Annotated in this window: 62 protein-coding genes and 1 pseudogene (2 of these 63 running past the window's edge); 28 read left to right on the top strand and 35 right to left on the bottom strand. The window is 39.6% G+C overall.

The annotated features are described in order from the left end of the window. Positions 1-145: the beginning of a hypothetical protein gene (locus EG365_RS16035; RefSeq protein ID WP_000471028.1), read on the bottom strand. The gene continues 674 nt to the left of window position 1, outside the view; the window shows 145 of its 819 coding nt (coding positions 1-145); it begins with the start codon at positions 143-145; the stop codon falls past the left edge of the window. A gap of 653 nt (positions 146-798) precedes the next feature. Between EG365_RS16035 and EG365_RS16025 the strand changes: the two genes are divergently transcribed. The 5 genes from EG365_RS16025 (at position 799) to EG365_RS16005 (ending at position 5,922) form a co-directional block, all read left to right on the top strand. Continuing rightward, on the top strand, positions 799-2,244 hold the full coding sequence (locus tag EG365_RS16025; RefSeq protein WP_000052002.1) for a cytochrome ubiquinol oxidase subunit I: 1,446 nt from the start codon (positions 799-801) through the stop codon (positions 2,242-2,244). Beyond that, positions 2,237-3,241, top strand: a complete 1,005-nt coding sequence (gene cydB, locus EG365_RS16020) for a cytochrome d ubiquinol oxidase subunit II (protein ID WP_000566431.1) — start codon at positions 2,237-2,239, stop codon at positions 3,239-3,241. The genes EG365_RS16025 and cydB overlap by 8 nt, the downstream gene beginning before the upstream one ends. Positions 3,242-3,255: 14 nt before the next feature. Next, positions 3,256-3,390 (top strand): hypothetical protein, encoded by a 135-nt coding sequence (locus tag EG365_RS16015; RefSeq protein WP_000749814.1) that lies wholly within the window; start codon positions 3,256-3,258, stop codon positions 3,388-3,390. A gap of 98 nt (positions 3,391-3,488) precedes the next feature. Further along, positions 3,489-4,907 (top strand): PLP-dependent aminotransferase family protein, encoded by a 1,419-nt coding sequence (locus tag EG365_RS16010; RefSeq protein ID WP_000278269.1) that lies wholly within the window; start codon positions 3,489-3,491, stop codon positions 4,905-4,907. 97 nt (positions 4,908-5,004) lie between these two features. Further along, positions 5,005-5,922 carry a LysR family transcriptional regulator gene (locus EG365_RS16005; protein WP_000401807.1) on the top strand — a complete coding sequence of 306 codons (918 nt, stop codon included), beginning with the start codon at positions 5,005-5,007 and terminating at the stop codon, positions 5,920-5,922. A gap of 49 nt (positions 5,923-5,971) precedes the next feature. Here EG365_RS16005 and madM read toward each other — a convergent pair whose 3' ends face one another. Genes madM through mdcA form a run of 9 tightly spaced genes read right to left on the bottom strand, consistent with a single transcriptional unit; the run spans position 5,972 to position 13,280 of the window. Further along, a complete protein-coding gene (madM, locus tag EG365_RS16000; RefSeq protein WP_000229914.1) occupies positions 5,972-6,736 on the bottom strand; it encodes a malonate transporter subunit MadM in 765 nt (254 codons plus the stop codon). Next, on the bottom strand, positions 6,729-7,148 hold the full coding sequence (gene madL, locus EG365_RS15995) for a malonate transporter subunit MadL (protein WP_000587906.1): 420 nt from the start codon (positions 7,146-7,148) through the stop codon (positions 6,729-6,731). The genes madM and madL overlap by 8 nt, the downstream gene beginning before the upstream one ends. Before the next feature lie 48 nt (positions 7,149-7,196). Further along, on the bottom strand, positions 7,197-8,135 hold the full coding sequence (mdcH, locus tag EG365_RS15990; protein ID WP_000146913.1) for a malonate decarboxylase subunit epsilon: 939 nt from the start codon (positions 8,133-8,135) through the stop codon (positions 7,197-7,199). Positions 8,136-8,147: 12 nt separating this feature from the next. Beyond that, the gene (locus EG365_RS15985) at positions 8,148-8,756 is read right to left on the bottom strand and encodes a malonate decarboxylase holo-ACP synthase (RefSeq protein WP_000245150.1); all 609 of its coding nucleotides are present in this window, start codon (positions 8,754-8,756) and stop codon (positions 8,148-8,150) included. Next, positions 8,747-9,574 carry a biotin-independent malonate decarboxylase subunit gamma gene (mdcE, locus tag EG365_RS15980; RefSeq protein WP_001017580.1) on the bottom strand — a complete coding sequence of 276 codons (828 nt, stop codon included), beginning with the start codon at positions 9,572-9,574 and terminating at the stop codon, positions 8,747-8,749. Before mdcE ends, EG365_RS15985 begins: the two co-directional genes overlap by 10 nt. Beyond that, complete coding sequence (locus tag EG365_RS15975; RefSeq protein WP_000129859.1) at positions 9,571-10,422, bottom strand: biotin-independent malonate decarboxylase subunit beta; 852 nt, start codon at positions 10,420-10,422, stop codon at positions 9,571-9,573. The genes mdcE and EG365_RS15975 overlap by 4 nt, the downstream gene beginning before the upstream one ends. After that, on the bottom strand, positions 10,415-10,714 hold the full coding sequence (locus tag EG365_RS15970) for a malonate decarboxylase subunit delta (protein ID WP_000448953.1): 300 nt from the start codon (positions 10,712-10,714) through the stop codon (positions 10,415-10,417). The genes EG365_RS15975 and EG365_RS15970 overlap by 8 nt, the downstream gene beginning before the upstream one ends. A gap of 2 nt (positions 10,715-10,716) precedes the next feature. Continuing rightward, the gene (locus EG365_RS15965; protein WP_000968300.1) at positions 10,717-11,601 is read right to left on the bottom strand and encodes a triphosphoribosyl-dephospho-CoA synthase; all 885 of its coding nucleotides are present in this window, start codon (positions 11,599-11,601) and stop codon (positions 10,717-10,719) included. Then, the gene (gene mdcA, locus EG365_RS15960) at positions 11,601-13,280 is read right to left on the bottom strand and encodes a malonate decarboxylase subunit alpha (protein ID WP_000399243.1); all 1,680 of its coding nucleotides are present in this window, start codon (positions 13,278-13,280) and stop codon (positions 11,601-11,603) included. The genes EG365_RS15965 and mdcA overlap by 1 nt, the downstream gene beginning before the upstream one ends. Before the next feature lie 404 nt (positions 13,281-13,684). Here mdcA and EG365_RS15955 point away from each other — a divergent pair, with 404 nt between their 5' ends. After that, on the top strand, positions 13,685-14,872 hold the full coding sequence (locus tag EG365_RS15955; protein ID WP_000941182.1) for an MFS transporter: 1,188 nt from the start codon (positions 13,685-13,687) through the stop codon (positions 14,870-14,872). 7 nt (positions 14,873-14,879) lie between these two features. Here the strand turns inward: EG365_RS15955 and EG365_RS15950 are convergent, their stop codons facing one another. Beyond that, positions 14,880-15,473 (bottom strand): GNAT family N-acetyltransferase, encoded by a 594-nt coding sequence (locus EG365_RS15950; protein ID WP_000060340.1) that lies wholly within the window; start codon positions 15,471-15,473, stop codon positions 14,880-14,882. Positions 15,474-15,515: 42 nt separating this feature from the next. Beyond that, entirely contained in the window at positions 15,516-16,151 is a 636-nt protein-coding gene (locus EG365_RS15945) for an FMN-binding negative transcriptional regulator (protein ID WP_000275765.1), read from the bottom strand. Between the two features lie 115 nt (positions 16,152-16,266). Here EG365_RS15945 and EG365_RS15940 point away from each other — a divergent pair, with 115 nt between their 5' ends. After that, entirely contained in the window at positions 16,267-17,757 is a 1,491-nt protein-coding gene (locus tag EG365_RS15940; protein WP_000113406.1) for a PLP-dependent aminotransferase family protein, read from the top strand. Positions 17,758-17,764: 7 nt separating this feature from the next. Here the strand turns inward: EG365_RS15940 and EG365_RS15935 are convergent, their stop codons facing one another. Continuing rightward, positions 17,765-18,454 carry an LrgB family protein gene (locus EG365_RS15935; protein ID WP_001028710.1) on the bottom strand — a complete coding sequence of 230 codons (690 nt, stop codon included), beginning with the start codon at positions 18,452-18,454 and terminating at the stop codon, positions 17,765-17,767. 13 nt (positions 18,455-18,467) lie between these two features. Continuing rightward, positions 18,468-18,899: a CidA/LrgA family protein gene (locus tag EG365_RS15930; RefSeq protein ID WP_000102767.1), complete on the bottom strand. Its 432-nt coding sequence runs from the start codon at positions 18,897-18,899 to the stop codon at positions 18,468-18,470. A 110-nt stretch (positions 18,900-19,009) separates the two neighbouring features. Between EG365_RS15930 and EG365_RS15925 the strand changes: the two genes are divergently transcribed. From EG365_RS15925 to yghU, 3 genes are all read left to right on the top strand, one after another. After that, positions 19,010-19,915: a LysR family transcriptional regulator gene (locus EG365_RS15925; RefSeq protein ID WP_000949917.1), complete on the top strand. Its 906-nt coding sequence runs from the start codon at positions 19,010-19,012 to the stop codon at positions 19,913-19,915. Between the two features lie 119 nt (positions 19,916-20,034). Further along, positions 20,035-20,661: a glutathione transferase gene (yfcF, locus tag EG365_RS15920; RefSeq protein WP_001058575.1), complete on the top strand. Its 627-nt coding sequence runs from the start codon at positions 20,035-20,037 to the stop codon at positions 20,659-20,661. Positions 20,662-20,694: 33 nt separating this feature from the next. Beyond that, positions 20,695-21,555 (top strand): glutathione-dependent disulfide-bond oxidoreductase, encoded by an 861-nt coding sequence (yghU, locus tag EG365_RS15915; protein ID WP_001285211.1) that lies wholly within the window; start codon positions 20,695-20,697, stop codon positions 21,553-21,555. A 37-nt stretch (positions 21,556-21,592) separates the two neighbouring features. On the opposite strand, the gene EG365_RS15910 is transcribed toward yghU, so the two are convergent. After that, the gene (locus EG365_RS15910; protein ID WP_000357072.1) at positions 21,593-22,513 is read right to left on the bottom strand and encodes a LysR family transcriptional regulator; all 921 of its coding nucleotides are present in this window, start codon (positions 22,511-22,513) and stop codon (positions 21,593-21,595) included. Between the two features lie 125 nt (positions 22,514-22,638). Here EG365_RS15910 and EG365_RS15905 point away from each other — a divergent pair, with 125 nt between their 5' ends. The 5 genes from EG365_RS15905 to EG365_RS15885 all read left to right on the top strand — a co-directional run bounded on the left by EG365_RS15905 (position 22,639) and on the right by EG365_RS15885 (position 28,193). Further along, positions 22,639-23,376, top strand: a complete 738-nt coding sequence (locus EG365_RS15905; protein ID WP_001027014.1) for an SDR family oxidoreductase — start codon at positions 22,639-22,641, stop codon at positions 23,374-23,376. Between the two features lie 238 nt (positions 23,377-23,614). Beyond that, positions 23,615-24,124: a rhodanese-like domain-containing protein gene (locus tag EG365_RS15900; RefSeq protein WP_000992243.1), complete on the top strand. Its 510-nt coding sequence runs from the start codon at positions 23,615-23,617 to the stop codon at positions 24,122-24,124. Between the two features lie 18 nt (positions 24,125-24,142). Beyond that, entirely contained in the window at positions 24,143-25,084 is a 942-nt protein-coding gene (gene epsC, locus EG365_RS15895) for a serine O-acetyltransferase EpsC (protein ID WP_001990056.1), read from the top strand. Between the two features lie 240 nt (positions 25,085-25,324). Continuing rightward, positions 25,325-26,257 (top strand): family 2A encapsulin nanocompartment shell protein, encoded by a 933-nt coding sequence (locus EG365_RS15890; protein ID WP_001107594.1) that lies wholly within the window; start codon positions 25,325-25,327, stop codon positions 26,255-26,257. Continuing rightward, the gene (locus EG365_RS15885) at positions 26,232-28,193 is read left to right on the top strand and encodes a family 2A encapsulin nanocompartment cargo protein cysteine desulfurase (protein ID WP_000211581.1); all 1,962 of its coding nucleotides are present in this window, start codon (positions 26,232-26,234) and stop codon (positions 28,191-28,193) included. The genes EG365_RS15890 and EG365_RS15885 overlap by 26 nt, the downstream gene beginning before the upstream one ends. Before the next feature lie 257 nt (positions 28,194-28,450). Here EG365_RS15885 and EG365_RS15880 read toward each other — a convergent pair. Beyond that, a pseudogene (locus EG365_RS15880) lies at positions 28,451-28,571 on the bottom strand (hypothetical protein). A gap of 88 nt (positions 28,572-28,659) precedes the next feature. Further along, a complete protein-coding gene (locus EG365_RS15875; protein ID WP_000267781.1) occupies positions 28,660-29,298 on the bottom strand; it encodes a LysE family translocator in 639 nt (212 codons plus the stop codon). 91 nt (positions 29,299-29,389) lie between these two features. Here EG365_RS15875 and EG365_RS15870 point away from each other — a divergent pair, with 91 nt between their 5' ends. After that, positions 29,390-30,325 (top strand): LysR family transcriptional regulator, encoded by a 936-nt coding sequence (locus EG365_RS15870; RefSeq protein WP_001990053.1) that lies wholly within the window; start codon positions 29,390-29,392, stop codon positions 30,323-30,325. Between the two features lie 77 nt (positions 30,326-30,402). Then, positions 30,403-30,522: a hypothetical protein gene (locus EG365_RS15865; protein ID WP_001990052.1), complete on the top strand. Its 120-nt coding sequence runs from the start codon at positions 30,403-30,405 to the stop codon at positions 30,520-30,522. A gap of 50 nt (positions 30,523-30,572) precedes the next feature. Here the strand turns inward: EG365_RS15865 and EG365_RS15860 are convergent, their stop codons facing one another. From EG365_RS15860 to EG365_RS15840, 5 genes are all read right to left on the bottom strand, one after another. Next, entirely contained in the window at positions 30,573-31,439 is an 867-nt protein-coding gene (locus EG365_RS15860; protein WP_000209985.1) for a cysteine ABC transporter substrate-binding protein, read from the bottom strand. Between the two features lie 82 nt (positions 31,440-31,521). Continuing rightward, positions 31,522-32,382 (bottom strand): transporter substrate-binding domain-containing protein, encoded by an 861-nt coding sequence (locus EG365_RS15855; protein ID WP_000476783.1) that lies wholly within the window; start codon positions 32,380-32,382, stop codon positions 31,522-31,524. A gap of 30 nt (positions 32,383-32,412) precedes the next feature. Beyond that, a complete protein-coding gene (locus EG365_RS15850; RefSeq protein ID WP_001130362.1) occupies positions 32,413-33,144 on the bottom strand; it encodes an amino acid ABC transporter ATP-binding protein in 732 nt (243 codons plus the stop codon). 2 nt (positions 33,145-33,146) lie between these two features. Beyond that, positions 33,147-33,812 carry an amino acid ABC transporter permease gene (locus EG365_RS15845; protein ID WP_000418064.1) on the bottom strand — a complete coding sequence of 222 codons (666 nt, stop codon included), beginning with the start codon at positions 33,810-33,812 and terminating at the stop codon, positions 33,147-33,149. Then, entirely contained in the window at positions 33,802-34,461 is a 660-nt protein-coding gene (locus EG365_RS15840) for an amino acid ABC transporter permease (RefSeq protein ID WP_001104463.1), read from the bottom strand. Before EG365_RS15840 ends, EG365_RS15845 begins: the two co-directional genes overlap by 11 nt. 64 nt (positions 34,462-34,525) lie before the next feature. Between EG365_RS15840 and EG365_RS15835 the strand changes: the two genes are divergently transcribed. Continuing rightward, positions 34,526-34,639: a hypothetical protein gene (locus EG365_RS15835; protein ID WP_002017921.1), complete on the top strand. Its 114-nt coding sequence runs from the start codon at positions 34,526-34,528 to the stop codon at positions 34,637-34,639. A 109-nt stretch (positions 34,640-34,748) separates the two neighbouring features. Here EG365_RS15835 and EG365_RS15830 read toward each other — a convergent pair whose 3' ends face one another. The 3 genes from EG365_RS15830 to EG365_RS15820 all read right to left on the bottom strand — a co-directional run bounded on the left by EG365_RS15830 (position 34,749) and on the right by EG365_RS15820 (position 39,597). Further along, complete coding sequence (locus EG365_RS15830; protein WP_001025680.1) at positions 34,749-35,033, bottom strand: GNAT family N-acetyltransferase; 285 nt, start codon at positions 35,031-35,033, stop codon at positions 34,749-34,751. A 143-nt stretch (positions 35,034-35,176) separates the two neighbouring features. Further along, a complete protein-coding gene (locus tag EG365_RS15825) occupies positions 35,177-36,136 on the bottom strand; it encodes a response regulator transcription factor (RefSeq protein WP_000107128.1) in 960 nt (319 codons plus the stop codon). Continuing rightward, on the bottom strand, positions 36,133-39,597 hold the full coding sequence (locus EG365_RS15820) for an ATP-binding protein (RefSeq protein ID WP_000115408.1): 3,465 nt from the start codon (positions 39,595-39,597) through the stop codon (positions 36,133-36,135). The genes EG365_RS15825 and EG365_RS15820 overlap by 4 nt, the downstream gene beginning before the upstream one ends. A 195-nt stretch (positions 39,598-39,792) precedes the next feature. Here EG365_RS15820 and EG365_RS15815 point away from each other — a divergent pair, with 195 nt between their 5' ends. Beyond that, entirely contained in the window at positions 39,793-41,409 is a 1,617-nt protein-coding gene (locus EG365_RS15815) for a purine-cytosine permease family protein (protein ID WP_000116422.1), read from the top strand. A gap of 58 nt (positions 41,410-41,467) precedes the next feature. Here EG365_RS15815 and EG365_RS15810 read toward each other — a convergent pair whose 3' ends face one another. Beyond that, complete coding sequence (locus tag EG365_RS15810) at positions 41,468-41,923, bottom strand: Lrp/AsnC family transcriptional regulator (RefSeq protein WP_000376215.1); 456 nt, start codon at positions 41,921-41,923, stop codon at positions 41,468-41,470. A 156-nt stretch (positions 41,924-42,079) separates the two neighbouring features. On the opposite strand from EG365_RS15810, the gene EG365_RS15805 reads away from it, so the two are divergent. Then, the gene (locus EG365_RS15805) at positions 42,080-42,691 is read left to right on the top strand and encodes a LysE family translocator (RefSeq protein ID WP_000885229.1); all 612 of its coding nucleotides are present in this window, start codon (positions 42,080-42,082) and stop codon (positions 42,689-42,691) included. Positions 42,692-42,761: 70 nt separating this feature from the next. On the opposite strand, the gene EG365_RS15800 is transcribed toward EG365_RS15805, so the two are convergent. Further along, complete coding sequence (locus EG365_RS15800) at positions 42,762-43,373, bottom strand: LexA family protein (protein ID WP_001124846.1); 612 nt, start codon at positions 43,371-43,373, stop codon at positions 42,762-42,764. Between the two features lie 282 nt (positions 43,374-43,655). Here EG365_RS15800 and EG365_RS15795 point away from each other — a divergent pair, with 282 nt between their 5' ends. Next, positions 43,656-43,892 carry a hypothetical protein gene (locus EG365_RS15795; RefSeq protein WP_000795915.1) on the top strand — a complete coding sequence of 79 codons (237 nt, stop codon included), beginning with the start codon at positions 43,656-43,658 and terminating at the stop codon, positions 43,890-43,892. Positions 43,893-43,952: 60 nt separating this feature from the next. Here EG365_RS15795 and EG365_RS15790 read toward each other — a convergent pair whose 3' ends face one another. Then, positions 43,953-45,125 carry a KGG domain-containing protein gene (locus tag EG365_RS15790; protein WP_000024240.1) on the bottom strand — a complete coding sequence of 391 codons (1,173 nt, stop codon included), beginning with the start codon at positions 45,123-45,125 and terminating at the stop codon, positions 43,953-43,955. 484 nt (positions 45,126-45,609) lie between these two features. Between EG365_RS15790 and EG365_RS15785 the strand changes: the two genes are divergently transcribed. Continuing rightward, the gene (locus tag EG365_RS15785; RefSeq protein ID WP_000983628.1) at positions 45,610-46,023 is read left to right on the top strand and encodes a DUF6367 family protein; all 414 of its coding nucleotides are present in this window, start codon (positions 45,610-45,612) and stop codon (positions 46,021-46,023) included. A 141-nt stretch (positions 46,024-46,164) separates the two neighbouring features. Next, positions 46,165-47,043 carry an SDR family oxidoreductase gene (locus EG365_RS15780; protein ID WP_000432330.1) on the top strand — a complete coding sequence of 293 codons (879 nt, stop codon included), beginning with the start codon at positions 46,165-46,167 and terminating at the stop codon, positions 47,041-47,043. Between the two features lie 56 nt (positions 47,044-47,099). On the opposite strand, the gene katE is transcribed toward EG365_RS15780, so the two are convergent. After that, positions 47,100-49,244 (bottom strand): catalase HPII, encoded by a 2,145-nt coding sequence (gene katE / locus EG365_RS15775; RefSeq protein WP_001990041.1) that lies wholly within the window; start codon positions 49,242-49,244, stop codon positions 47,100-47,102. A gap of 54 nt (positions 49,245-49,298) precedes the next feature. Beyond that, entirely contained in the window at positions 49,299-50,708 is a 1,410-nt protein-coding gene (locus tag EG365_RS15770) for an iron-containing redox enzyme family protein (RefSeq protein WP_001145693.1), read from the bottom strand. A gap of 315 nt (positions 50,709-51,023) precedes the next feature. On the opposite strand from EG365_RS15770, the gene EG365_RS15765 reads away from it, so the two are divergent. The 3 genes from EG365_RS15765 to surA1 all read left to right on the top strand — a co-directional run bounded on the left by EG365_RS15765 (position 51,024) and on the right by surA1 (position 52,351). Next, complete coding sequence (locus EG365_RS15765; protein ID WP_000482091.1) at positions 51,024-51,503, top strand: CinA family protein; 480 nt, start codon at positions 51,024-51,026, stop codon at positions 51,501-51,503. A 284-nt stretch (positions 51,504-51,787) separates the two neighbouring features. Continuing rightward, a complete protein-coding gene (locus tag EG365_RS19345) occupies positions 51,788-51,928 on the top strand; it encodes a hypothetical protein (RefSeq protein ID WP_033839439.1) in 141 nt (46 codons plus the stop codon). 105 nt (positions 51,929-52,033) lie between these two features. Beyond that, on the top strand, positions 52,034-52,351 hold the full coding sequence (gene surA1 / locus EG365_RS15760; RefSeq protein WP_000132044.1) for a surface antigen protein 1: 318 nt from the start codon (positions 52,034-52,036) through the stop codon (positions 52,349-52,351). 84 nt (positions 52,352-52,435) lie between these two features. Here surA1 and EG365_RS15755 read toward each other — a convergent pair whose 3' ends face one another. From EG365_RS15755 to EG365_RS19340, 3 genes are all read right to left on the bottom strand, one after another. Next, the gene (locus tag EG365_RS15755; RefSeq protein ID WP_000498477.1) at positions 52,436-52,657 is read right to left on the bottom strand and encodes a hypothetical protein; all 222 of its coding nucleotides are present in this window, start codon (positions 52,655-52,657) and stop codon (positions 52,436-52,438) included. A gap of 87 nt (positions 52,658-52,744) precedes the next feature. Beyond that, entirely contained in the window at positions 52,745-53,173 is a 429-nt protein-coding gene (locus EG365_RS15750; RefSeq protein ID WP_001136759.1) for a hypothetical protein, read from the bottom strand. 269 nt (positions 53,174-53,442) lie between these two features. Next, on the bottom strand, positions 53,443-53,586 hold the full coding sequence (locus EG365_RS19340) for a hypothetical protein (protein ID WP_000251637.1): 144 nt from the start codon (positions 53,584-53,586) through the stop codon (positions 53,443-53,445). A 969-nt stretch (positions 53,587-54,555) separates the two neighbouring features. Between EG365_RS19340 and EG365_RS15745 the strand changes: the two genes are divergently transcribed. After that, positions 54,556-54,846, top strand: coding sequence for a hypothetical protein (locus tag EG365_RS15745; RefSeq protein WP_001984002.1), 291 nt, complete (start codon positions 54,556-54,558; stop codon positions 54,844-54,846). Position 54,847: 1 nt separating this feature from the next. Here EG365_RS15745 and EG365_RS15740 read toward each other — a convergent pair whose 3' ends face one another. Continuing rightward, complete coding sequence (locus EG365_RS15740) at positions 54,848-55,753, bottom strand: LysR family transcriptional regulator (RefSeq protein ID WP_000119782.1); 906 nt, start codon at positions 55,751-55,753, stop codon at positions 54,848-54,850. Positions 55,754-55,864: 111 nt separating this feature from the next. Here EG365_RS15740 and EG365_RS15735 point away from each other — a divergent pair, with 111 nt between their 5' ends. Then, positions 55,865-57,103, top strand: coding sequence for an SGNH/GDSL hydrolase family protein (locus EG365_RS15735; protein WP_000781116.1), 1,239 nt, complete (start codon positions 55,865-55,867; stop codon positions 57,101-57,103). Positions 57,104-57,148: 45 nt separating this feature from the next. Here the strand turns inward: EG365_RS15735 and EG365_RS15730 are convergent, their stop codons facing one another. Then, positions 57,149-57,671, bottom strand: the end of a protein-coding gene (locus EG365_RS15730) for a DcaP family trimeric outer membrane transporter (RefSeq protein ID WP_002022633.1). Its footprint extends 761 nt past the window's final position; the window shows 523 of its 1,284 coding nt (coding positions 762-1,284); the start codon falls outside the window, past its right edge; its stop codon occupies positions 57,149-57,151.

Here is a 57,671-nt window from a genome sequence, read left to right as displayed (position 1 = left end):
TAGAAAAATCCCTGAGTACTTTCGCTCTAAGTAAGGTTGCTTCAAGGTTCACATAAGTCTGTTCCAACTGATCTATTACCAAGGTGGAAATAGACTGATTTTTAATAATTTTATGAATAATGTTCAGTTGAGAAGTGATAAACATTTTTTAACATCCAAGCTATTTTAGAAGCGTTACACTTACACTTAGGTCTTTAAGAAACACGCAACAACCAGACCCTACACAAAACAACAATGGAATAGAAAAGAAGAACACTATCATGTACTTATATAAAATCTAAAACAGCGTTCACATTATGTCTTGAAAGTTGATTTAGGTTGGCGGTAAATCCTGTTCATTTTTATTTTGAACTTTAGAGGACTGGATATATAGCTACAGATGATTGAAAAAAAACTATAGCACGCTATCAAAACACGGTTTAACTGTTATAGTTTTATAAAAAATTTCTGTATCTACATATACAAATACAGTGAGTGCATGATTAAGAAAACTTCTTAAGGTAGGTAGTTTTCATGAGACGATCTATTGCATATCGCCAGATATTTCATCAATGTTTCAATGCAACATGTATTTTTACAAATGCAACATCAAGCCTAAACTTTGTTAACAGATTGAGAACAATCAATCGTTCTATTCTCTTGAAATATCAAGCAATTATGTTGCTTTACCCTGTTGGCACTTTACTTGCTAAGAACATTTATCACAGAAGTAAGCCTAATTGCCAAAGTACTTTTTTGCCTGAAATTAAGTATTTAAATCATTTAATCATCATCAGCTAGTTCACAGGGGGAAAGTTTATGAGCCTCGGTCTAACCGCTTTAGAATTAGCACGAATACAATTTGCTTTTACAGTATCCTTCCATATTATTTTTCCGGCCACTTCTATTGGACTTGCCTGTTTTTTGGCAGTTTTGGAATGGAAATGGTTAAGAACGCAAAACCCTATCTATAAAGATCTATTTAAATACTGGATTAAGATCTTTGCCGTTGCGTTTGGTATGGGAGTTGTTTCCGGTGTCGTGATGAGTTACCAGTTTGGTACCAACTGGAGTGAGTTTTCACGAGTAGCAGGAAGCATTACTGGTCCTTTACTTACCTATGAAGTCTTGAGTGCCTTCTTCTTAGAAGCGGGTTTCTTAGGAATCATGCTGTTTGGTTGGGGCCGTGTTGGTCCTAGAGCCCATTTCTTTGCAACGCTTATGGTTGCCATCGGAACATGTATTTCCATGTTCTGGATTCTATCTTCCAATAGCTGGATGCAAACGCCGCAAGGTTTTGCCATCGAAAATGGCATTATTGTGCCAAAAGACTGGCTAGCTATTGTCTTCAACCCGTCCTTCCCTTACCGCTTTGCACATATGGGTGCTGCTGCCTTCTTGGTTTCATCTTTATTGGTAGTGGGAACATCTGCATGGCACTTGGTAAAGGGCCGTCGTGATGAATTGGTGAAAAAATCATTCTCGATGGGTCTTTGGATGGTGCTTGTGACTTCTTGTTTACAAGTGGTGATTGGCGATAACCACGGTTTAAATACTCGTGAGCATCAACCTGCCAAACTTGCTGCTATGGAAGGCCACTGGGAAACCAATCATAACGAGCCTATGCCACTACTGTTATTTGCCATTCCGGATATGAAAGAAGAACGAAATCACTTTGAAGTGGGCGTTCCATATTTGGGTAGCTTAATTTTGACTCACAGTTTAGATGGGCAAGTGACTGGCTTAAAAGAATTCGCACCTGAAGACCGTCCAAACTCGACCATTATTTTCTGGAGTTTCCGTGTCATGGTGGGTCTTGGCGTCCTTATGGTCACCTTATCACTCATTGCTCTTTGGTTACGTAAAAGAGGAAAACTCTATGAAACATCATGGTTTCATAAATTTGCTGTAGTGATGGGGCCTGCAGGTTATGTGGCAATGCTGGCTGGGTGGATTACTACCGAAGTAGGCCGTCAACCTTGGGTGGTATATGGCATTATGCGAACCAAAGATGGTTTATCGCATACTGTTTCGGCAGATCAGGTGGGTCTAAGTCTCTTTATTTTTGTGGTGGTGTATACCATCGTTTTTGGTAGTGGAATTTACTACACCTTAAAACTCATTAATAAAGGCCCTGTATTTATCGACACGCCAAATATGGAAGCAGGCGGCGTAGGACACTTTAAAACACCGATGCGTCCACTTAGTGCAGTTGATGAAAATATTGACAGCAAACAAAACTCTGGGGAGAACCGTCATGATTGATCTTTCTTTAATATGGGTCGGTATTATCGGTTTAGGTGTTTTAATTTACGTGGTCATGGATGGCTTTGACTTAGGAATCGGGATTATGTTCCCATTCATTAAGAATAGCCAAGAACGTGACGTGATGATGAATACCGTCGCTCCTGTCTGGGATGGTAATGAAACCTGGATGGTACTTGGGGGTGCTGGTCTGTATGCAGCCTTCCCGCTGGTCTATTCAACGGTTTTATCTGCGCTCTACTTGCCTATTATTTTCATGGTGATTGCCTTGATTTTCCGTGGGGTTGCTTTTGAATTCCGTTTTAAAGCTCATCGGACCAAACATCTTTGGGACTTAGCTTTTATTTGGGGTTCGGTTTTAACGAGCTTCCTCCAAGGGATTATTTTAGGGGCCTATATTCAAGGGATTAAAACCGAAAACGGTATTTTTGCCGGTGGTCCTTTTGACTGGCTTACTGCATTCTCCATTTTCACAGGTATTGGTGTAGTTGCCATGTATGCCACTTTAGGCTGTGGTTGGCTCATTTTAAAAACTGAAAAAGGCTTGCAGCAACGTATGTATGAGCTTATGCCAAAGCTGATTATCGCACTGCTCATTATCTTTGGTGCCGTCAGCTTATATACGCCGTTAACACACCCCGAAATTGCAGATCGTTGGTTCTCTTTACCAAATCTGTTCTATTTTAGTCCAGTGCCTATTTTGGTCTTATTGTTTGTTGGCCTGATTTTATCGGCATGTAAAAAACAGCAAGACCACAAACCATTTATATATACCTTGGCGTTAGTCTTCCTTGCCTTTACTGGTTTTGTGATTAGTTTGTGGCCAAATATCATTCCACCATCAGTTACGATTTGGCAAGCGGCAGCGCCTCATTCTAGTCAAATGTTTGCTTTAGTGGGTGCGCTTATTTTGATTCCAATCATTATTACTTACACCATTGTGTCTTACTGGGTATTCCGTGACAAAGTTCGTGTAGGTGATGAAGGTTATCATTAAGGTACGGGGGTGTTATGAAAAAGTCGTCAGTTAAACTCAGTCAAACCCAATGGTTTATTCTGTTATGGCTTGGTGGTTTTTTAGCCTTAGCTGTGATTGCGGGTTTGTTTAAAGTGATATTGATTTATGCTGCCCCTTACTTAAAGTAAAACCATCCTTATAAACAAATGCCGTTTGTAGATTCTGCAAGCGGCATTTATTATTGGTTCAGTGCATCTTTTATTTTGTTATTTCGTGCAGCCCATACATGTATAAATCAGAACAACTCGCCCATAGCATTCGCCAACTTATTGAAAGCGGCACTCTAAATGCACATGAGAAATTACCTTCATTAAGAGATCAGGTCCAACGTTCTGGTTTTAGTTTAATGACTGTGATGAATGCTTATCAGGAGCTTGAATCACAAGGTCTGATCTATTCAAAGGAAAAGTCTGGCTATTTTGTTGCCGAGCAAATTGCACTAAAGCCACTGGAACAATATTCGATCGTTTCACTTAATTCTAAAATTGAAATTAATTCTTTAGTTTTTAAATATCTTAAATCGATTCAACATGAGTCTGTTGTGCCTTTTGGTTCAGCTTTTCCTGATAGTCAACTTTTAGCTGCTTCCAAACTTATTCAAATTATGGGGCAACTTGCACGGCAAAGGCAAAGCTATGACCAGACAGCAAGCCTACCTCCCGGTAATTTAGCGTTAAGAAAACTAATTGCTCAGCGCTACTGTATGCAAGGCATACAGACCGATCCAGATGACATTGTCATTACATCTGGAGGATTAGATGCACTCAATCTTTCTTTACAAGCAGTAGCCAAACCGGGTGACTATATTCTATTGCAACAAACCGTGTTTTACGGTGCTTGGCAGGCTGCTGAACGTTTAGGGCTTAAGGTCATTACCATTCCCGAACATCCACAACATGGTTTTGACCTAGAGGCTTTTGAGCAGGTTATTCATACATATCCAATTAAAGTATGTTGGCTCATGTTAAATAGCCATAATCCGATTGGGTTTACGGTCAGTGATGAGATTAAATATAAAATTGCCAAACTGCTTCATGAACACCAAATTTACTTAATTGAAGATGATGTCTATGAAGAGCTTTATTATGGCGGGCAAAAACCACTTTCGATGAAGTACTTTGACCAACAAAATCTGGTACTGCACTGCTCTTCATTTTCTAAAACTTTAGGGGCAGGTTTTCGGGTAGGTTGGGTCTATGCGGGTAAATTTTCGGACCATATCCAACACTTGCAGCTCATGAGTACTATTTCAGTGAATGCACTCATCCAAAATGCCTTGGTTGAGTTCTTGTCTCATCATCATTATGAAAAGCATTTGCGCACACTTAGACTTTCACTTGAACGTTATAAAAAGCAGTTTTACCACTATTTGAAGCAACATCTGCCCGCGATCTGCGAGATTTATTATTACCCAAGCGGTTATTTTCTATGGGTTAAATTGCCTCATAAACTCGATAGCATGCAAATTTATGAAGAACTCATCCAACAAGATATTGGTGTTGCGCCAAGCCCACTCTTTAGTGTCTTACCCGCACAGCAACATTATTTAAGAATCAATTGTTCTTTTGAGTGGAACGAAAAAATTCAAGCTGCTTTAGATCAAGTCATCAAAACTATTCAACAAAGGGTCGAAGCAAGCCTGTAAAGTGATGCTTCGACCTAAGCACAATTTTAAAGTATTTAATTTATGATAGTTTCATCTTAAAGCGCGATTTTAAGGGTAAGAATATCTGGATGTTAATATGGAAATAGATGAAGAACTGACTCTTAAAAAAATACAGATTTTTTTGGCCTTTATGCGCTGTGGCAACTTGTCTAAAACCGCGGCAGAAATGCAACTGAGTAATGTCAGTGTTCATAAAGCACTACACTCTTTAGAAAGCGCTTTACGTTGTCCTCTTTTTAAAAATGAAGGCCGTAACCTCATTCCTTTAAAAAGTGCTTATGTATTTGAAGAACGGGCGCAAAAAATCGTACAAGACATTTTTATCACCGTAAATAAAACCAGAGAAGCCGCTGGCTTTGCAGCCAAGGTTTTACATTTAGGGTCTCTTTATTCTTTGACGGTAAATACAATTCCAAATGTGATTAGCGGTCTCAAACTCAGACGTAGTGAGCTTGATATTCAACTGTTGCTGAGTTCAAATCAGGATTTAGTGAAAAAGCTCAAAGCAACTGAGCTGGATGCAATCATTGTAGCTTTAAATGAAACCACTCAAGATGATGACTTTGAAATTTTGCCGATGTTTTCAGACGATATCTTTCTGGCAGTCAATAAAGATTCAAAATATGCTGAGTTTAAAGATATTGATTTAAGCCTTTTAAAAGAAGAAACTTTTTTAACTTTAACCAAGGGTTTTGCAACTCATAACGACAGCGACATCATTTTTAAAAAAGCCGGTTTTTCACCTAAAGTTGCTTTGCAGGTCAATGATATTTTTACCTTAATTAGTATGGTTAGCTCAGGTGTAGGTTTCGCACTATTACCTGGCCGTATTTCTGCGGTTTATGAAAGTTCGGTAAAACTTATTCCTCTAAAACAGCAATACCACATGCAACAAGAAATTGGTCTGGTCTTTTTAAAAAGTAAAGAACGCGACCCAAACTTACTTGCTCTGATTGCTGAATGTCGTATGTTTGCATCTAACTTTAAAAGATAGAAGCTGCTGCGAATAACAACAGCTCTTTTGCCTGATTATAAAATACGTATTAACCCACCAAAGCTTTAACCGCAAAGAACAGAATAGTTGGACCCATTAAACAGCCAAGGCCCGTGTGAAAAGTTGCTGTAAGTGCACCGTAAGGCACTAAACGGCGGTCTGTAGCAGCTAAACCAGCTGACACACCACTTACCGTTCCTGCCAAACCACCAAAAATCATCGCAGAACGTGGATTGTCTAATCCCATAAATTTCGCAGTGAGTGGTGTTGAGACCATTACACAGATTGCTTTCACCAAGCCCGTTGCAATTGATAACGCCATGACCTCAGAGCTCGCACCAATGGCCGCACCCGTAACAGGCCCAACAATGTAAGTCACTGCACCTGCGCCAATTGTGGTAATACTTACAGCATCGCGATAGCCAAAAATCCACGCAAACATACAACCGACAATAAATGGCAAAATGGTCCCAAGAAATAAAGAGAAGGCACCAATAAATCCAGCTTTTTTGGCCTCAGTCGCTTGTACTTCAAATGCTGTGGCTACAATAGTAAAGTCACGAAGCATTGCACCGCCCATGAGTCCTACACCTGTAAAAAGTGCAAGGTCGGTCAAGCCTTTTTCACCACCTGTCATTTTTCCGCCAAACCATGCCAAAATCAAACCAATTACAATCGCAATTGCTGAAGCATGCACACGTCCATTGGTTAAATATTTAGAGAGCTTGGTCGACAACCACATAATTAAGGCAATTAAAGCAAAAGCTGTAATTAAACCTAAATGTGTTAAGTCTTTTAATAATAATTCAACCATGAACTTTACCTCCGATTCGGTTTAAGGCTGTGTCCTCTTCTTCTTTAGGTAAAGGGCTGGCTTTGTTATATCGACTTAGACCAGCAATAGTGAGCGTACAAACTGCAACTGAGACTACAGCCGCAAAGAGTGCCATATGGCCACTCGATAATGCTGCCACTACATTTTGTTGGGCTGCCATAGCAACAACAACCGGGATATACATGGTGCCCCAGAATGAAACTCCTTTTTCAGTTTCAACTGTCATCATTCCACGTTTTTCCATCCATAACCGTATACAAATGAGTAAAATCATGGCGATACCCACGCCACCAACATTGGACTTTACACCCAATAAAACGCCTAATAGATCACCAGCAATTACACCAACCAAGGTGCAAAGTGCGAGTAAACCAACTCCATATATAATCATGACAATCCCTCATATCCTTGGATCATTTATGCTTTTGTAAAATCTGACTCAAAAAGAAAAACTATTTGCCTGTTCTTTTTGCATTGCCAATTGAATGCTGTCTAAACGTGTTCCCTGAAATGACAATACTGTTCCTTCTTTAAATGTTCGACGTGCAAGTGTAGTAAGCACCGTTCCCGGCAAAGCTTCGATCTGTAACCTCACACCTCGCTCCCATGCAGCTTGGATGGTACTTTCCCAATCTACAGTTCGACTCATATTAAAAGCCAAGTCATCACCAATCTGTTCTGGCCTGCTAAGCGTACGAGCCGTTGTACCACTTAAATAACGTATTTTAGGCTGCTTTAAAGTCATTCCCTCCATAGACGCTGCAAGTTGCTTTGCTTGCTGACTTAATAATTCACAGTGCGATGGCACCGATACATCTAATTTTTTTGCCACCACGCCTTGTTGCTTTGCTAAAACAGCAACTTGGTTCATGGCTTCAAAACTTCCTGAAATAACGATCTGGTTATGTGCATTAATATTTGCGACAAACACCTCTGGCTTTATTTCATAAATCTGTTTGACCCATGTTTCAACAGTTGCACGGTCTGTACCAATCAGAGCTGTCATGCCATATCCAGTGGGGTAAGCGTTTTGCATGAGTTCACCTCTGTAGGCAACCAAACGAACGGCATCCTCAAAGGCTAAAACTCCCGCTACAACCGCAGCCGACCATGCACCAATTGATAAACCTGCTACATAATCTGGTGTTAAGTTTTCCGCTGTTAATAAGGCTGAACTCACCACACCTGAAATCAGTAAGCAAAGCTGTACTGAACGTGTCGATTGCAATGCAGCCGGACTATCTAACATCAGGACATCTTCTTTGAGTGCATCCGATGCACGCTCAAGGTATTCTTTAGCTAGAGCTGTTTGAGCTAAGTCGTGCAGCATATTGCTTCGTTGCACACCTTGTCCCGGATATACCCAAATTGAAGCCATGATATCTATTCCCTAATTCCATGGGTTTTCTAATAAAACAGCACCATCAGGACGTTTTAATAGAACTTTTCTGCTATTCCTTGCCCATTCTTTTAATGCCAAACCGCCTTGTGGAAGTTGAAGCTGTATATCCACATTCAGCCCTGCTTGCTGAAAATTTTCGAGTAGCTCAACCGCCTGCTTTTTGGCAAAAGGCTGTTCAGCTCGAATCAACAAATCTATGTCACTTTGCTCGGTTACTGTTTCAATTCCCGTTGCTAGTTCAAAGCCGAAACTTCCTGTATATCCCCAACATTCTGAAAAGTTTTTCATAATGCTGGAAATGCTCTGTAAACGTTCTGCCAAGTGCTCAAACTGTTGCGTATCTACGCGAGTCAGCGCTTCTGGCTTAAGCTGTCTGCTAATTAAAGATCTTGGCATTTGAGCTGCATATCGTTGATAGCGAAGTTGTCCTCTTACACCCACAGCCACCTGATCTACAGGAGTAATTGCCCGTCGAACCACAACAGGATCACCACGTTGCAATACCTCTCTCACCCAATGCGGAGCATCATCAGCCAAGCAATCGACCGTCATACCCCACAACAAATCATGGGCTTCGAGCTTAAGTTTCATAACCATTGCTCACGCAATAATTCACGGACCTTTTTAGACATTTGACGGTTTTGGCCATGCAGTCTTTGTTCCAGTCCTCTCGATTGCTCAGCATTAATTTCTTTAAACGCTTGAGCAATTGCCTGTTTCGCTAACAAAAGATCATCGTTTGTCGGTTGTTCAGGGTTTTCAACAGATAACAGTTCAGATAACAAACCAAGCGTGGCATAACTTTCAATGTCATAAGCCATTGGTGGAATGCTTGAGGCCAATTGCTCTAACTCATCAACCGACCGTAAGGTAACGCGTGCAGCAGATTCCTTACCCATTGCATGCACCATAACACCTGAATCTTTTAAGGCAATAATACGATTGGCTTGGTATCCATGCGCCAAGAAAGCACCAGACATCGACTTACCAACCAATAAACTCACAATTGGATGACCTGCCAATCTGGCTCTAGCATAGCTATCTACTGCACCCGCTAAAGCTTGATGAATGCCCAGTAATTCTTCACGACGCCCATAGGCCTGACTTGGCACATCAACCAGACATAAAATAGCGCGTTTAGTTTCAGCCTGTGCATCGGCTTGGATCACATCATCGACTACTTTTGCCAAACTCCAGCCTTCTAATAATCCAACTTCTCCTTGTTTTGCCCGTGGGAACAGATTATTGCTGTCTTGAACAACGGCAATCACGCGCACCACTTGCTGATCAATCTGACCATCAGCCACCCAAATCGAAGCTGGAAAACCTTCAACTGTCTTAAAACCCTGCGTAAGTGCTTTAAACCAATGTGCACCACGAGTAGATGCTTTTAATGTATCAACGGCGATATTCATGTTTGCTCTCCTTGATACAAAGCTTGAACTTGTGCTGGGGTAATCTGCTCAGCAGTATCAACTTGTTGTAGCTTTTCTAAATAGAATGAGTAATTTGAACTACGATGCTGCTGAGGCACACCTTGAGTTAAATAATCAATGACTTGCTGACGAATTTTCTGGCGATCATCGTCTACATAAGCATCTACCAAACCACTAGTGAAGCGCTGATTACCACCCGTAATACTCCATATAAATGGACGATCTTTGGCGTTATATTCTTGTACACCAGCTTCTTGTTCTATCACTTGTGGGCCATTTAAACCTAAACGTCCTTCTTGTGTCATTACAATATAGCTACATAGTCCAGCTGCAATTGACATACCGCCGAAGCACCCTACACTGCCTGCGACCACAGCAATTACGGGTTGATACTGCCGTAAGTTCACAATTGCAGCCTGAATTTCAGCAATTGCAGCCAAACCCAGATTTGCTTCTTGTAAGCGAACGCCACCCGTTTCCAACAATAAAATTGCAGCTGTTGGAATGCCTTTCAGATTGTCTTCAACCGCAAGTTCTAAGGCTCCTGCAATTTTGGCACCACCTACCTCACCTAAACTTCCACCTTGAAATAAGCCTTCAATAGAAATTAAAACTACTGGCTGTTCTTGAATAGTTCCCTTTGCAATCACTACACCATCATCGGCTTGCGGCACAATATTTTGCTGAACCAACCAAGGCGACATAACACGGGCAAACGGGTCCAATAACTCTCGAAAAGTCCCTTCATCTAATAATGCTTTAGCACGCTCTCTCGCACTCAGCTCAATAAAATCTTGTTTATTTAACAAGCTTTGAATATCAGTCATGAGCAATCTCCTCCAATGCTTGTTCCAGACGTAAGCGAACGACACCGGGAGTTGCACCAAAGTCATGAATATCAATATTGACCGCTGGCGGTATTTGAGCAGTAAAAATCCGTTCAAAAAGATTGTGCCAACGTGCTGCACTGCCATCTACCGAAGTCACTACCTGAATAGAGGTCTTTCCCTTTTCACCGGGTTCCATCAAAATTTCTAAATCGCCAGAGCCTACACATCCTACCAGTGCTTTTTTTACAGGTGGCTCTGTGGCCACAAATTCAAAATGAAGTGTTTCCATAATCAAAATCCCTTTTTATTTTTCACAGATGACTGCTCAACACGATCTATAAACAAGGTTGCTGCCAACAAATCTGCGGCACCACCAGCAGACGCCTTCATCCGAAGCAGATCAATCTCTAAAAGATGCAAAGCACGTCGACCTTCTAAGCTTGAACTGCCACCCAAATCCAATACTTGCTGAGCACCTTGTTGCATATGCTTTAAACCAGATGTTCCAGATCGATAAAGCACACAGGTATCGGTCAAATCTGTCATCATGGCAAGTAAGGCATCTAAGCGGGCGAACTCTTCTTTCATGGGTTTACTACGACTTTGATAAAGTTGCTTTAACCCAAAATTCACAATAGTTGGAAAGCCTTGTTGTGCCTGTTCTTTGGCACCTAAGATGCCTAATTTCTTTTGTACTTGCTGACCATGACTCAAAGCCTGCTTTGGAATAAAGCGATCTTCAAGCTGAGCAATCTGGCCTGCTAACTGGCATAGCTCAACAGCCGATAAATATTGCTGATTACTGCGCGCTAATGCTGCTGCGGTAACCATTAAACCCAAGGCCCAAATTGCACCGCGATGTGTATTGACACCATTTGTCGCCAACATCATGGTCTTTTCACCTTGGCGACCGATTTCTCCAATGTCTTCACGCAAAGCTAAACAGACTTTTCCATGATGCTTTGCAGCTTGCGCCATCGCATCAAACATAGGCCCTAAACTTTTCGCAGAGCGCTCCATTAACTCCAAAGTCAGGTCATTGTGTGCACCACTGCCACGGCGATCGACCAAAGCTGGTTTCGGTGTCAGATTAACTTCATCAATTAACGCTTCGACTGCCATATCTGCCAAAAGCTGACTATCGCTGAGCGTTTGATATTGAACTTGTGCCATCATTACCAACTCCTGAATTTTGCAGGTGGTTGATATAAGCCATCTGACCATGTCACCAAGTCGGCAATATTTTTCGCTGCTAAAAGTTCACGTGTGGCATCGGTACGGCGAATACCTAAATCTTCAGGGAATACCACCAGACCTTCACTTCTTAAACGTGCTGTTGTTTTTGGGTCTTGAGTTAAACCAATACTGGTCACACCTGCCACCGCAGCAATCATGGCTTGGCGCTCTTCTTGGCTGCTTGCTTTATATAGATAAGCAATGCCTTCTTCGGTCAGTAAATGAGTCACATCATCGCCATAAATCATGATCGGGGCTAAAGGCAAACCTGCCGTTTTAGCAACATCAATCGCATCGAGACGATCTACAAAAGTTGGCTTGCCCCCCTCTTGAAAGGTTTCCACCATTTGTACAACGAGTTTTTTACCACGTGCCAAATAGGTATCTGTTTCATTAGCACCTTGCAAACGCATATCTAACCATGCTGGCGTATCATGACGACGTCCACGCGGATCATGTCCCATGTTTGGCGCTCCACCAAAACCAGCTAAACGCCCTTTGGTAACGGTCGAAGAATGCCCCATGCCATCAACTTGCAAAGTTGCACCAATAAATAGATCAACGGCGTACTGACCTGCGAGCTGACACATCATGCGGTTGGAACGTAAAGCGCCATCACGACCTGTAAAGAAAACATCGGGACGAGCAGCAACATATTTTTCCATACCGAGTTCGGTACCAAAACAATGCACGCTTTCAACCCAACCTGTTTCAATCGCTGGAATTAAGGTTGGATGCGGATTTAGTGTCCAGTTTCGGCAGATTTTTCCTTTTAAACCTAAAGACTCACCATAGGTCGGTAAAATCAGTTCAATTGCCGCAGTGTTAAAACCAATACCATGGTTTAACGATTGCACATTATGCTTTTCATAAATTCCGCGAATTGCCATCATGGCCATAAGCACATGCACTGGCTTAATGTGTTTCGGGTCACGAGTAAATAACGGTTCGATATAAAATGGCTGATCCGCCACCACCACATAATCAACCCAAGAAGCAGGAATATCGACACGGGGTAACTCTGAGACGTCATCGACCAGTTCATTGACCTGAACAATCACGATACCGTCACTAAAAGCAGCAGGTTCAATAAGTGCTGGAGAATCTTCGGTACTTGGGCCTGTATAGATATTGCCTTGACGGTCTGCCATAAAGCCCGCTGAGAGCACCACATTTGGAATGAGGTCGACTACCAAACGCGAATATAGTTCGATATAGGTATGAATCGCACCAATCTCTAGTAAACCATCTTCAATTAACTGACTAATACGCAAACTTTGTGGGCCAGCAAAAGAAAAATCGAGCTTACGCGCAATGCCTTTTTCAAACAGATCAAGATGTTCTGAACGCCCTACGCTTGGCATGATCATATGCAAATCATGCAAAATATCCGGATTGGTTTGAGCCAAAGAGCGCGATAAAAAATCAGCCTGCTTTTGGTTATTCCCTTCGAGTACAACTTTGTCACCCGGTGTAATTAAGGTTTCTAAAACTTTAATAATGTCCTGAGTTGGGATTACCACACCATCGGTATATTGGTTTGCCATCTCTAGTTTTAGTTGTTTGGCATGACGCCGCTTTGTCCATAACCGTTCTTTATTCTGAACTGATCCTTCCATGTACTTACCTATAGATCGCAGTTTTGTTCTGAATCTATAAAAACGCTTTATGGGCTTCCGATCAATCAACCTACTTCTTTAGTTATTAACTTCAGGTTAATGATCTATTTTAAGGTGGCTGAAAAAGAATTTGAGGGAATAGGCACATTAAATGTCTTAGATAAATAGACTTTTTAGAAAACTGGAACAGCAACTGTTTTGTATCAAATTATCAGATGATAGAATATTAACCCTGATTATTCAGCTACAATTACTTGATAAGAAATAGTTTATGAAAAAGAAATATTGTTATGCCTGCCACCAAAAACACCTCAACATTTTCAAGCTGAGCTGTTGATACTTGCTTACTATATAAAAACTCAGCACCCAAACTCATCAATTAACACATATAATTAAAGGCTCTCATGCTTCAAAACACCATGCACCGCCAAGTATTAATTTTGGCGAGTTCCCAATCACTTTTCCAAACCGTTTCTGTCATGGTCATGACCATCGGTGGCTTGGCTGGGGCAAATATTGCAAATACCCCAACACTTGCAACGCTGCCTATCGCCTCTATGTTTTTGGGTACGGCTTTAATGATGTTCCCTGCATCAATGCTCATGGCACGTGTAGGACGACGTAACGGTTTTCTATTTGGCGCTTTTTTAGGTGTGCTCGGTGGCATTATTGCATCAATCGGCATTTTTTATAGTTCACTCATGCTTCTGGCTTTGGGTACGCTATGTGTCGGGGCCTATCAATCCTTTGCTCAGTTTTACCGTTTTGCTGCCAGTGAAGTGGCAAATGATGCGTTCCGCTCACGCGCTATTTCTTGGGTAATGGCAGGTGGAATTGTTGCAGCACTGATTGGCCCAACTTTAGCACGCTTCGGCGGACCTTTATTCCAGCATTTAGAATATATCGGTTCATTTTTAATTATTAGTATCATCTCACTTGTGGCAATGGGCATTTTATCTAACCTACATATTGCCGATATAGTTGAGCAGAAATCCAACTTTACTGCTGGTCGTCCGTGGCAACAGATTGTCTTTCAACCTACCTATTTAGTTGCTTTATTTGGCGCAATAACAGGTTATGGCATCATGATTTTAGGTATGACTGCCACACCAATTGCTATGCGACATTCACACCATGAACTTGGGTCAATTACGACAGTCATTCAGCTACATGTGCTTGGTATGTTTCTGCCTTCATTCTTTACTGGACATTTAATCGCTCGATTTGGTGTGCTTAAAATCATGTTTGCAGGTCTTTTATTATTTGCCTGCTATATCGGATTTGCTCTCTCAGGTATTCAGTTCACATCTTTTGCTATTTCTTTAATTTTATTAGGTGTGGGATGGAACTTTTTATTTATTGGCAGTACTTCTTTACTCACAGGAACTTATTCTGTGGCTGAAAAAGCCAAAGCCCAAGCTATTAACGATATGACCGTTTTTGTTGTCAGTTTGATTTGTTCGTTTAGTGCAGGTGCTTTACTGGATTTATTTGGCTGGAAAGCAATGAATATGGCTTTAATACCATGGCTGGTGATTGCCGCAGCTTCTCTCTTCTGGCTAAGCCAAAAAAGAGAAAAGCAGTTTGTTTAAATTCTTTTTAACGCGGTTTGCTCAATAGCCATTCTAGATTTTGACGGACCGCAGGCCACTCATGTTTTAAAATACTGTAAACATGAGTGTCCCGCAAAATATCATCTTTCACAATTTGATGGCTTCTTAGCACACCGTCTAGCTTTGCACCCAAGCGTACAATCGCGGCTTGACTTTGAACATTTAAAGAAGATGTGCGTAACTCAACCGCAATACAGTTTAAAGTCTCAAATGCATGAGCCAACAATAGCTTTTTACATTCAGTATTTACAGGCGTACGTTGTGCAGACTTTCGATACCACGTCGAACCAATTTCTACACGGCGATGTGCTTCTTCAATATGCATGAGAGTTGTCATGCCCAGCGCTCGCCCCGTTTTTCGGTCTTCAATATAAAAAGGCAACATAGAGCCGGATTTTTGCAAATCAAGACGTCTTTCAATTTCAGCAGTCATCTGTTCAGGTCTTGGCACACGGGTATACCAAAGATTGTAAAGCTCCCCATCACAAACGGCCTCTTTGAGCACTTCAGCTTGAGTTACATCTAGCGGCTTTAAAATAACGTGTTCACCCAATAACTCAACAGGTGTAGTCAAAGACATCTTTATCTCCTCAATTGATATTAAGCTTTTATATTTTCAAAATTATTTATTTAAATCAGCCACACTGTACATGGCATTCGCTATAGTTTGATGACCAGATTTCGATAGGCCATCTGCCACGCCTAAAATGTCTCGGCGTTCTTTGTTTTGCCCAAGTTTTGATTTTCCTTGCAGCTTGGTAATTTCAATCTCAATACCTACAATGGCTTTTAACATCGGTTCAAGATAGTCTTTTGGTGCATCTGACATTTTCCATGGTTCAGGTTGAGAAGCTTCATGGGTGCGGGTTAAGCGAGCCACCACACCACGAACATAACGCTCATCATCTCGAATCGTCACTTTGCCATAAGCATGCACAACCCTATAGTTCCATGTGGGTACTTGTCTGCGCTGTTCATGTTTAGATGGATACCAGTTTGGTGAAATATAAGCATCGCCTGCTTGAAAAACGACCAATACCTCATCTCCATTTTTAATATCCTGCCAAACAGAATTATTTCGTGACACATGGGCATGTAGCATGCCAAATTTCCCTTCATTTGTTTGCAACTCGAATGGAAGATGATTTGCATCTAAGCCATTACTTCCATGCGTAAAAAGCACCCCAAATGGATGTTCTGTAATAAGAGAATGCAATACATCCAAACGGTTTTCTGCAAAATCATCAGGGATATACATGGCTAAAAACCTCGCTGTAAATATCAGGGCTATTTATATTTTGTGTTGTAAATTTTCTGGTTTATGTGGTTTATTAAAAAGAACCACTTTGTATTTTTTTAAGTAGACCAGAATTATGGCAAGAATGGCAAAAGTTGTGGAACTTCCGTCTATTGCAAAGATTGATAAAAGCAAAGGAAAGATAAGTGCTCAACTGACTCAAGCTTTACGTGAAGCTGTACAAAGTGGTGATTTACAACCCGGCGATCCATTGCCTTCTTCTCGTGAACTGGCTTTAACCCTAGGTGTCGCTCGCGGAACCATTATTGAAGCTTATGATCAGCTTTTAGCTGAAGGTGTGTTTGACTCTCAACCACGAACTGGCACTTATGTGTCTCATGCTTTGGTTAAAACACCTGTAATACAACATTCATCAAAAGAAAATAAACCTAACTCGATATCTTTGACCAAATCGGCACGTTCATATGCCAAAGTGCTTGATGAATTTAAACCACTTCCCCATGTTCCTTTTGCGGTATCTGTCCCCGTTGGACGTACTCAACCAAGTGATATTTGGCGTAAATTTGGTAATAAATTTAGATCACGGGGAGCAGGTGCTCCATCAGGTTATGGCGAACCTCAAGGGGTATTATCACTAAGAATTGCTATAGCAGACTATGTACGACGGTCACGTTCTGTCCACTGTGAACCTGAACAAATTGTGATTACACCCGGCATTCAACAATCACTTTATATTTGCAGCCAAATTTTATTTGAGGCGAAAGATGAAGTTTGGGTTGAAGATCCTGCTTATCGCGGTACAACAGCCATTTTTGAGCATACTGTACAAAACATTCGAATGGTGCGTGTTCCTGTTGATGAAGAAGGCATTCAGGTTGAAACCGGAATTAAACTTTCTAAACATGCGCGTGCTGCTTTTGTAACACCCTCTCACCAATATCCACTTGGCATGCCGATGAGTCTAGCAAGACGTACAGCTTTATTAGCTTGGGCAAAACAACAAAATGCATGGATCATTGAAGATGATTATGACAGTGAACTTCGTTACAACGGTCAGCCCTTCCCATCTTTGCAAGGCATGGCACCTGACCAAGTCATTTATCTTGGGACTTTCAGCAAAGTCTTATTTCCATCGCTTAGGCTTGGCTATGCAGTGTTGCCTAAAGAACTGGTAGCTCCTTTTTGTGGGCTTAGAGTCTTAATTGATAGACACCCGCCTGCTGCCGACCAGCACGTTTTGGCTGCTTTTATTCAAGAGGGTTATTTAGAGCGGCATATACGACGTACTCGAAATGTCTATGCAGAAGTTCGAGAATACATTATTGGCTTGATTGAAAAATACATACCTCAAGAACTGGCTTGGTTACAGCCAGGCGATCAAGGCATGCATATGGTGTTATGGCTTGCTCAACATATTAATGATATTGACGTTGCAAGCTCGGCAGTCGATGCAGGTATTGCCATCAAAGCAATTTCACCGACATTTTCAAAAGAGCGGCGACGTTCGGGTTTAATTGTCGGCTTAGGCGATTTTGAACCCGAACTAATGCAACAAGCTATCAAAAAATTATCAAAGATTATTCAACAGCACGCCAAGTCAATGTAGGTAAACCTTACAACAGCAACCATAGATGAATCGCAAATGGTCCAATGAGTACCATTAAAATACCAGCAATAACCATGGTTAAACTGGCAATCACCCCTTCTTCACTATTGCGCTGCTGTGCTCTAACTGTACCAAAACCATGCGCTGCGTTACCCAAGGCGGCACCATTTGCCACATTAGAACGGATTTTAGTAATTGCCAAAATTGCATCGCCACAAATCATACCGACCAAACCGGTAATAACAGTAAATAGGGAAACCAATGCCGCCGAACCATGAATATCTTCAGCTAAAATCATGGCAAAAGGTGTTGAAATAGAACGTGCCATCAAACTGTTGGTGACTTCAGGGCTAAAGTGGAACCACTGCGCCATTTTATAGGCAGTCATCACGCCTACACTCATGCCCACAATAATCGCAATCGTAAGAACTCCGAGGTTTTTACGAATCGTTTCCCGATAACGATAAATCGGTATAGCGAAAGCTACCGTTGCAGGACCTAATAAATTAACAATCCACTGCGTATCTTCAGCATAAGTTTGATATGAAATTCCAAAAATCGTCATCAAAATGATGGTAAGTACAGGCACACTAATTGCGGGTGATAACCAAAGTTTTGGATGTTTCTGATAGATTCGCTTTGCCACAACATAAGCGACCAAAGTCCAGATGAGACAAAGAATTGACCAGATATTCATGTCATTATGCTCTTTAGATATGCTTATGTTGAAGACGTTTTCTAGCCTGTAAGTAAGCCTTCAAACGATTGTAATAATGAATAGTCAGTGAAGTGCTTAACATGACTAAAATGGTTCCAACCGCAATGCTTAAGACGATTTGCCATCCTTCGGTCATAAACAGGGTTTTATACTGGACAACGGCAACGACTACAGGCACAAAAAACAGTAATAGCTCACCTAAAACCACAGTTGCTCCCATTGCCACCTGATCCATTTTGATAATTTTAAAGAACAGGCATAAAAGCAATAAAAACATACCTAAAATACCTGCCGAGACAGGCACACCGAGTTTTTGGTGTAAGAGATATCCGATCCACCAAAATCCAGCCAAAATGAGAATTTGTTTAACTAACACGAACAGTGATGGTTGTGAGGGTGTTCCAGAAGCAGATTCAGTACTCATTTTTCGAAATTAAATGGTTAACTACACTATTATGCTAGCTTGGTTAAACCTGCTAAATATGAATTATTCATGTTAATATTATTCCAAAATGGAATAATCTATTCTTTATTATGCTTTCTCTAAAATCATTACAGTGCTTTGTTACTCTGGTTAAAACTAAAAGTTTTACCCGTACTGCTGAAGAGTTATATCTGACTCAGCCCACCATTAGTAAAATATTACAACAACTCGAAGAGCAGCTTCAGGTACAGCTTTTGGTTAAACCCGATCATGGACGAAAAAGACAAATTGAATTAACCGAAATTGGAGAACGTATCTATCAACATGCGGTCGAGCTTCTTCAGGCAGAGCAAAACATCTTTCTTGAAATAGAAAACTATCAACAATTAAAAACAGGTACTTTAAAACTTGGCGTTCCACCTTTAGGTTCGCAGCTCCTAACGACTGCCCTATTTGACTTTCATCGCCAATGGCCAGATATTGAATTAGCTTTTATGGAAGTGGGTTCACGCGGTATTGAACAGGCTTTACTCAATAATGAGCTAGACGTTGGTGTTTTATTGCAACCTTTTGATGAACAAACTTTTAATAGCATCGAGTTATGTAACTACCCTTTAATGGTACTTTTACGTCGTGATGCAACTTGGGCAACCCGCAAAAAAATAAATCTAGAAGAGCTACAACACCAATCATTTTTAATGTTTCCTGAAAATTTCTCTTTAAACAGTATTATTCTCGATGCTTGTAAGCAGCATGGTTTTTACCCAACCATTGCTTGCCGTACCAGCCAATGGCATCTCTTGGCAGACATGGTGTTACAACGTATGGGAATTGCGCTTCTTCCTCAATATTATACAGACATGCTTGACCCAACTTTATTTGCAGCAGTGCCACTCGAAAAACCAAATATTCAGTGGCACTTAGTGATGGCTTGGAAAAAGAATCTTCCTGTCTCACCAGCAGTACAAGCTTGGCTTAGCATTGTCCGTCAACATTTTCAGCACATTAAACCCTAACGTTGACCACTGAAATAGCTTAGTTCAAAAACCGATAAAGCTTTTCCACAAAAAAGCTACCCAATCTTGGCTTAGCTCACTTAGACTAGACCCATCTGTTTATCACACGGACAATAACAATGAATAACGAGTATTTTAAGCTGTATACAGATTCACAATTTCTAAGTCCCTATGCATTTACAGTTTTTGTAGGACTACATGAAAAACAAATTCCATTTGAAATAGCAGCCATCGACTTAGGTCAGCAAGGCCAGTTTGAAACATCTTTCGTAGAAAAGTCATTAACAGCTAAAGTGCCTGTACTTGAGCATAACGATTTTGCCTTATCAGAATCTTCTGCCATTTTGGAATATTTAGAAGAACTTTATCCAGACACAGCTATTTATCCAAAAGATATTCAAGCTCGCGCAAGAGCAAGACAAATTCAAGCATGGCTCAGATCGGACTTAGTGGCACTAAGAACTGAGCGTCCAACCGATGTTATTTTTATTCAGCCCAAGTCCACTCCACTTTCAGAAGAAGGCAAAAAAGCAGCCGAGAAACTTTTCTTTGTTGCAGAAAAACTTCTTGCGTCTGATGCCGAATTTCTTTTTGGTTCATGGAGCATTGTAGATGCTGAACTTGCCCTGATGTTGCAACGCCTTATTCAAAATGGTGATGCTGTATCAGAGCGCCTAAAAAATTATGCATTACAGCAATGGCAACGTCCGTCTGTACAAAAATGGCTTGCCTTGCGACATAAATAAATCCTTATATTTACACCAAACATGAGATAAAAAATGAGTGATTCAAACTATATTCCTCCACAAGTTTGGCAATGGACTGGAGAGAAAACCGATTTAAACCAACCTACCTCAGGTGCTCGTTACGAACATGCACTTCCAGTAGGGAAACATCCGCTCCAGCTCTATTCTTTAGCAACGCCTAATGGTCAAAAAGTCACTATTTTATTAGAAGAGCTTTTAGCTCTAGGACACCAAGATGCTGAATATGATGCTTGGCTGATTAAAATTGGTGAAGGACAGCAATTTGGTAGTGGCTTTGTAGAAATTAATCCCAACTCTAAAATTCCAGCATTGGTTGACCATAGCCAAAACCCGCCATTAAGAGTATTTGAATCTGGCTCAATTTTGCTTTACTTGGCTGAAAAGTTTAAAGCATTCATTCCGACTGATATTGCTGCACGTACTGAATGCCTCAATTGGTTATTCTGGCAAATGGGCAGTGCACCTTACTTAGGTGGTGGTTTTGGACATTTTTATGCTTATGCCCCTGTTAAAATTGAATATGCGATTAACCGCTTTGCAATGGAAACAAAACGCTTACTTGATGTATTAGATCAGCATCTGGCAAAAAACGAATATTTGGCTGGTTCTGAATATAGCATCGCTGATATTGCAGCGTTCCCTTGGTATGGCGGTCTTGTTAAAAACTGGGTATATAACGGCGCGGAGTTTTTAGGTGTCGATCAATATAAAAATGTTCAACGTTGGGCAGATGCGATTTTAGAGCGCCCTGCGGTACAACGTGGCCGTATGGTCAATCGTACTTTTGGTGATTTAGCCACACAGTTGCATGAACGTCATGATGCGAGCGATTTTGAGACCAAGACTCAAGATAAATTGCAGAATCAGTCTTAAAAATATCATTTAGTTTTTGACTTACCCGCAAGATATTTCATTTTTGCGGGTATTCAAAGTTGGCAAAATAGCCCGTGTATAACTCACTCAGCCAAGCGACAAAAACTCGTACGCGTGGCGAGAGCTGCCGATGCTGCGGATATAATGCAGAAACTGACATCTTCGGGATTTCCCACTCAGATAAAACCTGAACCAGACGCCCATTTTTTAATTCATTTGCCACATGGTAGCGCGGTACTTGAATTAAGCCAGCCCCTTGTAAGGCAGATAATACATAGTTTTCAGCATCATTTACCGCGATCCAACTTTTCAAAAAATAATCTTGTTTTTTGCTATTCACCATCAATTCAAATGGGTAATTCCGTCCGCCTGATGTCGAAAAGAAATTGACACAATAATGTGATAATAAATCTTCTGGTTGCTGTGGCGTTCCATGTTTATTTAAATAGTCAGGACTTGCACAAATCACTTGTGGCATATCGGCCAAATGTCTAGCAATTAAAGTGGAATCATCTAAACGGCCCGCTCTCACCACACAGTCTATCCCTTCCCTAATCAGATCAACTAAGCGGTCACCCGTACTGATTACCAGTTCAATGTCGGGGTATAACTCGTGAAATTGATCTATATTGGGTAAAACAATTTTAGTTGCATGTGCGCCTGATAAATCGACACGTAATAAACCACGGGGCTGAGCAATTACATTGCGTAAAGATGATTCGGCATCATCGAGTTCCGATAATATTTGTGTACAACGCTCATAAAATGCCTGTCCATCTAGTGATGGTCTTACATGTCGAGTCGTCCGCTCTAATAAACGGCACTGTAAATTACTCTCTAACTCCTTAATGGCATTACTTGCAGTAGCACGTGGGATATTTAGCTGATCGGCTGCCTGACTAAAACTACCCAGCTCTACGATGCGGGTAAAAAGTTGCAAGGTATCAAATTTATCCATGGTGCTCGCTTTTAACCCTTCCTATTATTAATTTATATGGAATTATCTTATCCAATTCTGATGATTTATCCCATATTTCTATATTATTAAAATAAGCCATACTTACTCAAACAGGCAATCTAAAAATGAATATTTCAATAAAAACAGCTCTGGTTACTGGCGCATCACGTGGTATTGGCCGTGCTATTGCAGAACGCTTAGCTCAAGATGGGTTTTATGTGATTATTAACTATGTTGGCAATAAAGCGCATGCCCAAGCCACTGTAGAACATATTATTGAGCAAGGTGGTCAAGCCTCAGCTATTCAAGCGGACGTTGCAAATGAACATGAGGTGAGCCGTTTATTTCAAGAAGCTAAAGCGATTAACGGGCAATTAGACGTTGTGGTTCATAGTGCTGGTATTATGCCTATGGCAAAAATTACACCTGAAAGCCTGCCAGATTTCGATAAAGTGATTCATACCAATTTACGTGGCGCGTTTTTAATATTGGCGCATGCGGCCGAAACAGTGCCAGATGGTGGTCGGATTATTGCGCTTTCAACCAGTGTAATTGCCAAATCTTTTCCGGCATATGGTCCTTATATTGCTTCAAAAGCAGGTGTTGAAGGTTTGGTACATGTGTTAGCAAATGAGTTACGTGGACACAATATCACTGTAAATGCCGTTGCGCCCGGCCCGACAGGCACTGACCTTTTTTACAATGGAAAAACTGAAGAGCAAGTGGCAGCTATTGCAAAACTTGCTCCATTGGAACGAATCGGGACACCTGACGAAATTGCTGGCGTAGTTGCCATGCTGGCTGGTCCAGATGGGTGCTGGGTAAACTCTCAAGTCATCCGGGTAAATGGTGGATTTGCTTAATTTTAAAAACCGTGCGGATTATTTTAATCTGTACGGTTTTTTACTAAATAATAAAATTTCTTAAATCTATTTTATTTTAATAACTTTATAAGATTAACTAATACTTTTTTATATAAAATATTCACCGCTCTTATTTATCAAAATAATATATATAAATAGATATTCCTTATTTTTGCTTATATTTAAAACCGCGTAAATTGAACCTTAACAATCTGAATCAAAGATAAGGATATATTCAATGAACGCTAAATTAAATACTGAAACTCCGCAAAGTTTTATCTCAAATGGTTCAAATACGTCCTTTTCAGCCGAAGATATCCTTGCTAAAGCACAGCAATATGCACAAGAACACGAACTAAATTTTAGTGGCAGTTTATCACCTGTTGACGCATGGCAACTCGTACAACAAGGAGAAGCTGTTTTAGTTGATGTGCGTACCAATGAAGAACGCAAATTTGTGGGTTATGTCCCTGAAAGTATCCATGTCGCTTGGGCAACAGGCACGTCATTTAATCGTAATCCACGCTTTTTAAAAGAACTTGAATCAAAAGTTGGTAAAGACAAAACCATTCTTTTGTTATGCCGTAGTGGCAACCGTTCAGCACAAGCTGCCGAAGCCGCATTTAATGCAGGTTTTGAACACATTTATAACGTTCTTGAAGGCTTTGAAGGTGATCTAAATGAACAGCAACAGCGTAATCAGAAAAATGGCTGGCGCATCCACCAACTTCCTTGGCAACAAGACTAATACTTCAATCAATTTTCAGTGAATCAAGGAAAGCTTGTGACTCAATGGAACATTAATGCGGTTGTACAAGGTTTACAACAAGCAAGGCATGACTGGCGTCAGCAGCAACACAGGACCAAAGAATTTGGGGGCCGTGAACTTCCATCTAAAGAAGCTTTAAAGGCCATTTTAGATGACCTGTGCGGGATTTTATTTCCAATGCGTTTAGGCCCTGCCGACTTACGTCAGGAAACTGAAGATTCTTATATTGCCTATACTTTAAATCGGGTACTAACAGCTTTATATGCTCAAGTACAATTGGCTTTAAATTATGAAGCGAAACGACATTTGAGTCATTCAAGCCCAGTGCAGCAGCCACAAGAACTTGCTCAAACTATTGTGCAGGATTTTGCCAACACTTTGCCCTCTATACGGCGCCTTTTAGACGGCGATGTGCGGGCGGCTTATGAAGGTGATCCAGCAGCACATAGTGTAGATGAAGTATTACTCTGCTATCCGGGCATATTTGCGATTATCTATCACCGAATTGCCCATCAGCTCTATGCTCAAGTGCCTTTATTGTCACGCATTATTTCGGAGTTGGCTCACTCTGCAACAGGTATTGATATTCATCCGGGTGCGCAAATCGGTAAAGGATTTTTCATTGATCATGGTACGGGTGTGGTGATTGGTGAGACTTGCGTGATTGGAGAACGCGTTCGTATTTATCAAGCAGTGACTCTTGGAGCGAAACGCTTTGAAACCAATGATGATGGCGCTTTGAAAAAAGACTATACACGCCATCCAATTGTTGAAGATGACGTTGTGATCTATGCAGGTGCGACTATTTTAGGTCGTATTACCATTGGCCGAGGATCAATCATTGGGGGAAATGTCTGGCTAACCCATAGTGTTGCTGCAGGTAGCCAGATTTTACAGTCACCGAATGAGTCTTATCAAAAAAATCATATTGCCGGTTAAAAACTATAGATGTGAAATAAATAGATAAGGAGATAAATAAACAAAGAACGTGCAGATTAATAAAATGCTTATTTCTAGTTTAAATATATTTTTATTTAGAAAATAGATAACTCATTAATAAGCTCAGTATTTAAAAAATTTATAACGCGATTTTAATTTTAAAACCAGAACTAATTCTAGTTTATATGCATCCTAGAATTTTTATTTTCGAAAAGCCAATGTAATAAGGAAAAATGATTCATGGCGAAAAATACAGACAAAGCCCAACTTGCACTTGGGGACCATGCGGCCCGTCAACTGGCCAATGCAACCAAGACAGCTCCCCAGCTTTCTACAATTACTCCCCGCTGGCTGACTCACTTACTTCAATGGATTCCTGTTGAAGCAGGTATTTATCGCCTAAACCGTGTCAATAATACCGATGATATTCAAGTAGCTTGCACACAACGTGATGAAGCAACTTTACCTCAAACTTTTGTTGATTATGACCCAGAGCCACGTGAATACTTTTTAAATGGTGTATCTACTGTTTTAGATGTACATACACGCGTTGCCGACCTTTACAGCAGCCCACATGACCAAATTAAAGAACAGCTTCGCTTAACCATTGAAACCATTAAAGAACGTCAAGAAAGTGAGCTTATCAATAACCCTGAATACGGTTTACTAGCAAGTGTGACAGATGACCAACGTATTTCGACTTTAAATGGCCCACCCACTCCTGATGATCTTGATGATTTGCTACGTAAAGTCTGGAAAGAACCGGGATTTTTCCTAGCACACCCTGATGCGATTGCAGCATTTGGCCGTGAATGTACACGCCGTGGTGTACCGCCTCCAACAGTTAGTCTGTTTGGTTCGCAGTTCATTACATGGCGCGGAATTCCACTTATTCCATCAAATAAAATTCCTGTAGAAGATGGCAAAACTAAAATCTTGCTGCTTCGTGTTGGTGAAAAGCGTCAAGGGATTGTTGGTTTGTTCCAACCGGGTCTTGCGGGTGAACAGTCACCGGGGCTTTCAGTACGTTTTATGGGAATCAACCGTAACGCGATTGCGTCGTATCTAATCTCATTATATTGCTCACTTGCAGTATTAACAGACGATGCTTTGGCAGTGTTAGATGATGTGGAGGTGGACAAATATCATGACTACCCAGTTAACTACAAGTAATCTGCAAGGTAGTCCAACGGGGCCTGAAGTGACTGGTGTTAACCCACCAGCCAACTTCCCTGATGAGTCCACCATTGCTCGACTTGCTAATGAGTTTTTTTCAGCAGTGCCAAGCTCAAGCAGTTCGACTTCTTCATCGGGCCTTAACTTGGACTTACCTGTCGGAGCGCCACCTCACCCACCGCAACCGGGTGAACCATTTTCTGCACTCAGTGGTCGTGCGCCCAATATCGCCTTTCAGAAAAGTCTCAATCCGGAATATCCTGAGCATATTCCAAATTTGCCAGACTACCCTGAACGCCGAATTGTAGCGTCTGCGCCTGTAGTGGGTGGAGCTAATTTGCCACGCCCACCATTTGAACCACACTTACCACAAGCTGCTCATAGTGAACCCAATGTGCCACGCATTGAACCCAGCTTACCAACGGGTGCAGGTGAATCACCTTATTATTTTTTAAATGATTTTTCTGCCCCCAATGCAACAGAACCATCTGTTAAAGGTGTTGAAGATAATTATTCGGTTGCACAGTCATTTCAATTACCACATGGTGACCAGCTCAAGTCATTACTGACGGAAGATCGTTTTGCAACGAACACGCCTACCCAAAGTTCAGCAAGCTCTGCATTTTATTTTTTAGACTTGCCTCAAAGTGGACAAAGTTATAGTCACTATCAACCATCACAACCTACTTTTGTGGTAAGCAGTGCGCAACCACTCGATGTGCATGCCATCCGTCGCGATTTTCCAATTTTGCAAGAACGCGTCAATGGCCGTCCATTAGTCTGGTTTGATAACGCCGCAACTACACAAAAACCGCAACGTGTGATTGATCGGATTGCTTATTTTTATCAGCATGAAAACTCAAATATTCACCGTGCTGCACATGAGTTAGCAGCTCGTGCAACCGATGCCTATGAACATGCGCGAAATGTGGTTGCTCGATTTATTGGTGCACCCTCTTCCAAAGAGATTATCTTTGTACGAGGCACCACCGAAGGGATTAACCTGATTGCAAAAACATGGGGTGAGCAAAATATTGGTGAAGGCGATGAAATCATCGTTTCTCACTTAGAACACCATGCCAATATTGTGCCTTGGTATCAACTCACTAAAAAAACTGGAGCAAAATTACGAGTCATTCCTGTTGATGACACGGGCCAGATTATTTTAGAAGAGTTACCGAAACTGATTAATGAGCGCACTAAACTGCTGTCGATTACTCAAGTTTCGAATGCTTTAGGCACAGTCACACCTGTTGCTGAAGTCATTAAAATTGCCCATGCCAAAGGTGTTCGTGTTTTAGTTGATGGTGCTCAATCTGTTTCGCACATCCCTACTGATGTACAAGCTCTCGATGCAGACTTTTTTGTGTTTTCTGGACATAAAGTGTTTGGGCCAACAGGTATTGGCGCGGTCTATGCAAAACCAGAGCTGCTAGAAAGCATGCCTGTTTGGGAAGGCGGCGGTAACATGATTCAGGATGTGACCTTCGAACAAGTAGTTTACCAACCTGCACCAAACAAGTTTGAAGCTGGAACTGGAAACATTGCCGATGCTGTTGGTTTAGGCGCTGCGCTTGAATATGTCGAAAGTCTAGGCATTCATAACATTGCTCGCTATGAACATGATCTACTCGAATATGGTCAAAATGCGCTGAGCAGTGTGTCAGGTTTACGCTTGATCGGAACCGCACATCACAAAGCCAGTGTAATGTCCTTTACCTTACAAGGCTATTCAACCGAACAAGTCGGTAAAGCTTTAAATCAACATGGTATTGCCGTACGTTCTGGCCATCACTGTGCTCAGCCGATTTTACGTCGCTTTGGCGTCGAACAGACTGTTCGTCCATCTTTGGCTTTTTATAATACGACAGAAGAAATTGATTTATTGGTGTCGGTGTTACATCAACTGACGCGTAATAGGCGTACCAGTTAAATTTATTAAAAAAGACTGCTTTCGAGCGGTCTTTTTTTATGGATTCTTTATTGAAGCTACTTTAGCTCTAAAGTCATATATAGATGTAATAAGTCAAAGTAGTTATCACGGCGGAATCTTATTATTTTTAAATTCGATTTCTAAGTTAGCCTTCGGCTCGAGCTAAAAGTCATTAATACTCTAGACAATTTAAAGTAATTATCACGGCGGAGTCTTATGATTTGAAATTTGATTCCTAGCTTAGCCTTCGGCTCGTGCTAAGAGTCATCTACAGCCTGCCCATAATTTATAAAAATAATGTTTTTGCAACATTTCCTGATAGATGAAAACAGTGAGCAGGTTCTGTAGATGACAAAGTTTTTTGGTTACTTTTTCCAAAAAAAGTAACAGAGTTAGCTACTTTCTTCCAATGTATAAACGGTAAGACTCCGTCGCGCTACCCCATCCACTTATAAATAAAATTAACTTAAACAAACAAACTCCAAATCAATCTCAATGCAATCCCAATCAACAACACTCCCATCACCCTCTCAAAATAAACCCCAAACTCCAAAAATCTTTTACGTACGATAGGCTGTGCAAACAGTACACTCACCACCATAAACCAGATAGCATTGACCATACACATCCATATCCCATAAAAAACCTGAACTTTCATCGGTGTGGTCGTACTTACAATCGTCGTAAAAATTGCCAGAAAAAAGATAGTGGCTTTGGGGTTTAACGCATTGGTAAGAAAACCCATGGTAAACGCTTTAAATAAACTTGGCGTGTCACTACCTGCTTGGCCATTAATTTCAATATTGGTATTCGGCTGGCTACGTAAACACTGCCATCCTAAATACACTAAGTAAGCTGCCCCCGCTGTTCTGATCAGTGACATGAGCCATTCGCTTTGTTGAATCAAAAAGCCAATCCCAACAAGGGTATAAAAAACATGTACTGAAATCCCGACACCAATACCAATTGCAGTCAGACATCCAATCAAATAGCCATAACGTACGCTTTGCCTTACCGTAATCACAAAATCTGGTCCCGGTAAAATCACCGCCATAAAGTGAATAAGAGCTAGCGTTAAAAACTCATGCCCATACATCTGCCACATAACAATTTAGTTTCCTGAAAATCACCTAAAAGATTGTATTGCGATTTTTTAAACGCGATAATCCAATCAAAATCCAAATAACTTTTGCCTCATGAGCACAAATCAAAGTCCGGTTCTGTTAAATGAAATGGCGACCTTCGTTAAGGTTGTCGAGTCGGAAAGCTTTTCTGAAACTGCACGCCAGCTAGGTACAACACCTTCTGCTGTGAGCCGCGCGATTGCCCGTTTAGAACGTGCTTTAGGTACCCGCTTACTCTATCGGACTACACGGAAACTTCGTTTAAGTGAAAGTGGTCAACAGGTCTATCAACGTTGTTTAGATATGGTAAATGCGGCACAAGCAGTCATGGAAAGTTCAGGTCAATTTCATGTCGAGCCAGAAGGTATTATTCGTATGAGTGTTCCCAAAGCTGTGGGACATTTTATGATTCATCCGCATTTACCCGAGTTTTTAGAACGCTACCCGAAAATTGATATACAAATGCTTTTAGAAGATCGTTATGTAGATCTCATTGATGATGGAGTCGATTTAGCACTTCGAATTACAGAGCAACCATCAGGTGGCCTTATGGGTCGAAAACTCATTGATATTGATCATTTGGTTTGTGCTACACCTGAATATTTAGCAAAGCATGGCACTCCGAACCATCCTCATGATTTAAAGCAGCATGAATGTATCTACTTGGGTGAACAAGCCAGTGACTCAAAATGGAAATTTCAACAAGGAAATAAATCGATAAGTGTTGCCGTGCGTGGTCGTTATGCAGCAAACCATACGGGTGTGCGTTTGAGTGCTGCATTACAGCATTTAGGTATTGCGAGCTTGCCATACTTCGTTGCACGCCATGCTCTACAACAAGGTACTTTAGTTCAGGTTTTACCAGATTGGTATTTTAAGACCTATTATAGCGGTGGGCTGTGGTTACTCTACCCACCGACACGGCATGTCCCGCCTAAATTGAGTGTGTTGATTCAATATTTGGCAGATAAATTAGCAGCAGAGCCGACTTTATTTAAGTTAAAGTAATATAAAGTCAAAGAATTAGCACGATTGAATCCTACCTTTAATCTCTAAAGCAATCAGCTAATTCTGTTACTTTTTTTTTGGAAAAAGTAACCAAAAAACTTTCTCATCTACAGAACCTGACCACTGTTTACATCTATAAAAAATATTGCAAAAACATTACCTTTATAAATTATGGGCAGGCTGTAGATGAATCTTAGTTCGAGTAAATACTATCTAGAGTTCTAATCATTAGAGGTTATTAGCACGATTACTCAACCAATAAATCTTTTGGATTAATCGTATCGCCATAGACTGGTTTTAAGGTTTTTTCATAAGCCTGATGAATCACGCCTTCTTTTGCCAGTTTCTCTAAATCTTGGTTCAACCAGTCTAATAACTCTTTATCACCCTTTTTAACTGCTGGTGCAATTAAGTCCTGCTCACCTAAATTGGTAATGCCAACGGTGTAATTTGGATTTTCTTTAGCCCACGCTAAAACCAGCAAGTTATCATGGGCAAGCGCAGCACCACGTCCATCTTTTAAAGCATCAAAAGTTTCAGTGTTTTGTTCATACTTTTGTAGTTTAATTTCAGGATGCGTCTTGGTGAAGAATGAATCAGCCGTTGTACCTTTGTTTACTAGCAAGGTTTTATCTTTAAGTTGAGCTACATCGGTAATTGGATGGCTTTTAGGAGAAACCACACCGAGTGCCACTTTTAGGTAAGGCTTAGCAAAATCGACAACTTCCTTACGTTCTGGCGTAACAGTAAAGTTGGCAAAAATAATATCTACTTTATTGGCTTTTAAATATTCGACACGGTTAGCCGCTTCAGTTAAAACAAACTCAACTTTGTTTTCATCGCCCAGCAAATCTTTAGCGACATGCTTAGCAATCTCTACATCAAAACCTTGATTTTTACCTTGAGCATCCAAATATCCAAACGGCGGTTTATCACTAAATACGCCAATTCGTACCACGCCATTCTTTTTAATCTGTTCAATACTCGATACAGTTTGTGTGGTATCGGCCGTTTTTTCAGTAGACTGAGTTCCTTTGTCACATGCAACCAAACCTAAACTCAGTAAAGACGCAGCTAAAATATGCTTCACGTTTTGAAATGTTAATGTTGTCATTATTTCACCCTCTCGTTCTTGTAAAAGTCTTATTTAGAATCGCAGCGCCTACTTTTAGGCACTGCTCTAGCGATATCGAAAATTATTGACCTACATCTAAAAACACATTCGGATTGACTGAATCACCGTAAATTGGCTTCAAGGTTTCATCATAAATTTTCTTAATTTCACCGCTTGTTCTGAGCTGCTTAATTTCAGTATTGAGCCAATTCAATAGTTGGGTATTGCCCTTTTTAACCGCTGGTGCAATAAACTCTTGATCACCAATAGACTGAATACCTGCCACATAACTTGGGTTCTTCGCGGCCCAAGCCAAGGCATAAGTACTATCTTGTGAAATCGCGTCACCACGACCGTCGGTTAAGGCTTTAAAAGCATCCGAATTTCTTTCGAACTTGAGTAAATTCACTTTTGGATAATGCTTGGTAAAGTACGTATCTGAACTTGTGCCTTTGTTTACAATTAAGGTCTTACCTTCTAATTGAGCAATATCTGTAATCGGCTTGGCTTTAGGAGATACTATGCCGAAAGCACCTTTTAAATAAGGCTCAGCAAAATCGACAACTTCCTTGCGTTCAGGAGTTACCGTAAATGTCGCGAATACAACATCAGCTCGATTTGATTTTAAAAACTCCACCCGATTTGAAGCTTCAGTCACAATAAACTCAACTTTCTTTTCATCACCGAGCAAATCTTTAGTCACTCGTTTTGCTAAAGCCACATCAAAGCCCTGATTATTACCCGCACTATCTACAAAACCAAACGGCGGATCATCGGCAAAAACGGCAACTCTTAGAACTCCATTTTTTTTGACTTGTTCTAAAGAATGGTCTGCTTGAGCATTACTTGCCTGTTCAGTTGATGGCGTTTTACTACATGCAGTTAACAACACCCCAGCAACGGCAAGACTGCTTAATATTTTTATTGAATTACGTTTAAACATTCACTTCCTCATGATTCAAATAATAAAAATTTAGTACGACAAAATATTTAAGAAAGCTTTCGCTCGTTCTGTTTTTGGCTGTTCAAAAAATTCTTCTGGTGAAGCCTGTTCAATAATCTTGCCCTTATCCATAAAAATGATGCGGTCAGCAACCTTACGGGCAAAGGACATCTCATGTGTCACAATCAACATGGTCATTCCTTCATTCGCCAATTTGAGTACTACATCAAGCACTTCTCTCACCATTTCCGGATCAAGCGCAGCGGTAATTTCATCAAGTAAAATCACTTGAGGTTGCATGACCAGTGAACGGACAATGGCTATACGCTGTTTTTGTCCGCCAGAAAGTTGTCGCGGATAATCAAGTTTTCGCTCATATAGCCCGACTCGCTTTAGCAACTCATCTGCTACTTGTTCTGCTTCATCGCGGTGACGTTTTTGTACTTTAAGTGGCCCGAGCAAAATATTGTCAATGACGTTCATATGCCCAAATAACTCATAGTTCTGAAAAACCATGCCAATTTTTTGACGAGCATTAGTCCAGTCCACATCTTTGCCCAAAACACCTGAGCCTGTTAAACGAATCTCGCCACCCTGAATCGGTTCTAAGCCGTTAATACAGCGCAATAAAGTACTTTTACCGCAGCCCGATGGGCCTAAAATAACAACCACCTCTCCTTGTTCTACATCCAGATCAATGCCCTGTAAAATATGACTTTGTGCAAATGATTTCTGTAATTGTTGTATCGATAACAAAGGCATAATTACTCCCAGACCTTTTCTAAATGTGCCGCCAAACGAGATAAGGGATAGCAAATCAGAAAATACAAAATAAAAATAAAGCCATAAATCCAAAGAGAAGCGCTTGGCACGGTCAACAGCGAATTTTCAATAATTTGCTGGCCAACTTTAATGACTTCAACCACGCCAATCAGGACTGCCAAAGAGCTGGTTTTCACCATTCGGGTAAATAAATTAATCGCGCCTGGTGTTACTCGTTTTAGACTTTGCGGAAAAATGACGTAGATCAAAGCTTGAACATGAGTTAGTCCGAGCGCATAGGCCGAATCGCGTTGATGCTGATCAATCGAAGTAATGGCTGCACGAACCAAATCGCCCATTTCTGCCGTACCCCATAAAACAAATACAACAATGCATACCCACATTGCTGAAAACTGCCAGTTAAACCATGTCGCAAAGCCGAAATAAAACACAAATAGCAAAACTAAAATTGGAATGATTCGGATCGCTTCTAGATACAGGCGGCACAGCGCTTTAACGACTATATTCTTAGAAGTCATAATGACGCCGAAGACTGTCCCGAAAATTGCAGAGAAAAACACTGAAATAAATGCAATTTTTGCAGTTGCCCAAAGTCCCCACATTAAACGTTCGAGGTGACTCGCTTGAAATAAATAATCAAGTTCCATGGCTCACCTTCCGACTTCTGTGCTCTAGATAGCTGGTTAAAATAGACACGGGCAATAAAATAATCAGATAAGCCATGATAAGTAAGAACAAAGCTTCGGTGGTTTTATAGTCCATACCAATTAAGTCTTTGGTGACAAAAAGCAGCTCAACAACAGCAATGGCACTCACCACAGAACTTTCTTTAATTAGAAATAGGCAATTTGCCCCTATTGCCGGAATTGAAATGGCAAGCGCTTGAGGGAAAATGACATATCTAAAAATTTGAGTCGGTTTTAGACCAATACTTTTTGCTGAGTCAATCTGCCCTTTTGCAACAGACTGCAAACCCGCTCGAAAAGCTTCAGCCATATAGCTTCCGCCTAAAAAGGTCAGTCCGATCACACCACAGGCAAAACCATCAATTTTGATACCGAGTTTTGGCAAACCGTAATACAAAAAGAACAGTTGAATTAATAAAGGGGTATTTCGAGATAACTCAATATAGAACTGGGCAATTCTATTTAGCACCCGCACGTGATATGTGATTAAAATGCTGCAAATTAGCCCTACAATAATCGCCAAAATAATGCTGATAATTGAGATTTTCAGCGTGGTCAAAGTTGCAGAGAAAAATTGCGGCAACACACTATGGATATACTGCCAGTTCAAGGAAAATTCCAACAAATAATATTAAAACGTTATAAATATTTAGCTTTCGTCAGCCATTAAATATTTGTGTAACAAGTTTATTTTTTTCCCAATTGGTCTAAAACTATTTTTATTAGATAAGCTTTTCTATAAGTTTGATAAATTCGATTTGGCAATCGAAAACCTTCAAATCAGTTGAATAGAACAGCTCAAAACATGTTCACTAAAGCAAAGATGAGTAGTAAAACTAATAAAAAAAAATCGGACACCAAGGCCCGATTTTTATTAAATGATTTTTAATCTATTGTTTATTTTCTAAGTACATCACCAATGCTTGGGTCTTTATCAAAAACCGATTTTGCATATGGGCAAAGTGGAATTACTTTTACGTCTTTTTCACGAACAAAGGCAACCAAAGCATCAAGTAATTGGCGACCTACGCCTTGTCCACGATAATTTTCGTTTACATCTGTGGCATCAATAATTAGCATGCTTTCGCCTGCCCATGTATAAGTCATTTCACCTGCAACGGTTTCACCATCAAGTAAGCTAAAGCTGCCGTGTTTTGTATCATCTTTTTGTTGAATATTCACAATGAATTCCTCATATTACAAATCGTATTTATTTAAAAATGACTTTGTATAATCTTTATCTATAAGAACAAATTTAACTGTAAAAAAATAGCCTATTTTTAGCAGTGAGTCTGTATGCTTTTTAAATACAATCTTCACTTAAATTAGTGAAACTCTTGCACCAAACTATTAATATGCGCCACCGCAGCAGTTCGGTTTTCAACGCAAAGTTTTTCAAAAACATGCTCTAAATGTTTATTCACTGTCCGTGGACTAAGCTCCAAAATTTCTGCAATGTCTTTATTGGTTTTTCCTAACAACAACCAGTGCATGACTTCTGCTTCACGTTGAGTCAACTGCGGGCAATATTTTAAAATATCAGCCATTTCCAAAGCTGGCGTAGAAGTTTTTATCTGGATAAGATAATTTTTTGCCACACTTGGTTCAGTTTCCCACGGTGTAAGCAATAAAAGCTGTAATTGCTGAGATGGTGTTGAATAAGAACAGCTGGTTAATTTTTTAGGGTCTTTTTCATGCTCTAAGTCTGAAAACCAAGCTTTTAAGCCTGCTTCAAAACCTTCTAATTCAGGTAAATATTGATTTAGTAGATCACTGGCTTTTTGGGTTTTCCACACAATTTTACCGTGAACATCTAGCGCAAGAATGGCTGTTTCCGTTGCATCAATCACCTGTTTCTGTTGCTGCAATAGTTTGGCATGTGCCAAATGTGTTTTTACCCTTGCTAATACTTCTTCAATATTCAGTGGCTTAGTTACGTAGTCCACCCCGCCGACCTGAAAACCACGCACAATATGCTCTGTCTCAGACAAACCTGTCATAAAAATAACGGGAATAAACTGCGTAATTGGACTCGCTTTAAGCTGTATACAACTTTCAAAACCGTCCATATGTGGCATATTGCCATCAAGTAAAATCATATCTGGTAAGCATCGGTGTGCAATTTCAATTGCACTTAACCCATCGGTTGTAACAAGCACGCGATAACCTGCCTGATCCAGACTTTCATGTAACAAGCCTAAATTTTCCGGCACATCATCCACAATCAGAATAACAGCCTGCTCGTTTGGTGAAGCTTGCTGAAAAGAAACATGTTGCGTACTCATTGCTTATCCTGAATTAACCGTTGGGCGTGTTTTAAATCAAATTTTTGAATCGCCTGTTCAAGCTGTTCCCATAACTCGTTATGCTTTGGAAAATTTTGACGACATTGCGTTAAAGTCTGTTGAATTCCACGAATGTACCCCTGTCCAATCAAGTCATTTAACTGTTGTAAGCTTTGCGGAAAATCGAGCAGCTCATTATTTTCCGGTTGTTGGATTAGCGTATGAACAGCAACTTGCTCTTGCTTATATATATTTAAATCGAGTGCTTGAACTTCATTATTTTCAAGGAGTGTCTCTGATTTGGAATCAATCCACACCAAGCCCAACTTATCTCCAATTTTACTCAGCAACAAATTGAGATCGATTGGTTTTAACATAAAGTCTTCACTTAAGACCGCATCTTGTGGATTGACTTCACGCTCTCCTGCATTCGCTGAAATAATTAAGATCGGCACATTGGTAATATTATTCTGACGCAATAATCGTGCTGTTTCCCACCCGCCCATCAAAGGCATATTTAAATCCATCAAAATCAGGTTCGGCTGAAAAATAGGTACACGTCTTAAACAATCAATGCCCGACTCGGCTTCTTCAATCATAAATCCCAAAGGTTTGAGAAAATTAGCGACTAGGCCTCGGTCCACAGCTTCATTATCGACAACCAAAATTCGTTTTCGTTCGCCTTGATAACCCGTAATTTGGTTGGAGTAGACATTAGAAATTGGATGAACTACTTCTTTTGAAGGTAAATAAAACTTAATCTTAAATTGTGAACCCTGATTGAGCTGACTGGTCACAGATAGCTGGCCACCGAGTAAATCGACCAACAATTTTACAATGGGTAGTCCGAGTCCTATTCCGGTAAATCCGCCTTGTACTACATTGCTGCCCCGTTCAAACGGGTTAAAGATTCGCTCTAAATCTGCCTCTGCAATACCACAGCCCGTATCTCTAATTTCAAAATAAGCCGTTTGAAAACGGTATTCGACTTTTAAAGTAATTGTGCCGCTTGTCGTAAACTTTAAAGCATTGCCCAGTAAATTGATGAGCACTTGCTCTAAGCGTTTTTTGTCGGTACGAACGTAGTGCGGTAGGTTTTCTCCAATTTCATAAACAAACTGTAAATTCTTCTGTTCAAACTGTGGCTGAAACATTTGAATAATCTGTTCAATAAAATTGGGGAAATGCACATCCACTACATTTAAAGAAATCTTGCCTGTTTCAATGCGTGCTAAATCTAGTAAACCGTCAATGAGTGAAGTCAAATGCTGCCCACTACGGCTAATCACCCCGAGCGCCATTTTGCCTTGTTCAGAGAGTTGTTCTTGTTTTTGAAGTAATTGGCTATAGCCCAAAATACTATTTAGAGGCGTTCGTAATTCATGGCTAATGCCAATGACATAACGGCTTTTTGCATCATTGGCCCGTTCTGCTGCTATTCTGGCGTCTTGTAAGTCTTTTGAAGTGACTTCATGGGCAGCAATTTCATCAATCAATAATGCTGTTTGCTGATGCGTTTCGATTTCGGCATTACGTCGGCTTTCATCGTTTAACACTAACCACCATGCTGCAACACTCATCAATAAAAATAAAATGGTGTAAATTTTTACAAACAGTGTAAATAACTGCGGAACGGCTGCGGCATTAATGGTTTCTAAATAGGTTTTTTCTTGGATATAAACCAGACTCAAGCTCACTGCCAAAACAATAGACAGCCCTAGAGTCAGTAATAAATATAAACTGACCCTGCTATTTAAACGGCTCGCCCAACGTTCTGGTAAATAATGCCAAATGGCTTTTTTGAGTTGTACTGACCAACGTGCATCGGGTTTACATAAATCGTGGCAGCGTGCTTCTAGTGAACAGCATAGAGAGCAAATCGTACCGTTATAGGCTGGGCAACCCGCCATATCAGCAAGCTCATAGTCCCGTTCACACACGACACAGTTAGCAACCAAAGTCGCCTGAATTTTTTCAGGCTGACGTGCAATGTAATATTTGCCTGTGGTTAGGTAAGCAATAACAGGAACGCATAAAACCGCACTCCCCAAAGCAATAAAACTTGCTAAACCTTTCGCCATGAGACCGAAAAAGCCCAAATAGCTCAGCATCGATAACACTGAAGCGATGAGTAATGCGCCCACACCTACGGGGTTAATGTCATATAAATAAGCACGGCGAAATTCAATTCCCTTCGGGCTTAGACCTAAAGGCTTACAGATAATTAAATCGGCAACAACGGCGCCAATCCATGCCAAAGCGATATTGCTATATAGTCCCAAAATGCGTTCAACTGCATGGCTAATGCCCATTTCCATTAAAACAATGGCAATAAACACGTTAAAAAGAAGCCAGACAATTCGTCCCGGATGGCTATGAGTTAAACGAGCAAAAAAGTTTGACCAAGCTAAAGAGCCAGCGTAGGCATTGGTCATATTAATTTTAATTTGTGCCAAGCAAACCAGTGCTAGAGTCAATATTAACGCTAGCTGAGGATTTGGAATAAACTGCTGATAAGCAACCCAATATAAATAAGTCGGATTGTCTAGTTCAGAGACAGGAATAAACAGCTGAAAAGCCAACACCATCAGCAGCATGCCCATCAAAACTTTTAAAAATCCAAAAATAATCCAAGATGGACCACCTAAAAAAACGGCAAAACGCCATGCAGTTCTATTCTTTTCTTTTTGCGGTAAGAAACGTAAATAGTCGGCTTGCTCACCAATTTGGATCACAAATGAAAAAATAAGAGTGCACGCCGCACCAAAGTAATACAGATTAAAATCGGTCGAGTTTGAAACTGCCCCAACAAAATGCAGACTACTACTTAAAATTTGTGGTTGTTTCCAAAGTACAAAAAACCACGGTAATAACAGCAATAAGAGCCAGATTGGCTGAGTGACTGCCTGAACTTTGTTAATAAAACCAATGCCTTTGACCACTAAAGGCAAAATCACTAAGGCAGAAATTAAGTAACCAATAACTTGCGGAATGCCTAAGGCCAGCTCAAGTGCCATCGCCATAATTGCGGCTTCAAACGCAAGCAAAATAAAGGTAAAGCTGGCATAAATCAGAGATGTAATGGTCGAGCCAATGTAGCCAAAACCTGCACCACGAGTAAGCAAATCAACATCTACATTATATTTTGCGGCGTAGTAACTAATCGGCCAACTGGTTAAAAATATAATGGTACATACGACAATTGCTGCCCATAATGCATTGCTAAAGCCATACTGCCAAAGCATGGTTGCCCCAATGGCTTCCATAGCCAAAAAGCTAACTGTAGAAATTGCAGTATTGGTTACCGTCCAAGGCGACCATTTTCGTACTGAGGTAGGTGCATAGCGGAGTGCATAATCTTCGATACTTTCATCTGCCACCCAAATATTATATTCACGGCGTGTTTTGATCACACGTTGTGGCGCTTGTTGGGGACGTGAAGTATCTGGCATAACACTCATGTTTTGGATAGGGCTGCATTAAACCCAGCAATCCTTATGCCAAAAGTCATTTATCATGGCGATTTTTTCTAATACGCACATATACGCAAAATAACGTATTTTCAATTTTTCCCAAAAATCACACACTCAAAACCATCAAAAAACAATGATCAATATTTGTGTTGATTGACCGAAAATGATTGGGAGATTGATGTTATGAGTGTATCTGAACATCCAAATCTGGACACTGTGCAAGGTGCAGATTCACAAAAAGCAGTGAATGAAACCTTAGAAGATTATACTTTACGTTATGCTCCACACAGCTTTCGGCGCTGGAGTCCCAAAGTTGTTGCTATTACTGCACTTGGTGGTATTGCCTATCTTGCTGACTTTTCTATTGGTGCCAGTATTGGTATGTCTTATGGAACAACCAATGCTGTTTTCTCCATTTTATTTGCAGCGATTATTATCTTCTTAACCGGCATCCCTTTAGCCTACTACGCAGCTCGCTATAACATCGACCTTGACTTGATTACCCGCGGTGCAGGTTTCGGTTATATCGGTTCGGTCCTGACCAGTATCATTTTCGCCAGTTTCACCTTTATTTTCTTTGCCCTTGAAGGTTCAATCATGGCGCAAGGATTATTGCTCGGTTTAGGCATTCCGCTTTGGGCTGGCTACCTCATCTCAACCGTTATGGTTATTCCGCTGGTGATTTACGGCATGAAAGCTTTAAGTAAATTACAAGTCTGGACTACCCCACTTTGGCTCGTTCTGATGATTGGTCCGGTGGCTTATCTGATTTACCAAGAACCTACCTTAGTTAGCCAGTTTGCAACGTTTACAGGTCATGAAGGTTTTGCACCTGTAGATATGGCAGCGATTATGCTTGGTGCAGGTATATGCTTATCCCTCATCATGCAAATCGGTGAGCAAATTGACTACCTACGCTTCATGCCTGCAAAAACAAAAGAAAATAGCAAAGCATGGTGGGCAGCGGTTATTTCAGCGGGTCCGGGCTGGGTAATTTTAGGAGCGATCAAACAAATTATTGGGGCGTTTTTAGGTTTCTATTTACTCACTAAAATACCGGGCGTAAACAGCACTGAACCTGTTCAACAGTTTAATGCGGCGTTTCATGACATGCTTCCGGGCTGGGCGGCTTTAACACTTGCGGTTATTTTGGTGGTTATTTCTCAAATTAAAATTAATGTGACCAATGCTTACTCTGGTTCCCTCGCATGGACAAGTGCCTACACTCGTATTAGCAAACATTATCCGGGGCGTATTGTCTTTGTGATCGTAAACTTGGCAATTGCGCTTGCTTTGATGGAAGGCAACATGTTTGCGGTACTGGGTAAAATCTTAGGATTCTATTCAAACTTTGCAATTGCATGGGTTGTGGTTGTCGCAACAGACATTTCAATCAACAAATATGTTTTAAAACTTTCACCAAAAGAACCGGAATACCGCCGTGACATGCTCTACAACGTAAACCCTGTCGGTATGGTTGCTTTCCTTGTATCAGCAGGTTTATCGATTGCAGCATTCTTCGGATTATTGGGTAGTTTCCTAGCGCCTTACTCTCCAATTATTGCACTTGTACTTGCCTTTGTATTAACACCAATCATGGGCCTATTAACCAAAGGGAAATACTACATCAAGTCACACGATGACGGCGTTAAAGAACCACGTTACGATGCTGAAGGTACTCCTGTAGCAACTGTTTATCACTGCCGCGTATGTGAGCAAGGCTATGAGCGTCCAGATATTATGTTCTCTCACAAACATAACGGTACAATTTGTTCTTTGTGTAAAACACTCGATGCTTAGCCCCCTTTACCAATTAAAAAAGAAGCTTTAAAGCTTCTTTTTTTTTACATCTGATGATTTAGCCAATCGGAAATAAGCGCTCAGGTACCACATCTTTCATCACAATGGTTGAGATGAGCCGTTGCACACTTGGAATAGCAGATAATTTTTCGTCATATAAACGCTGAAAAGCTGGTAAATCTCTAGCAACAACATGGAGTAAATAGTCAGGTTCACCAAACAAACGCTGCGCCTGAATAATTTGCGGAATCTCAATCACGGCATTTTCAAACTTCTCAACCGCCTGTTTATCGCCTTCTTTAAGCGTAATAAAAACAATCGCTGAAAACTCAAAACCGACTAAGTTTGGGTCGAGTTCTGCCCGATAGCCTTTGATAGCTCCCGACTCTTCTAAAGCCTTCACTCGTCTGTGACAAGGTGAAATGCTCAAACCAACTTTTTCTGCCAACTCAGTGATAGATAATCGGCCATTTAATTGCAATTCAGCAAGAATCTTTTTATCTGTGCGATCCATTTAGAAAAATTTACCCCAAATGCATATGATATGAGCAAACATTTAAAAGCACATTCTAAATACATGAGCATATTATTTTCAACAAGCTCGAATAAATAGGGATTTTTTCTAAACCACGGGCGAAACCTTTGGAAAATAGTTTGCCGAGATAAGCATATGGCTTTTAACATTTTTATTGCATTTTGGAGTGTCTCCATTCTTTTTATTATTACGCCAGGGGCAGACTGGGCCTACGCCATTTCCGCAGGTATTAAGGGTAAAGTCGTCGTCCCCGCTGTCGCAGGTATGCTATTTGGGCACTTTATTACGATTTTATTGGTAGCGGCTGGTGTTGGTCTGCTTGTAGCAAATAACCCAACTGCTCTGATGATCCTTACTGTTGCGGGTTCTGCTTATTTATTATGGATGGGAATAAATTTATTACTCACCCCTCCTACTCCGAACGAGTCTGGTTCTGAAAAGGCTCAGTCATGGTTGAGATGGGCTACCAAAGGCGTTTATGTGAGTGGATTAAACCCGAAAGTTTTTTTACTTTTTTTAGCTCTGCTTCCTCAGTTTATTGATACTACTGCTTCATGGTCAGTGACAACGCAAATTCTTGCCTTTGGTGTTGTCCACATAATTAGCTGCGCGATAATTTACTTAATGGTGGGTTATGGTTCAGAAGCCATTTTGAAAACCAGACCACAGGCAGCCCAATTAGTTGGCCGTTTTTCGGGTGGCTTGATGGTTGTTATCGCAACGTGCTTATTGATTGGGCAAATTTAAAAGTCATTTAGGAAAAAGTTACTGACTCACTTTTCGGGTCGGTAACTTAAATAATAAATATAAGAAAAATTTATCTCATTCGTTTGAGGTTATAGGTCACGACTCCCCAAATCACCAGTTCTTGCCCCTCTTCAATATAAATATTTTGATAATCAGGGTTTTCTGCTTTCAGCCACACTTTAGGGGGGTGAAATTGGGTATCAATCATTAAGCGCTTAACAGTGAAATCATTGTCGATAAGTGCAATCACTATATCGCCCGATTTAGCGGGAATACTACGGTCCACAATAAGCGGATCATCAATATCAATTCCGGCATCTAACATAGACAACGAATTGGCTTTGACAATAAAGGTGGCATTTTCATTTCTAATTAAATATTCATTTAAATCGAGTGCTTGCTCAATATCGTCTTGCGCTGGTGATGGGAAACCCGCAGCAACACGTTCTGTCGCCAAAGGAATGTGGTAAATTTTATCGTTGTTCGGATGAACCTGCTGTATCTTTAGTTTTGAAGTGAAATCTGTCTGGTTATTGGTTTTGACATTATTCAGTAACCAATTTTTGATAAAGTTGACTTGAGATTCAGGAACACGAATCACTTTGGTGGGTTCATTGAACTGTGCTTTACGGCCGGCGTTTTCCCGTGCACCGCCATGCTCGAATTCTTTCTTCTTTGGCATATCGCCTCCATTTCACCGTTCAAATCCTACACAAACAATGTAACTTGAAAAAGTTACATTTTCAAGTTGACGAAATATTTTTTTTGCATAACAATAAATTTCATGATCAGATTTTAATCCATTTTGCTTTTAACAGGGATGTTAAAACGGAAATGGTAATTTGAAGAGAATCAAAACCTATTGTGAAATAGTTCTTATTACTGACTGTTTTGATTTTTATCAATGAAATTCTGAACACTTAAATATGAGTTAGATTCAGTTTTTGGTATGGAGACATGCGAAATGAAAAATCAACGTGATGCAGTTTTAGGTTATGCAGATGAACAACATGCCTACTATATCCGTCTTATTGAAAATGATGCGGTATTAGGCGAAAGCTATGGAATTTTCTGTGAAAATCCGGAAAGTGAAGCAGCCGAAAGTATTATGACGACACTATTTTTAAAGAAATCATTTTGGTTAAATGGCTCAGAATTCACAGATATTGTAAAAGGCTTACATCCCCTTACCCACTCATAAGTTTAAAATAATAAAAATAAAGGAGGCATAATGCCTCCTTTATTCTCAAAAACTGTTTGCTTAAGACGTAAAGCGTCCATAAGCATCGCGTTTTTGATTACGAGAGTTCTGACCACGACCATCTGAACGGCCACGGCGGTCATCATCGTCGTCATCGTCATCACGACGGCTGCGACCACGGCCTCGGCCACCTGAACGACCACGATCATCATCTTCATCGTCATCATCATAACGACTGCGGCCACGGCCTCGACCACCTGAACGACCGCGATCATCATCTTCATCGTCATCATCACGACGGCTGCGGCCACGACCTCGGCCACCTGAACGGCCACGTTCATCATCTTCATCGTCGTCATCATAACGACTGCGGCCACGGCCTCGGCCACCTGAACGACCACGATCATCATCTTCGTCATCATCGTCACGACGGCTGCGGCCACGACCTCGACCGCCTGAACGGCCACGGTCATCATCTTCATCGTCGTCATCATAACGGCTGCGACCACGACCTCGGCCACCTGAGCGACCGCGATCATCATCTTCATCGTCGTCATCACGACGGCTGCGACCACGGCCTCGGCCACCTGAACGGCCACGATCATCATCTTCATCGTCGTCATCATAACGGCTGCGACCACGACCTCGGCCACCTGAACGGCCACGATCATCATCTTCATCGTCGTCATCACGACGGCTGCGGCCACGACCTCGACCGCCTGAACGACCGCGATCATCATCTTCATCGTCGTCATCACGGCGGCTGCGACCACGACCTCGGCCACCTGAGCGACCGCGATCATCATCTTCGTCGTCATCATCACGACCGCGACCACGGCCACGACCGCCTGAGCGACCGCGATCATCATCTTCGTCGTCATCATCATAACGACTGCGGCCACGGCCTCGACCACTTGAACGGCCTCGGTCATCATCTTCGTCGTCATCATAACGGCTGCGACCACGACCATTACGATCATCGTTTTTATGACTTAAAGCACCAGCTTCACGAGCCTCTTCTGAGGTAAATTCATGTGCGTTACCACTGGCATGTGCAGCACGGCCAGCTTCACGAGCTTCTTCTGAAGTAAATTCATGCGCATTGCCACTGGCATGTGCAGCTCGCCCACCTTTACTGGCTATTTCTCTGACTCTTTCAGGATCCATACTTGCAAATCCACGATTTGAAGTACCTGAACTATTGTTATCATCTTCATATCTAGTATTAGCCATAGTTATATCTTCCTATATTAAAATTATAAGTCGCTACCGCTTTTATTGAACGGATAAATTTAAGATAAGAGATTTAAAATATTTTTATACCCATGCTATGTTTCAATCTTTTTAAATGTATATAATTTAAATTTCAAATAAAAACTCCAACTTCATTATTTAAATAAATATTTTCTTAGTTAAAATATTTATAAATTATTAGCTACTTTTACTTTTTAAATACTCACCATACTTATTATTACTCAAACCTACATAACAATATATTTTTACAAATACATTTAAAAATTCAGGCTAAATAACACAAACTTTCATAACATACAAATCAATAAAAAACAAAAACATCTTCACTATTGAAGAAACAAACCTAAAATATAATTAAAATTATTTAAAAACAATAACATAAACCATTAATTTTGCATAAAAACTTTACTTGAGTGATTAAAATCAAGATTTAAAATTAACATATAATATTTGTGAGAAAAGAATGATGCAACCTACTCATACACACTCAACGCTACAATATATTCATATTTCTGTACCTGAAATTTTACTCAGTAATATTCAAATAAAAAATTCTTGGCAAGATTATAACCAAGAATGGAGCTATAGATTAGACCCGCCTCACGCAAGCCATCCTTTTCAGAGAGACTTGTATATTATTAAATCAAAAAATATTGAAACGGAAGATATAAAAAAAATATTAGATAATATAGTTGTTAAAAACAGTAAAAATAAAGATGACTTAAAAAATATAGTCGAAGCGGAAACAGTAATAAAAGAAATTTTAGATTTATCTAATTATATACCTATAGAAAATTGGCTAAATGATACAGGTAATCGATCAATTGTTGAAAGTATGATTGATAAAAACAAGGTTAAATTATTAGATATTATCTAACCTAACTTGATATGTTATATTTTTTTACATCCTTATATATAAAATAACAAAGACAACTTTTTAAAAAAGACTATTTACTCATATTCACGTGCAAATTAACCAATATAGAGGGACTGAAAATTAAATAGAGGTAGTCTAGACATGGAAAATACAACGAATCAGTATCCATCAGAAGTTCCTGCACAAGTTCAACCTCATCAACCAGGTGATCAGGAGAAAATGCATCCTGAACCAGAAATTATTAAAGCATCCCATAAAGGCAGTGAAAAACTAAAAGGCAAAGTTGCCGTCATTAGCGGTGGTGATAGCGGTATAGGCCGTTCAGTTGCCGTACTATTTGCCCGTGAAGGTGCCGATATTGCTGTACTGTACCTTAAAGAAGACCAAGATGCCGAAATTACTAAACAGCTTATTGAAAAGGAAGGACAACAATGTCTTTTATTAAAAGGTGATATTTCCGATCCAGACCTTGCAAAACAAAATATTGATAAGGTTTTACAGCATTTTGGAAAAATTAATATTTTAGTGAATAATGCGGGTGTGCAATATCAACAAAAAGAAATTGAAAGTATTAGTAATGAACAATTAGAAAAAACATTTAAAACAAATATTTTTACCATGTTTTATTTAACCAAAGAAGCCATTCCTTATATGGAGGAAGGCGATAGCATTATTAACACCACCAGTATTACCAGTTACCAAGGTCATGATGAGTTGATTGACTATGCAAGTACTAAAGGTGCAATTACCTCTTTTACTCGTAGTCTATCGAACAATTTAATGAAGCAGAAAAAAGGTATTCGTGTAAATGGTGTTGCACCAGGCCCAATCTGGACTCCCCTTATTCCAAGTAGTTTCGATGCCGAGACTGTCGAAAAGTTTGGTAAAGATACCCCAATGGGTAGAATGGGTCAGCCAAGTGAAGTCGCCCCTGCTTATCTTTTCCTTGCCTCAGATGATGCAAGTTATATTACTGGTCAGGTTATTCATGTAAATGGTGGTCAAATTGTTAATGGCTAATAACATAATTTAGAAAAAGCCCTGAAAGCGTTTAAACTTTCAGGGCTTTTTTTTATTTAAGCCGGTACATGTGCGGCTATTTGTTCTCGTGACCAAACACGGTGTGCTTTAATCAGGTTCTTAAATTTTTCCGCAACATGCTGGAACTCATCTTCAATTAAAGTTCCTTCATCTGCCACTAAACCTAATGGTTCAAGCAAATCAGATTTATTACCCAAAAATACGATTGGCTTTAAGTGCTTATAAGCTTCGAGTAAGTAATGGCGAGCTACCCCGTCTTGCATAACCGTATTTAGGTTATCGCCATCCGGAATAATTACCGCATCATAGGCAATTGAAGGCTCAGACATTTGCATGCCATCAGCCACAATAACGTTATCTTTATGATCTTTGACTGGAGCCAAGCTCGGCGCTAGTAAGTGAAGGATTACGCCTTCTTTAATTGCCCAGTTTTTAATAGCTTCTAATGCGTCAGACTTCACCATGTTATGGATAAGTACGGCAACTTTTCTACCTTGAATATCTTCAGGTGGGAAAGCTAAAAAAGATAACTTGGCAGATTTTTCAACTGCTGTTTTCTTATAACTTAGGGTTAAGTCAGGCACTTCAATACCTAAATTTGCCCCTACTTGGCGTGCCAAATCTAAGTCGATATTAGCCAAAATTTGTTGAACTTGACGCTCACGAATATGCTTTCTTTGAACTTTACTTAATTCAAAAGTATAGGCATCGACCACATGTTTTTGTTCATGCGGTGCAAGGCTTTTGTAATAAAGTCGTGGTTGAGAGAAATAATCAGAGAACGTCTCACTTCTTTGACGAAGTTTATGCCCACTAATTTTTTCAGGATAACTTTCAAAACCACCATTTGATGCCGCTGGCGGTGTCTCTACTGGCCAATTTCCATCAATTGAGTTTGGTTGATATGCAGCCTGTCCTTTATGAATGGTATGCTGATGAATACCATCACGTTGATTGTTATGGAATGGACACACAGGTTTGTTAATCGGAATTTGGTGAAAGTTTGGTCCACCTAAACGGCTTAACTGGGTATCTGTGTATGAAAATAGACGGGCTTGTAAAAGTGGGTCATCAGTAAAATCAATACCAGGTACTACATGACCCGGACAGAAAGCTACCTGCTCTGTTTCAGCAAAGAAGTTATCTACATTTCTATTTAAAACAAATCGGCCAATTGGCGTAACAGGAACTAATTCTTCAGGAATAATTTTTGTTGGGTCCAGCAAATCGAAGTCAAAGTTCATTTCATCTTCTTCTTCGACAATCTGCACGCCGAGTTCCCATTCTGGATAAAAACCGTGCTCAATTGCTTCATAAAGATCACGACGGTGGAAATCCGGGTCTTTACCTGCAAGTTTTTGAGCTTCATCCCATACCAGCGCACTTAAACCTTGTTTTGGTGTCCAGTGAAATTTCACAAAATGTGATTTACCTTCAGCATTAATTAAACGGAACGTATGAACACCAAACCCTTGGATCGAACGTAAGTTACGAGGAATCGCACGGTCTGACATTGCCCAAATTACAGCATGTGCTGACTCGGGCACTAAAGACACAAAATCCCAGAAAGTATCATGCGCAGTTGCACCCGTTGGAATTTCTGTGTCCGGTTCAGGTTTTACCGCATGTACAAAGTCTGGAAATTTAATCCCGTCTTGCACAAAAAAGACAGGTGCGTTATTTCCTACCAAGTCGAAGTTACCTTCTTGGGTATAAAACTTAATGGCAAAACCGCGAATATCACGGACAGTATCGGCTGAACCACGAGGCCCTTGGACTGTTGAAAAACGTACAAAAATAGGCGTCTGAATAGTTGGGTCTGTCAAGAATCCAGCTTTGGTTAAACGTTCGTTTCCTTCATATGCCTGAAAATAACCATGTGCCCCTACACCACGCGCATGCACAATACGCTCAGGTATACGCTCATGGTCAAAGTGGGTGATTTTTTCTCTTAAAATGAAATCTTCCAATAAAGTCGAGCCACGAATACCCGCTCTTAAGCTATTTTGGTTATCCGCTATTTTAACCCCCTGATTTGTGGTTAAAGCTTCATTAGTTGCATCATCTCTAACTGTGTCTAACTGTTCAGTTTTCTGGGTAGTATTGGCTTTATTTGCTGCATCGGCACCAGCCATTTCACTTGTTTTATTGGTTGATTTAGTATTGTCGTTCATGTCCATTACCTATGTTTTTGAAAGTTAAACTTGGGGTTGAAGTAGAAAACGTTTATAAAACTAGTTTTTAAACGTACCTAAATAAGGAAAAAGGAGTTCTACGTATTTACGAGTACTCCAAAGACCAATACTTTTATGATGAGAATCTGGGGCAAGAAACGGAGTAAGTTTGCAAATCTTTATGGCAAGGTCACTTGATTGTTGGACGCGCTCTTGTAGTGCATCAAGTTCGCCATCCGAGATATAACTAAATAGATAGTCCTGAATACGCTGGCTATTCTTTAGTTCTCTGCTGTATGCCAAGAAGCTAGAAGAATGATCACTACCAGCAATCCAGTCATGAATAATTTGGCGCTCTACAGGGTTAAACACCCCAAACATTTTTCCATTTTCTTCATTAATCATTCGCCAGAATACGCTCTGTTCAGGGTCGGTATTAAACTTAATCCATTTGTGTTCAGTTAAATGAGTGATTAAACCTGCAATGTCATCGGGATTTGATAACCATTGATTAATGGTCTTGCACCCAAACTGTCTGGTTTCGTTATGGATTAACTGACCGACAAGCGCCTTTCTTTTGAAAATTCTATGGACAAAGTCTTCAGTATTTAAATTTTTTATAATGTTTGAAGAGGACACCCCATGATTATTAAGGGCAAAACCACGTTTTAGCTTGGTCAAGAAGAGTTCTTTATCTCTATATTGATTATAAATATCTTCAATAACTTTAATGGCTTTATAGGCATGACCATTGTCAATATTGTCGATAGTGATATGAAGATTAAAGTATTTAGAATCAATACCTAGTTCAGCAAGCTCATAATTCGAAATTAAAAGATGCAGTGGTAACTGCTCATAGCCTAAATTAAAACCCACAATCTCTGGAATAAACTCAGGAGGCGCATAACCCAGAGCAAGCTGCACAACTGCTTGATGATAATACTCGTCTTCTAAAAGCAGATCGAAACTGTCTAGCCCTAGACTGCGTAAAAGGTCATCATAGATACAGACATGGTTTGCTTTTGGCTCACCTAACCCAAGCTCTTCGAGATAAGTAATAATTAATTCATGAAAAATAGGATCATTCCAATAATGCACTGAGCTATATAGCCATGCACCGTCTACTTTTTTGGTTGGAGATACCTTTATTAAAAACTCAAATGCCTGAGCGACGTTCTTAAAATACTCTCTATCTTGACCAGATTGTCTACGATTTAAATATGCCTGAAATTCCTGACAATTTTTTTTATTATCGTTTTCACACCATGCCTTAATCAAATTGATATCCGAAGGAAAATCTATTTCCTTCATCTCTAGTTTATCTATCTCTTTAACAAGAAAATCTCTAGCCTTTTTCTCTTTCTCAAAGCTAGAAACATCAGGATCAAGGAAAAAAACAAACAATTCATAATAATTTTGTTGATTATCTTGTAATAAGTCTAATAATCGTTTTTTCACTACAACAGGCATTTTCATTCTCCGTTTGTGAGATATCAATTACCATACGTCACCCTAACTATAATCGAGTTTTAAGTTTGTTATTTTGCGTTATTAAAAAACAGGGTAAATACAATAAATCTAAAAAATTCATAGACATATAAAATAACGCAAAATTACATTTAAACTTTTAGTATTATTTAAGCTGCTGTTTTTATATAAAATTTGCAAATCTTAATCCAATTTTACATTAACTTCACCATCAAAATTATAAACATTAAAAAAATAACAAAGCAAACAATTAAATAGTTTTATAACATTTTAAAAACAATTGTAGGGAGAATTAAAATGTTCAATAAATGTTGCGAATTATTAGCAAAGGAAAAAATTAAAATTGCATTTTTTGAAAGTGCCTCTGCGGGCTACCTTGCTTATCGTTTCTCTTTAAGTCCTTATTCAGGCGATATTCTGATTGGAAGCCTTGTGAGTTACGACCTTCGCGTAAAGGAAAATACCTTGCATATTTCAGAAGAGCTTATTGAAAAATATACTGCAGAATCAATGCAAGTAACTGTTGAAATGATTAATAAAGGTAAAGAACTTTTACATGCTGACCTGTATGTTGCCTGCACAGGTCTTTTGAAAAAAGGCGGCTCTGAAACACCAGAAAAACCTGTAGGTACTTTCTTTTACTCAATATATTATAAAAATAATTTTTATAATTTTAGACGTGTTTTAAGGGGTCCTGCCTTTTTAAAACTAAGAAAGTTGATTTACTATGTTACTCAAGATATAAAACTTATTATATTAGAAGACAAAAGGCGTTAATTTTATATAAAAGTTAACAAATATACATTTAGAAATATTTATTATCTTTCTTAAATATTATGTGCTGAAATGTAATTTTTTAAATGTTCATATTAATAATGTTTATGACTTAAAATTACATACATTAAAAATCAGCAAGTTATTTAAAATTTATAAATTTTAAGTTTACAGTTAAATATAGGGTAACACCCCTACCCTACACATTTAAAATCTACATGTTTTAATAACCCTATCTGAAGCTCTCAGATAAAACACATCGTCATAATTGATATGAGGTATTAAAAATGAGCACTACTAATAATCAAGCAAATCAACGCAATAATCAGCAGCAACAACAACAGCAAAATGATAACCGCGGCCAACAACAAGGATCTAACCAAAAAGATTCTGGCCAACAAAACTCAAATAACAACCAACAACGTTAATCGTTTGTAGTTGTTCTTTGATGCGGTCGATCATTTAGGAAGGTGACCTCACCTTCCTAAATCAAAATATAAGCATAAAATTCAATAAAATATGAGGGAATTCTGATGACAGATCAAAATACAGATCATGCTCAATTGGTAGCTGGCGATCATAACTATTCTGACTCTCGCTGGCGCGAAAGCTATCTTACTCGACCTTATTATCAAGAAGCGCAATTAACTACACCAGATCTAGATTATGATCGTGATTTTTCTGCAGCTTATGAACTTGGTCATCGAGCTCGTTCTGAATCTAAAGAAGGAACTCAGTTTGAAGATATGGAAGGCAGCTTGCAGCAAAAATGGGAAGAGCTAAAAGCTGAGTCCCGCCTAAAATGGGAACACGCTAAACAAGCGATTAAAGATGCGTGGGATGATATTTAACATCCTCAAAAGGTCCATAGCTATAAGCTTATTTCCTATTGGCCCTGGGAAATAGGCTTTTTTATTGTCCTAAAATTATGAGCATTAAAAAAATGGTGGCATATTAAAATTATGACTAAGATATTGATTTGCTAAATTTGGATCATCAAAAACTTCTTTTTTAAATTGTACGCTCGGTGTTGTAGCGAGTACATGTGTCGGCTTAATAGTAACTTCCACTACATACTTATTTTGCTCATACTTGGCTTTTACGCCATAAATCTCAGAATCATTAATGCAAGTTCCATCTGTAAAATATACAAACATACGTACTACCTTAAATATTACTCATCATAGCGGTCTTATTAAAAATAAAGCCTGACTCAGATAATCAGGTCAGGCCTTTCATCAAAATTAACTTTGATTTTTCTTAAAATATTCAATTATTTCTTCCCCATTATTTACAGGCTTTTTCTGCGAAGGGTAAGTTTCTTCATAGGCATAGGCGGGTAAAGTAATTTTAGCTCGAATTGGAGGTAATTTTTCTTGTCCACCTGTGGTAATTCGCTCAATAAAACCAGCAAGCCAAAGTACAAACTCCTGAGTATTTTTACTTTTAGGAATAAGACTTAAATCCAATTTAATTTTTGACTCTTGCAAAGGTTTAATGAGTATTTCGGCAAAATCAATATAATTATATAAAAGCTTTAATTTTGTCCCCTTTATTTCTTGTCTGAGTTCAATCATCAAATTATTAAGATCTTCCATCGGATCATCCGTAAAGCCTTTTTTTTCTTTAACATTTTGATATATTTTCTCAGCTATTTTTAAATATTGGGGCATATCCTTACCTTTTATAGTTCGCTCTTACTAAAATGAATTTTGGATGAATATAAGTAAGCTATTGTGTTTGTTTTATTAACTTTTTGAAACGGTAACTTAAGATTGCAACAAAACGGTAACAACAAATTCTCCAAATTGTAAAAACAAAATAAATATTTGATTAATTTTATATTTTTATATATTTCATTATTATTAAATTATATTTTTTATATAAAATAACGATTAAAAAAGCCTACTAATAAAGTAGGCTTTTGAAAGAAGCTAATCTATTACGAGTTTTTATTCATGTCATGAGATGTAGCTGGATCACTTGCTTCATGCATGCCGTCATTTCTTGAATTACGATCTTGGCAAGCACTCATACCCATAGCAATTGCCAACACCATACTTACTGCACAAAAGATTCTTACCATTTAAATCACCTTTATAAATATTAAAATGTAGGTTTATGAATAACATTATCTTATGTTGGCCTACCGCAGTGGTTCTCTTAACTTTTGTAGATTATGCAAGCTTTTGTAAAAACCAAAAATTATGATTAATAAAATTATATTTCTTGCAATTGATATTTTGGTTATTTTTTGGCAAGCAGTGTTTAGGAGGCTCAGGTCATGTTATAAAAATCGAATTATTAAATAGTTTAGCCAAACAACACACCTAATTAGAGATATTGATATACTATACAAATAAACAATTAATAAATATTTGATATATAAGATTAAAAAATAATAGTGTGACTTATATTCAAATTATTTATATTCATATTATATTTTTTAATTTTTCTATTTTCTAAATAAAAACAGTGAAATATTTATATCAAGTTATATAAATCAATCTTTTATTTTTGCAATTGACCCACCCCAATGCTCAGCTTATGATGCTCGCGCTGACCAATTTTGTCAGTCGGTTTTAGCAGACCGTCTACCTAAGTGCACTAAAAACACGTTTTTTGGTGTGACGCCCCTCGTGCCTTTGATGGAGGAACGGGAGTGGGACACCCTTGGGTGTGCTGGTTTCTTAGGTATCAGTCTGCTAACCCTCTTTCGTTTCGCCACCATAATAATGAGCAATGAGTGGGCATAACTTCTTTTAACCAAGGAGTCACTCATGACTATTATTCTATATTTTTTAAATTCTTTTATTAAACCTACTTACATTCAACCTCTTTTACTCAAGCAGTCATTTCTTAGAGTTCTTTCTCATCCTCTGTTTAAAAGAACTACACACTATAGAGTTCGAAAAATTTTTACTTAATCTTTTTGTGTACCCATCTTGATATACAAGATTGGGGGCAGAAGTTTTATGTATTCAAAATCACATAAAGATTAAAACTTCTATCAACATCACTTAACGATAACAACAACCCATGAAGAGTAACAAGAATGTTTTTTCTCTATCGTTTTGTTTTGGTGAGCCTTCTGACAATAGGTGTTTTAAATTTGATGGGGTGCAGGCCAATGAGTAAAAATGAATTTAATACGCGTTGTGTATGGGCCGGACATGACCTTTCAGCGTGTAATTGTATTTATAATTCTTTAGAGCAGCATTATTCACCTCAATTTGTAGAAAGTTTACCAAAATTAAGTTTGCAAAATATTGATGCAAAAATGAACTTTGTAGAAACCATGAATCAAACGATGCAGCAGTGCCAATTGAGTGCGAGCAAACACTAAACTAATTTATAGAGGCATGCTCTACCAAAAAATCCAAGAATGTACGTACGCGATTAGGAACATACTTATCGTGGCCAATCCAGACAGCATGAAATTCTTCAGAAGCATGAATATTCCAATCTTCAAGAATTTTGACGAGTTGTTTTTGCTGTAACGCATTTCGAATCTGGAATTCATTTAGTTGAGCAATACCGGCACCTGCCAGTGCTAACTGTAAAATTGCTTCGCCATGGTTTACTTTTAAAACTTTAGAGGGGGTTAGGCTGATTTCCTGAGTTGCTTTTTTAAATAACCAGGTTTTGTTCTGGCGCTGATAACTTACATCTAAAAGCTGATGTTCATGTAGTTCATCTGGATGCTCAGGACAACCGTACTTTTCAATATATAGAGGAGAGCAAACATACTGTTTATAAGTACTGCCAAGCGAGCGGGCCACCAGATTGGAGCTTTTCAAAGGTCCTGTTCGAATCGCAACATCAATTCTTTGTTCAACCAAATTAATTACTTCATCACTCAAATGAGCTTCTAATTCAATTTCCGGGTAACGTTGATTAAACAAACTAATGCATGGCAATAAAAAGTGTATCCAATATGAAAAACTGGTATGGATTCTAATTCGCCCTTTCGGTATATGATTTGCGGTAACCGATTGTTCCAGTTCGTCCAAGTCATTGAGTATTTGAATGCCTTGCTCATAAAACTGGCATCCTTCACTGGTAAGCTGAAACTGACGTGTTGAACGATTGAGTAGCCTGACACCCAATCTTTTTTCTAAACGAGAAATTAACTTGCTTACGGCAGACGGCGTCATGTTACATGCTCTTGCTACCGCTGAAAAACTTCCAAGCTCGACCACTCTTATAAAAATTGCCAACTCGCCAGAACGATTGATATCAAAATAAGACATAGCAAAATTTATTTATGAATTGTATTCACAAATCTTATTCCGCTTAGACCGCTATAACAAGGCATCAATTTGTTTCAACATACCTTTAATTCGTTTTAAAGAGTTCTTGAGATGAAACTTTATCAAGCTACCCTATTTTCTTTTGTTTTAATTACGAGCTTTGCACAAGCTGATGTAGAAAACAGCCAATGGATTACCACTTGGTCTGCGAGCCCTCAAAAAGTCTGGAATAAAGACTTCGTTTTTCCAACACTCATTCCAGAGCAAGTATCTAATCAGACTATTAGACAAATGAGTAAAATTAGTTTGGGCGGTGAAGCGGTTCGGCTCGTTTTTACCAATCAATATGGTAAACAGCCACTTTATATTGATGAAACAACGATTGGTTTAGCGAACGCAGCAACTCTAAAATCTAAGAGCATCTATCCCGTTTATTTTTCTGGTCAACTTAAAGCAAGAATTTTACCCGGCAAACAACTCATAAGTGATCCAATTCAGTTGCCTGTACCCGATCATACTCAATTGGTGGTGAATAGCTTTATTCAAAAGCCTACAACGTTTAAAACATTTCATTGGGATGCCAAACAAACCAGTTGGCTGATTAGAGGAAATCAGACAACAAATTTAACTACACCAATCGATGCCAAAACAACGACGGCACGGTTATTACTGTCTGCAATAGAGGTAAAACCCAAACAAAAGGCTCATGTAGTTGCAGTTGTTGGAGACTCAATTACCGATGGGGCGACTGCAACCTTAGATGCAAATACAAGATGGACCGATTTTTTAGCGAAACGTTTATCTGTACATCGTATGGCCGTAGTTAATAATGGCATTTCAGGAAATCGATTACTTACCGATGGTATGGGTGATAGCGTTTTAAAACGTTTAAACAGTGAGATATTTCAATATTCAGGCGTTAAAACTTTAATTGTTTTGGTTGGTATCAATGACATTTCATGGCCCGGTACAGCTTTTGCACCTAAACAGCAAATACCCTCTTTTGAGGCGCTCACTCAAGGTTATCGACGTGTTGTAAGTGAGGCCCATAAACATAATATTCAGGTGATTGGTACAACCTTACTTCCGTTCTCTGGTGCTTTGCCTAATACCCCTTTAGATAATTATTATCAACCCAACAAAGATCAATTACGTCAGCGCATTAACCACTGGATAAGAACTAGCCATACCTTTGATGGTGTGCTTGATCTTGATGAAGGCTTAAAAGATCCAAAACATCCCAATCGATTAAATCCAATTTATGATTCTGGAGATCATTTACATCCTAATGATCGCGGCAATCAGCATATGGCAGAATTGGTAGATTTAGATCAAATTATTAAAAATTAATCATTCCCCCATCAGGTGAAATCTTCACATGATGGGGCTGCTTATTTAAAAATCATAACTCGCTATCATGTTGAAGCGGTTATCAATCCCGTTACGATTATCAAATGTTTCTCGTTCCCCATAAACATATTCGATACCCAAAGTAATCGGCTTATACGGGTTATAAAGTGCATTCACCCAACCTTGCCAAAGCTGTTTGTTTTGGGTGGTACTAGTACGCTGTAATTCGGCAAAACGGTTATCATCTTTAGCCTTCATATAGCCATAGCCTAAAGTCGAGCGAATTTGCGGTGTAAATTGATGAGTGATACCCAAAGAAACCGTGTCAAATTCATTGCTATGCATATTATTTTGATCATCTATTGCATAGCCACTGTTACTCCATAGCAAGAAACGTCCATCACCCTTAACATGGTAATAATCGGCTTTAAGTAATGTATCAGGGGTAATTTGATATTTACCGCCCAAGCCTACCCCCCACGCCCACTCGCTATCATTGTTAGTTCTTTTTTCTGCAACAAAACTACGGCCTGAAAGCATTGAACCATTGGCAAATTTATGATTTAAA

The organism is Acinetobacter sp. FDAARGOS_494 (assembly GCF_003812225.1).
In the GTDB taxonomy this organism is placed as follows: domain Bacteria; phylum Pseudomonadota; class Gammaproteobacteria; order Pseudomonadales; family Moraxellaceae; genus Acinetobacter; species Acinetobacter baumannii.
This window is presented reverse-complemented; position numbering and strand designations above follow the sequence as displayed.

Coding starts and splice junctions, on each gene's coding strand:
- EG365_RS15910 (WP_000357072.1), bottom strand. CDS start 22,513: ATGGATAAATTTGATACCTTGCAACTTTTTACCCGCATCGTAGAGCTG.
- EG365_RS15970 (WP_000448953.1), bottom strand. CDS start 10,714: ATGGAAACACTTCATTTTGAATTTGTGGCCACAGAGCCACCTGTAAAA.
- EG365_RS15820 (WP_000115408.1), bottom strand. CDS start 39,597: ATGAGTGTTATGCCAGATACTTCACGTCCCCAACAAGCGCCACAACGT.
- EG365_RS15850 (WP_001130362.1), bottom strand. CDS start 33,144: ATGCCTTTGTTATCGATACAACAATTACAGAAATCATTTGCACAAAGT.
- EG365_RS15885 (WP_000211581.1), top strand. CDS start 26,232: ATGACTACCCAGTTAACTACAAGTAATCTGCAAGGTAGTCCAACGGGG.
- EG365_RS16005 (WP_000401807.1), top strand. CDS start 5,005: ATGGAAATAGATGAAGAACTGACTCTTAAAAAAATACAGATTTTTTTG.
- EG365_RS15930 (WP_000102767.1), bottom strand. CDS start 18,899: ATGAGTACTGAATCTGCTTCTGGAACACCCTCACAACCATCACTGTTC.
- EG365_RS15795 (WP_000795915.1), top strand. CDS start 43,656: ATGAAAAATCAACGTGATGCAGTTTTAGGTTATGCAGATGAACAACAT.
- EG365_RS15780 (WP_000432330.1), top strand. CDS start 46,165: ATGGAAAATACAACGAATCAGTATCCATCAGAAGTTCCTGCACAAGTT.
- EG365_RS15855 (WP_000476783.1), bottom strand. CDS start 32,382: ATGTTTAAACGTAATTCAATAAAAATATTAAGCAGTCTTGCCGTTGCT.
- EG365_RS19340 (WP_000251637.1), bottom strand. CDS start 53,586: ATGGTAAGAATCTTTTGTGCAGTAAGTATGGTGTTGGCAATTGCTATG.
- EG365_RS15975 (WP_000129859.1), bottom strand. CDS start 10,422: ATGACTGATATTCAAAGCTTGTTAAATAAACAAGATTTTATTGAGCTG.
- madL (WP_000587906.1), bottom strand. CDS start 7,148: ATGATTATATATGGAGTTGGTTTACTCGCACTTTGCACCTTGGTTGGT.
- EG365_RS15925 (WP_000949917.1), top strand. CDS start 19,010: ATGCTTTCTCTAAAATCATTACAGTGCTTTGTTACTCTGGTTAAAACT.
- EG365_RS15950 (WP_000060340.1), bottom strand. CDS start 15,473: ATGTCTTTGACTACACCTGTTGAGTTATTGGGTGAACACGTTATTTTA.
- EG365_RS15955 (WP_000941182.1), top strand. CDS start 13,685: ATGCTTCAAAACACCATGCACCGCCAAGTATTAATTTTGGCGAGTTCC.
- mdcH (WP_000146913.1), bottom strand. CDS start 8,135: ATGGCTTCAATTTGGGTATATCCGGGACAAGGTGTGCAACGAAGCAAT.
- madM (WP_000229914.1), bottom strand. CDS start 6,736: ATGGTTGAATTATTATTAAAAGACTTAACACATTTAGGTTTAATTACA.
- EG365_RS15825 (WP_000107128.1), bottom strand. CDS start 36,136: ATGAGTACGCAACATGTTTCTTTTCAGCAAGCTTCACCAAACGAGCAG.
- EG365_RS15985 (WP_000245150.1), bottom strand. CDS start 8,756: ATGGTTATGAAACTTAAGCTCGAAGCCCATGATTTGTTGTGGGGTATG.
- EG365_RS15945 (WP_000275765.1), bottom strand. CDS start 16,151: ATGTATATCCCTGATGATTTTGCAGAAAACCGTTTGGATGTATTGCAT.
- EG365_RS15905 (WP_001027014.1), top strand. CDS start 22,639: ATGAATATTTCAATAAAAACAGCTCTGGTTACTGGCGCATCACGTGGT.
- EG365_RS15845 (WP_000418064.1), bottom strand. CDS start 33,812: ATGGAACTTGATTATTTATTTCAAGCGAGTCACCTCGAACGTTTAATG.
- EG365_RS15735 (WP_000781116.1), top strand. CDS start 55,865: ATGAAACTTTATCAAGCTACCCTATTTTCTTTTGTTTTAATTACGAGC.
- EG365_RS15940 (WP_000113406.1), top strand. CDS start 16,267: ATGGCAAGAATGGCAAAAGTTGTGGAACTTCCGTCTATTGCAAAGATT.
- EG365_RS15750 (WP_001136759.1), bottom strand. CDS start 53,173: ATGCCCCAATATTTAAAAATAGCTGAGAAAATATATCAAAATGTTAAA.
- EG365_RS16025 (WP_000052002.1), top strand. CDS start 799: ATGAGCCTCGGTCTAACCGCTTTAGAATTAGCACGAATACAATTTGCT.
- EG365_RS16010 (WP_000278269.1), top strand. CDS start 3,489: ATGTATAAATCAGAACAACTCGCCCATAGCATTCGCCAACTTATTGAA.
- EG365_RS15770 (WP_001145693.1), bottom strand. CDS start 50,708: ATGCCTGTTGTAGTGAAAAAACGATTATTAGACTTATTACAAGATAAT.
- EG365_RS15810 (WP_000376215.1), bottom strand. CDS start 41,923: ATGGATCGCACAGATAAAAAGATTCTTGCTGAATTGCAATTAAATGGC.
- surA1 (WP_000132044.1), top strand. CDS start 52,034: ATGACAGATCAAAATACAGATCATGCTCAATTGGTAGCTGGCGATCAT.
- katE (WP_001990041.1), bottom strand. CDS start 49,244: ATGGACATGAACGACAATACTAAATCAACCAATAAAACAAGTGAAATG.
- EG365_RS15755 (WP_000498477.1), bottom strand. CDS start 52,657: ATGTTTGTATATTTTACAGATGGAACTTGCATTAATGATTCTGAGATT.
- mdcE (WP_001017580.1), bottom strand. CDS start 9,574: ATGAATATCGCCGTTGATACATTAAAAGCATCTACTCGTGGTGCACAT.
- EG365_RS16015 (WP_000749814.1), top strand. CDS start 3,256: ATGAAAAAGTCGTCAGTTAAACTCAGTCAAACCCAATGGTTTATTCTG.
- EG365_RS15785 (WP_000983628.1), top strand. CDS start 45,610: ATGATGCAACCTACTCATACACACTCAACGCTACAATATATTCATATT.
- EG365_RS15740 (WP_000119782.1), bottom strand. CDS start 55,753: ATGTCTTATTTTGATATCAATCGTTCTGGCGAGTTGGCAATTTTTATA.
- yfcF (WP_001058575.1), top strand. CDS start 20,035: ATGAATAACGAGTATTTTAAGCTGTATACAGATTCACAATTTCTAAGT.
- EG365_RS15935 (WP_001028710.1), bottom strand. CDS start 18,454: ATGAATATCTGGTCAATTCTTTGTCTCATCTGGACTTTGGTCGCTTAT.
- EG365_RS15875 (WP_000267781.1), bottom strand. CDS start 29,298: ATGTGGCAGATGTATGGGCATGAGTTTTTAACGCTAGCTCTTATTCAC.
- EG365_RS15805 (WP_000885229.1), top strand. CDS start 42,080: ATGGCTTTTAACATTTTTATTGCATTTTGGAGTGTCTCCATTCTTTTT.
- mdcA (WP_000399243.1), bottom strand. CDS start 13,280: ATGGAAGGATCAGTTCAGAATAAAGAACGGTTATGGACAAAGCGGCGT.
- cydB (WP_000566431.1), top strand. CDS start 2,237: ATGATTGATCTTTCTTTAATATGGGTCGGTATTATCGGTTTAGGTGTT.
- EG365_RS15860 (WP_000209985.1), bottom strand. CDS start 31,439: ATGACAACATTAACATTTCAAAACGTGAAGCATATTTTAGCTGCGTCT.
- yghU (WP_001285211.1), top strand. CDS start 20,695: ATGAGTGATTCAAACTATATTCCTCCACAAGTTTGGCAATGGACTGGA.
- EG365_RS15965 (WP_000968300.1), bottom strand. CDS start 11,601: ATGATGGCACAAGTTCAATATCAAACGCTCAGCGATAGTCAGCTTTTG.
- EG365_RS19345 (WP_033839439.1), top strand. CDS start 51,788: ATGAGCACTACTAATAATCAAGCAAATCAACGCAATAATCAGCAGCAA.
- EG365_RS15790 (WP_000024240.1), bottom strand. CDS start 45,125: ATGGCTAATACTAGATATGAAGATGATAACAATAGTTCAGGTACTTCA.
- EG365_RS15745 (WP_001984002.1), top strand. CDS start 54,556: ATGTTTTTTCTCTATCGTTTTGTTTTGGTGAGCCTTCTGACAATAGGT.
- EG365_RS15765 (WP_000482091.1), top strand. CDS start 51,024: ATGTTCAATAAATGTTGCGAATTATTAGCAAAGGAAAAAATTAAAATT.
- EG365_RS15900 (WP_000992243.1), top strand. CDS start 23,615: ATGAACGCTAAATTAAATACTGAAACTCCGCAAAGTTTTATCTCAAAT.
- EG365_RS15800 (WP_001124846.1), bottom strand. CDS start 43,373: ATGCCAAAGAAGAAAGAATTCGAGCATGGCGGTGCACGGGAAAACGCC.
- EG365_RS15890 (WP_001107594.1), top strand. CDS start 25,325: ATGGCGAAAAATACAGACAAAGCCCAACTTGCACTTGGGGACCATGCG.
- EG365_RS15870 (WP_001990053.1), top strand. CDS start 29,390: ATGAGCACAAATCAAAGTCCGGTTCTGTTAAATGAAATGGCGACCTTC.
- EG365_RS15815 (WP_000116422.1), top strand. CDS start 39,793: ATGAGTGTATCTGAACATCCAAATCTGGACACTGTGCAAGGTGCAGAT.